This window comes from Burkholderia sp. BCC1988, assembly GCF_905339895.1.
GTDB lineage: Bacteria > Pseudomonadota > Gammaproteobacteria > Burkholderiales > Burkholderiaceae > Burkholderia.
In genome coordinates this window covers 113,091-168,410 of record NZ_CAJPHA010000020.1, presented here as the reverse complement: position 1 = coordinate 168,410, position 55,320 = coordinate 113,091, and the positions used below count along the sequence as shown (strand labels likewise).

Sequence of the window (55,320 nt, the reverse complement as noted above, 5' to 3'; positions counted from 1 at the left end):
GGGCTACAAAGGCTGGAGCAGCCCGCGCTGATCGCGCGACGCGACCCGCGATTCCTGGCGATCCCGGTCGGTGCCGCGCGCGGACACCGGCCCTGCCCGTCCGTTCACCCCAACCGCCGCACCGCCGCGCGACACGCCGAGGCACATGGTCTCGACACAACGACGACGCTCCCCCGCCGGGCCGTATTCGGCGAAGCGCTGACCGACTTCATCCGTGATGACGCGCGGCATTGGCGCAGCGTCGCCGGCGGTTCATGCTGGAACGTGGCGCGCGGCTCGGCGTGCCGTCCGCCTTCGCCGGCATGGTCAGCCGCGCTGATTCGGCGGCACGGGAAACACCAGGCAGAGCATGCTCGCCGCCCGGTCACGCACCACGCTTCCCGCCGTTACCGCGCGCCTGCAGCAGTTGCAGGCTCTCGTCGACACTCAGTTCGGACATCGCATCGTCGCGCAGCGTATCGTCGGTCGCGCGGCGCAGCGCATGCAACGCGTGCTCCTTGAGCCGCACGATCGCGAACTGCAGCCCGCGTGCCGCGCATTCGGCGGCGAACGTGCGCAACGACTCGATCGTCGTGCCGTCGACGTCCGGCGTTTCCTCGAGACTCAGCATCACGGTATGCGTGTCGGGCGCGGCCTTCATCAGCGCGCGCACGCGATTGAGCATCCGATCGGCGTTCGCGAAAAACAGCTGCGCCTCGGGCCGCACGATCAGCACACCGGGGACCGGCTTCGCATCGGCGTGATTCGCGACGTCGACGAAATCGTGGCCGTCGCGCAGCCGGCCGAGTACGCTCACGTTCGGCTCCGACAACTTGCGCAGCGTCAGCAGCAGGTTCACGCCGATGGCCGCGAGCAGCCCGTGCAGCACGCCGAGCACGAGCACCGCGAGCAGCGCGGCGATCACGACGAGCCGGTCGCGATGCCAGACCCAATACGGGCGGAACACCGACGGATGCAGCGAGTGGCTGACCGCGAAGATCACGATCGCCGCGAGCACGGGCTCCGGCGTGCGCGCGAGTTGCGGCAGCAGCAGCCACACGATCAGCGCGACCACGCCGGCCGCCCACAAGCCAGCGAAACGCGACTGCGCGCCGGCCGCCTCGTTCGCGGACGTCGCCGAATAGCCCGCGCCGACCGGCATTCCGTGCAGCAGCCCCGACACGAGATTCGCGCAGCCGATCGCGACCAGGTCGCGGTTCGCCGACACGCTGTCGCCGTGCTTCAGCGCGAAGTTGCGAATCGATCCGTACGACTCCGCATACAGGATCAGCATCAGCGCGAAGGCGAGCTCGACCGTCTGCATCCATGCGTTCCGGTCGAGATGCGGCAGCCCGAATTCGAGATGCCGGAAATCGATGTGTCCGACGATCGCGATCCCGTAATGCTGCCAGTCGAGCACATAGCCGGCCGCGATCGACAGCACGATCACGACGAGCGTCGCGGGCACGCGCGAGCGCCGCCCGAGCACGAACAGCAGCGCGAGCGCGGTCGCGCCGAGCGCGACGCTCGCGAGGTTTGCACGCGGTGCACCGGTGACGAGGTCGAGTGCGACGCGCGGCGCATCGCTGTGCTGCACGGAGATCGCGAGAATCTTCGGCAGCTGCTTGATCACGATCGTCAGCGCCAGGCCGAACGTGAAACCGCGCAGGACCGGTCGCGCGACGAAATCCGACATGCCCCCGAGCCGCGCGACGCCAGCCAGGATGAACAGCACGCCGGTCATCGCGACGAGCGCGGCCGCGAGCGCGAGCTGCGCGGCAAGCGCCATCCCCGACTCGGCCAGCACGGTCGCGGCGAGCACGGCCGCTGACGACGACGTCGACGACACGATCGCAAAGCGACTGCTGCCGGCCAGCGCATAGACGACGAGCCCCGACAGCAGCGCGATCAGACCGGCCTGCGGCGGCAGGTTGGCGAGACCCGCGTACGCGACCGCCTCGGGAATCAGCAACCCGGCGATCGACAGGCCGGCCAGCGCATCGAGGCCGATGCGCTGCGTGGGCGGCGGTGGCGCCGCATCGAGTGCAGCAAAATGCTCGGGATGCTGCAAGCCGGCATCCGGACGGGTCGGGGCGGTCGTCATGAGGCAGTAGGCGCCGGGTGCGGGTCAGGGTTTGACGGCGATGACACCCGACCAGCCGGGCAGATAGCGCGCGTCCTGCTCGTGTGCGCGGCGCAGCGAGATGTCGAGCGCCTTCGCGAAGTTCTTGCGGATCTGGTCGAGCGTCACGTGCTGGCGCAGGTAGTCGGCCCACAGGAATTCGCTGAACGGCGTCGCATCCTTCGCGTAGCCGCCGGCCGTGCGCAACTCGCCCGCGAGGCTTCGGTACGGATCGTCCTCGAGCCCCGTCAGCGCCTTCGGCAGTTGTGCGTAGTCGCGACGCGAGCCGTCCACGCCGAACGGATGCACCCACTGGTTGTGTTCCATCATCCGCCAGAAGATCGTGTCGTCGAGCCAGGACAGATCCTTCAGCAGCATCGCGTTCACGCGCGCCTCCCCTTCCTCGATCAGCGCCAGGCCGAGATGGTGATGGTCGGTGATGTAGTGCAGCCCGCCCGGGCCGAGGACGGCCGGAAACCAGTGCGAGTCGATCGCGGCCTTGCGCGCGCGCTTGCCGAGCGCCTTCCAGTGCTTGCGCTTCGCTTTCACTTCACGATAGCCGACCGTCATTTGCGTCGGACGCAGTGCGTCGAGCCGGACGGGAATGAGATGAACGTCGTTGCCGAGTGCCATGGTCGTACCCCATGTTACGAATTTCCGGCAACGATACTCCTGATCGTGCGAGCCGTTAATACGTCGCGACCTCGATGCGCGTGCGCTTGACCATCCCTGACATCCGGTCGCGTCCGCACGCGACGCTATGTACGCAGGTCGTCGCGCTCGAGACGATGGCGAACGTAAGGAATGCCATCGTGAACGACGCTCACGCGCCGCATCCCGAGCTTGCGCGCGACGTTCAGCGAACCCGAATTCGCCTCCGCGATATCGGCGATCACGCGCGGCAGCCGCACGGTGTCGAACGCGTGACGCACGACGGCCGCGGCGGCCTCGCACGCGATGCCGCGCCCCCACGCCGCGCGCACGAGCCGCCAGCCGATCTCGACGTCGCGCGCGCCGCCCGCATAATCGGGAATCAGCAGGATCCAGCCGATGAACGCGTCGGGCGCGGCCTTCTCGAAGATCGACCAGTAACCGAGGCCCGGCGGATAGGCGCGCGTGATCCGGTGCGTGACGAAGCGGCGATGTTCGTCGGGGTCGTGCCACGGCCCCGCGATGTAGCGCGTGACCTCCGGATCGCGATCCATCGCGATGCTCGCGTCGAGGTCGGCCAGCACGCGCGGGCGCAGCCACAGCCGCGCGGTCTCCAGGGCGGGCAGCGCGGCAACGGACGGTTCGGTCATCGGGGCTCCTGATTCGGTGGCGATGCGCATCGCGTGCATTACGTATCTGATACAAAAAAACCTTCCGGAATGATACAGACGACTGTCGCTCGTCACGCACACGCTCATTTCCGTTTTCTCAACAGTTCATTTCGTAGGGATTATTCCCGATGCGCGGTTATCGCGCCCCACATCGCACGGCGCGGCGGCCTACACTCGATCCATGCCCCCGCGCCGCGCGCCAGCCGGGCCGGCATCCGCCGGCAGAGTGTGCGCACAAGCCAACGAGGAGACCTCGGACATGAGCTGGACCCGCGAACAACGCAACGTCACGATCGCCGCCTACCTGGGCTGGACACTCGACGCGTTCGATTTTTTCCTGATGGTCTTCGTGCTGAAGGACATCGCCGCCGAATTCGCGTCGACGATTCCCGCCGTCGCGTTTGCGCTTACGCTCACGCTCGCGATGCGCCCGATCGGCGCGCTGATCTTCGGGCGGCTCGCCGATCGTTTCGGCCGCCGTCCGACGCTGATGGTCAACATCGCGTGCTATTCGCTGCTCGAGCTCGCGTCGGGCTTCGCGCCGAGCCTCACCGCGCTGCTCGTGCTGCGCGCGCTGTTCGGCATCGCGATGGGCGGCGAATGGGGCGTCGGCTCCGCGCTGACGATGGAAACCGTGCCGACCCACGCGCGCGGCTTCGTGTCGGGCTTGCTGCAGGCCGGTTATCCGAGCGGCTACCTGCTCGCGTCCGTCGTGTTCGGCCTGCTCTACCAGACCATCGGCTGGCGCGGGATGTTCATGGTCGGCGTGCTGCCTGCGCTGCTCGTGCTGTACGTGCGCACGCACGTGCCCGAATCGCCGGCCTGGAAGCAGATGGAAAAGCGCCCGCGCCCGAGCCTCGGCGCCACGCTGCAGCAGAACTGGAAGCTCACAATCTACGCAATCGTGCTGATGACAGCGTTCAACTTCTTCTCGCACGGCACGCAGGATCTCTACCCGACCTTCCTGCGCGAACAGCATCACTTCGATCCGCACACCGTGTCGTGGATCACGATCGTGCTGAACATCGGTGCGATCGTCGGCGGCCTGTCGTTCGGCGCGATCTCGGAGCGGATCGGCCGCCGCCGCGCGATCTTCATCGCCGCGCTGATCGCGCTGCCGGTGCTGCCGCTGTGGGCGTTCTCGAGCGGCCAGCTCGCGCTCGCCGCTGGCGCGTTCCTGATGCAGATCTCGGTACAGGGTGCGTGGGGCGTGATCCCCGTCCACCTGAACGAGATCTCGCCCGACGAGATCCGCGCGACCTTCCCCGGCGTCGTCTACCAGCTCGGCAACCTGCTCGCGTCGGGCAACGCGACGATGCAGGCATCGCTCGCGGTCTCCCAGGGCAACAACTACAGTTTCGCGCTGGCGCTCGTGGCCGGCATCGTCGCCGTCGTGATCGCCGTGCTGATCCTGTTCAGCCGCGAACGGCGCGGCATCGACATGACGCAATCGGTCAATACGCGTACCACCGCCGGCTGAAGCCGCGCATTGCCGCGACGCACCATCGCGCGTGCCCCGTCCCGCCTGGGCCGCGCGACATACTTTCCGCATCCGCACATCGAACTAGAGGAATTTGTCCAGATTCCGCGCTTGCCCGCGCCGCACGCGTTTTTTTATCTTAATAAAAACGGCTGTTTGAATCAGATAATCAAATCACCTGTTCGCGGCCGGGCAACCGGCATTGGGAGGCGGGACATGGCAGTCAGTCAGGAGGGGCGAGCGTCCGCGGGGCGACCGTCCGGGACGCGGTCATCCGGCAATCGGCAGACCGGCGGGACGAAGGCGCGCATTCTCGATGCGGCCGAGGACCTGTTCATCGAACATGGCTTCGAAGCGATGTCGATGCGGCAGATCACGTCGCGCGCGACGGTGAACCTCGCCGCGGTCAACTACCACTTCGGCAGCAAGGAAGCGCTGATCCACGCGATGCTGTCGCGTCGGCTCGACCAGCTCAACCTGGAACGCCTCGGCATCCTCGACCGCTTCGATGCGCAGCTCGGTGCGCACATCACCTGCGAGCACGTACTCGGCGCGATGTTCATTCCCGCGCTGAAGGCGTCGCGCGACCCCGAGCGCGGCGGCCCCGCATTCCTGCGGCTGATCGGCCGCGCGTACACCGATCCGTCGCCGTTCGTACGCAACTTCCTGACCGCGCACTACGCGAGCGTCGCCGGCCGCTTCTTCGATGCGTTCCAGCGCGCGCTGCCGCATCTGCCGCGCACCGAGCTCGGCTGGCGGCTGCACTTCGCGATCGGCGCGCTGTCCGGCGCGCTGGCCGGCGCCGAAACCGAAAGCCTGATCGACGAATTCTCGCAAGGCCGCACGATGAACGACGTGCAGATGATCGCGCGGCTGTCCTCGCTGATCGTCGCCGCGCTGAAGGCACCGATGCCCGACAGCGCGCAGTTGTCGATCTTCGCGGCCGTGCTCGACGATGCGGGTGCGAGCGAAGCGTTCGGGCTGTCGTCGAGCACGGCTGCTGCCGATACGGCGACGGCGCCTTCGGCGAGCTGATCGCACCAGGCCGCGCAGGCGGCGTTTCACGATTTGGGCGGCCCGGGCCGGCGTTGATGCGCCGGCCCGGGCCGAACGAATGTCATGCGGCGGGAGCCAAGGCAGGCTTGCTTTCGTCGACGAAAAGCATGGGTACGAGTAAGCGCTGGAGTGCTGACTCTCACTGACTGCGAAGCATGGGGCGGGAGTAAGCGCTGAAGTGCTGACTCTCACCGACCGCGAAGCATGGGGTACGAGTAAGCGCTAAAGCGCTAACTCTCACCGACCGCGAAGCATGGGGTACGAGTAAGCGCTAAAGCGCTAACTCGTACCGACACCGGAGACACATCATGGCCTCATTCGCAGCAACCGCAGCGGCCCAGCTCCCGCCGAACAGCGACGGCATCTGGTACGCGTCGTATCCGCCCGGCGTGCCGCACGAGATCGACGTCACGCAATACGCATCGCTCGTGCAGTTCTTCGACGAATGCACGACGCGCTTCGCCGAGCGGGTCGCCTACGTAAGCGCCGGCGCATCAATGACCTACCGCACGCTCGCGCAGAAAGTCGACGCGTTCGCGTCGTATCTGCAAAGCACCGGCGTAAAACCGGGCGACCGCGTCGCGATCATGCTGCCGAACACGTTCCAGTACCCGGTCGCACTGTTCGGCACGCTGAAGGCCGGCGCGATCGTCGTCAACGTCAATCCGCTCTACACCGCGCGCGAACTCGCGCATCAGTTGAAGGACAGCGGCGCGCAGACGATCGTCGTGTTCGAGAACTTCGCGCGCACGCTGCAGGACGCGCTGCCGGAAACGCAGGTGAAGAACATCATCGTCACCGCGCTCGGCGACCTGCTCGCCGACGGTTTCAATGCGAAGGGACGCCTGATCAATTTCGTGCTGAAGCACGTGAAGAAGCTCGTGCCGGCCTACAACCTGCCGCAGGCGATCCGGCTGCGCTCCGCCCTCGCACTCGGCGCACGCGGCAAACCGCAGCCGGTGCAGACGACCCGCGACGATCTCGCGTTCCTGCAGTACACCGGCGGCACGACCGGCGTCGCGAAAGGCGCGATGCTCACGCACGGCAACCTGATCGCGAACCTGCTGCAAGCGAAGGCGTGGATCGCCGACCAGGTGTCGGGCGACGTCGAGACCGTGCTCACGCCGCTGCCGCTCTATCACATCTATTCGCTGACGGTGAACGCGTTCATCTTCATGGGGCTCGGCGGACGCAACATCCTGATCGCGAACCCGCGCGACATGAACATGGTGATGAAGATCATCCGCAACGAAACGTTCACCGGGATCACCGGGATCAACACGCTGTACAACGCGTTCCTCGACAACGAGGAATTCCGCAAGCGCGACTTCTCGAAGCTCAAGCTCGCGATGGCGGGCGGCATGGCGATGCAGCGCGCGGTCGCGGAGCGCTTTCAGCAAGTCACGGGCCGGCCGGTCATCGAGGGCTACGGGCTCACCGAATGCTCGCCGATCGTCACGATGAATCCGGTGAACCTGAGCGACATGGCCGGGTTCAGCGGCTCGATCGGCCTGCCGGCCCCGTCGACACTCGTGCGCTTTCGCCGCGAGGACGGCACCTGGGCCGCCGTCGGCGAGCCGGGCGAGCTGTGCGTGCACGGCCCGCAGGTGATGCGCGGCTACTGGCAGCGGCCCGACGAAACCGCGAAGGTGATCGACGCCGACGGCTGGCTCGGCACCGGCGACATCGGCGTGATGGACGAGCGCGGCTTCATCCGCCTCATCGACCGCAAGAAGGACATGATCCTCGTGTCGGGTTTCAACGTGTATCCGAACGAGATCGAGGAAGTGCTGGTCATGCATCCGGGCATCAGCGAAGCCGCTGCGATCGGCATCCCGGACGAAGTACAGGGCGAACGGATCAAGGTCTTCGTCGTGCGCCGCGACCCGACGCTGACGGTCGACGACGTGCTCGCGCACTGCCGCAAGAACCTGACCGGCTACAAGATGCCGAAATTCGTCGAGTTCCGCGATGCGCTGCCGCAGACCAACGTCGGCAAGATCCTGCGCCGCGCGCTGCGCGACGAGGAACTCGCCAGGATCAAGGCCGCGAAGCAAGGCTGAACGATCCAATGCGCCCGAAGACGCTGTCGATGAACGAAGGAACGAAGCGCCGCGCGCGGTACGCCGCCGCGGCACTCGCGTGCGTGCTGTCGCTCGCGCAAGCCGGCCTGCACGCCGAGGAAACCGCCGATGCCGCGAGCGCGGTACAGGAGGCCGCACTGCCGGCGGAGCTGGCGAAGGTCACGCGCGAGCCGGTCGCGCAGCAGGCGCGCTGGCTGCGCACGGCCGCCCAGCGCGGCGCGCTCGCGCAACTCGACGACGCGACGCTCACGACGCTGTTCAAGGCACTCGATCCGCTCGCCGTGCCGCTCTATATCCGCAATGGTCCCAACGGCTATCCGTCGTACCAGTTCACGATGGTGCGCCAGGAACGCATCAGCGGGAAATGGTCCGACACGCCCGACCGCATGCTCGTGAAGACGACCCGCGAACCGTTGCGCGTTTATGCGAAATGGCTGCCGGGCGGCGCGCATGCGGGACAGGAGACGATCTACGACACGACGCGGCGCAAGGACGAGATGTACGGCCATCTCGGCGGCCTGCTCGGCAAGATTCCGTTGTGGACGGCGCTCGACGGCGCACTCGCGCGTGCGCAGTCGAATCACCAGGTGAAGGATCTCGGCACCGAGTTCATCACGAACCTGTACCTGACCGAAGGAAGGAAATACCAGGAAGCCGGCGTGCAGCGGCCGACCCAGGTGGAGGCGAAGACGATCGGCGGCGTGCGCGTCGTCGCACTCACTTACGAGACGCCGACCGGCCGGCCGCAGTTCTACGCGAAAAAGGAAATCCTCGGGCTCGACCTGCACGCGCCTTACTTCAGGACCATCGAGTCCTATGACAACGACGGCAGGATCTTCGAACGGATCGTCATCGAGAAAATCGCGCCGGCGACGCTCGACGAATCCGCGTTCGACCCGAAGAACCCGGACTATGCGTTCTGATCGTCACCGGCGTCGGCGCCACGCAGGTCGCGCTCAATCATCATCGTCGTCGTGATGATGCTTGTGCCAATGCTTGTAATAATGCTTGCGCCATTTCCGGTAGCCGTCGTCGTCCTCGTCGCCGTAGTAGCCGTATCCGTAACCCGGATAAGCGACCACCGCAGGCTGCGGCGCCACATAGACCGGCGCCGGTTCGACATAGACCGGTGCGACCGGCACGCCGATGCCCACCGACAGGTCGACGCGCCCCGCCATTGCACTGCCGGAAGCGAGCAACGCCACACTCCCGATCCACACCGCCAATCCCCTCTTGTTCATGTTCCCCTTCCCGGATCCGCCGGCCTGCCCGGCATGCGCGTGGAATGTAATCCCGCCGCGCGCCGCCAGGTGCTACGCCATTGCGAGATTCGTAACGCGACGTAACGAAACGGCACTAGCCATTCGACCGAATCGCGAAAATGCACGGGAACGTCTATAGTGGGTTACGGTTCGACACAATCACGACTGCGCGCTGGTGGAACGAACAGGGTAAAATCCCGCCAAACACTTGGTGGGCAACCACGCCACACACACGCACAACATATTCTCTGACGCAGGCTCCTGCCGCACCTCAATGGCCAATCCCGCAGAATCCCATCCGCAAAACGACTTCATCAATTCGGCGCGCAAGGAACGTAAGCGTGTTGAAATCTATCTCGTCAACGGCATTCGTCTGACGGGATGTATCGAGTCGTTCGACCAGTACCTGGTGATGCTGCGCACCCCCGTGGGTCTGCAAGGCATCTACAAGCGTGCGATTTCCACGATCCAGCTCGACACGGGCGGCTCGCGCCCGGGCGGCGGCGGTCCCCGCGGCCCGCGGCCCGGCGGTCGGCCGGGCGGCCGCGAAGGCGGCGGCCACAGCCCGTACGGCTCGCATGGCGGCTCCCGCGAATCGCGTGGCGACGGCGGCGGCTACGGCTCGCGCGAGCCGCGTGAAGGTTACGGTTCCCGTGAACCGCGCGAGGGTTATGGCGCGCCGCGCGAGCCCCGCGAAGGCTATGGCGCCCCGCGCGAAAGCTACGGCGCACCGCGCGATGCCGGCGACGCATCGGGCAACACGTCGCCGTCCGACGCACGCGGCGGCAACGGGCCGGTGATCGTCACGCGCCGCCGGCGAATCGTGCCGGACGGCCAGTAAAACAAAAGGGCAAGCCAGGCGGCTTGCCCTTTTTTCTGGCGGATCGGCGCGGCATGTCGCCGCACCGGCCGTGCCGTGATCGCTCAGTGTGCCGTCGTCGGCAAACCTGCGTCGGCCTCCCGCTGCAGCGAACGCACCTGCTGCTGCAACGCGCGCAGTTGCGACTGAAGCGCCGCCTGTTGCGCCTGCAGCGCCGCCGTTTCGTTGCGGACGCTCTTCTGGCGATCCGCGACCGCCGCCTGCTGCTCGCGGGCGATCGAGATATCGGCCTGCAGACGCCGCGCCCGCTCCTGCGCGACTTCGATCTGCCGATCCGTCTGCACCTTCTGCGACTCCAGCTTCGCCGCACGCAGCTCGTTGACGGACAGCCGTTCCGCCTGACGCGAGAAATCGCGATAGATCGCTTCCGCGCGCGCTTCGTCGTAAGTCTTGATCACGCGCCAGAACGCCTTCTGCTGGAACAGCGCGACGAAATAGGAACCGTCCTTCACGCTGAACAGCTGGCTCGCGCCGTAGCTGCCGTTATAGCTGGTGCGCATTTCCGTCAGCGAATGCGCCTGGATCTGGCGCTGCAGTTCGTCAACCGTGCTCTGCCCCGTCGTCTCGCCTGCCTGCGGCTGTATCGAGGTTTGAACCTGCTGATCGATCACCGGAATCGCCGCTACCGGTGCCGACGCCTGCTGTACCGCCGGCGATGCATTGCCCGCCAATCCCTGCGCGAACGCGCCCTGCATGCCTCCCATCATCGCGAGCAACACCCACGCCCGCCCCAACCCCGTCATATGGCTCATGAATTTTGATTCCTGCCCGTGTCGTTGTAATTCAGCGCGATTTTATCGCATTAATTATTCGCTTTCGCGTGTCTCGGGCTCTTCGTCGAAGATCTGATATTTGCGCATCTTTTCCCACAGCACCTTCCGGCTGATGCCGAGCTGCTGCGCCGTATCCTGCCGTCGCCAGCCGTTTGCGTCGAGGGCCGCGATCACGCGACTGCGCTCGTTCATGTCCCACTTGCTGCGGTCGACGAAGACCTCCGCCACGCTCTCCGCCGGCACCGGCTGCGCCGCATTGCGCGCATGCGCGACCAGCCGCTGCAGTCGCGCGGCGTCCCAGCCGCCCGTTTGCCGCACCGTCACGCCGACGCGCTCCGCAAGGTTGCGCAGTTCGCGCACATTGCCGGGGAAATAGCTGTCCGCGACCGCATCCGCGAGCCAGTAAGGCAGGTCGGACAGTTGCGCGAGCCGTTCGTCGCCCACCACCTCCGCGACGAACGACTTGAACAGCGCGATCTTGTCGACCGCGCCCCGCTCTTCCAGCGACGGAATGCTCAGTTCGATCACCGCGAGCCGGTAATAAAGATCCGCGCGGAACAGGCCTTCCTTCACGAGCTGCGGCAGCTTCTTGTTGCTGGCCGCGACGAGACGGAAATCGACCTTGATCGGCGTCGTCGCGCCGACCCGCAGCACGGCGCCGTCCTCGAGCACGCGCAACAGCTTGACCTGCTGATACAACGGCAGATCGCCGACTTCGTCGAGGAACAGCGTGCCGCCCGCCGCCTGCTCGAAATAGCCTTTATGCGCAACAACCGCGCCGGTAAACGAGCCTTTTGCGTGCCCGAAGAACAGCGATTCGAACAGGCCGTCCGGAATCGCACCGCAGTTGACCGGCACGAATTCGCCGTCGCGGTAGCGCGAATGCTTTTCGTGAAGCAATTGCGCGATGCGTTCCTTGCCGACGCCGGTTTCGCCGTGCAGCAGCACGTTGGTGTCGCAGTCGGCGAACATATCGACCTCGTGCAGCAGCGCCTGCATCGACTCCGAGTGCGCGACGAGTTCGGACGGCCGCAGCGTATCGGCCGCATGCGCGCGCAGCTGCGTGACGAGCTTGCCGATCATCCCGCGCAGCTCGGCGCACGTGAAGTCGAGCGGCAGGATGTGCGAATAGTCGGGCGGATACTGCGACGCGTCGTGGTCGCGCGCCGCGCCGACCCAGACGACCGGCATGCCGATGTTGGACTGCCAGTCGCGCAGGAACGCCGCGCCGGTCTCGATCATCGTCACGCTGATGATCGCGAGCGATGGCCGCAAGGCGGCGCGCTCCGGCGAGATTTCCGCATTGTCGGCGCGGATCACTTCGACGTCGAAGCTCGCCATGCAGCGGGCAACGCGGTCGACAATGTCCGCCTTGCCTTCCCAGACGTACAGGTCGAGTTCTGCGATTGCGGAGGGGGTTCTCATCGGGTGGTCTTGCTTCTCTAATTACTGACAGTTTGCGCAGCGCCGCAGGTCAGCGACATCTGATGCACCGTGGCGGCACCGAGCTGGACGCCAAGCAGATCCAGCAGCGGACCGATAATACCGTCCAGCGCGCTCAAAAGCGGGCTCAGAACCGTGGTCAAGACCGACAGCAGCGACGAAAGAAAATCCGGGGTGATCGTGACCGAGAACAGTCCGAACAGCACCTTAACGGTCGGCGTGATGGTGGCCGACTTCAGGCCAGCCAATGCGTTATTCACGGCAGAACCCAATGCATTCGTGTTGGTCGTCCAGTAGTACGATGGATCGCTTCCTCCCCGCCCGTAGAATGTATTGGTCGCGGTGTTTCCGGCCAGATTCACCGATACGTTCGAGACGGTCGCGGCAACCTCGACCGCACCGCCCAGGACCAGCACGTCGACTACCTGGGCCGGCGTCGAGCAGCTGTAGGTCGCCGGCAGGTTGAGCAGGTTACCGCTGAGCGGCGGCTGTCCGATACAGAGATTCGCGACGCTCGGCTGCGCGCTGATCGTGGCCGAATTCGGCATGGTCAGGCAATTGGTCGACAGCAGCGTCGCACTTCCGGCACCGAGCTGCACGTAAAGCGGAAGGTACACGTTCGCGGACACCACGACCGGCAGCGGGTTCACACCAAGATTGACGACGAGATAGAGGCCGATCTGCGCATTCGTCGCGACCGTGCGCCACGCGCCGGTCGCGTCCTTTCCTCCCTCGCCGACCGCGATGGTCGGCGGACTGATGACCTGCGCCTGCAGTTGTACGATCGATACGGAATTGCCGTTCGGCAGTGTCAGCGGCACATTGGCACCGATCACGATGCCAGGCTTGCCGCTCTGTGCGATCTGCGCCGTCGCCATCACGAGATCGAGCACATTCACGGTTGCGTCGGCCGCCGCCTGCGTATTCGCGAGACCGAGCTTCAGCAGCGACGTGCCACTCTGCCCGGTCAGGCTCGCGACGTTGATGTTGGAATTGCTGAGCAGGCTCAGGCTGAGGATGTCGTTCAACGCGCCTGTGGCACTCGACTGCACGGTAGCGCCGAGCGTAGAGGTCTTCCCGACGGCCGCCACCATCGCCTTGAGCAGCGTGCCGACCGATGCCTGCGCATTGACCAGCCCGCCCATCGTTCCGTTGCCGACCGACAGCGACTGCAGTGCGACGGCGATATCACCCAGCTTGACGTTCGCGCACGCGAGCCCTTGGTAGGACGCGAGATTAAGCGTCAGCGGCGTACCGCTCTGTCCTTGCAGCAGCGCGCCCAGCAGCGCATTCACGAGGCCGGGATTGCCAGTTGGGACTCCCGAGCAGCCGACTCCGCCGACGGCGGCCAGCGTCGCGCCGATCGAAAACGTGTCGATGTTGGTCGCCTTCGCGGTCGACGTGGCGGTGACGGTGCGCGTCGGTCCGAAGAAGAAATACGGCATCACCTTGGAAATCGTGACCCGGACCGCATTAAGCTGGGTAAGCTTGGGGATCGACGTCTTTGACGTAAAGAACGTGCTCGACGTCCCGGTAGCCGTCGGTGCCCAGTAACCGCAATCGGCCGACAGCGTTGTGGTGCCGCCCACGGAAAAGCCGTTCTTCGATGCGTTGTTCGTCGCCACGCTCGTCACGTTTGCACACGTGTCGTCCAGCCGCTGAACCGCGGCGAGTGCCGCAAGATCGGCGACGCGCTGCATGTCACGACGTGCCAGAAACACGTTGCCGATGTCGACCGAACCGAGAATCACCATCGCCAGTAGTATCCATACGGACGCCATGACGACGACGGCGCCGCGCTGGCGGCGCGGTGCGGCATGACCCCGTGCGGTCAGGCGATGGGACGAATGGCGAGCCGCGATCATTGTCGCCTCGCTCAATACGATTGCGCGGACTGCTGTCCACCAGATCCGCCGTTGCCGTTCGTGTTGACCGGTGACCCCATCGACTCCGGAATCTTGTGCTTGAACGAATCGAGGTAGCGTTGGTAGCTCAGGGACGCGGTATCGCCAAGCATCGGCAACGCCGGTCCGGCTGCCCGATTGTCTCGCTGCAGCGCAAGCAGCGCGTCGGTCGAGTGGCCGATTTCCGACGCGGGCGACATCGATTCCTCGCAATGTGCTGCCGTTGCAGCGCCCATCAACACGATCACTGCGATACCGCGGTGCAGCCGTGCTACGCGGCGATTGAAGCGTTTGTCGTTCGTCATGTCCCTTCCCCCCGAATGCTTTGTCATTGTGCAAACCGCTGCAACAGCGGCGCCGTGGGATCGAATCCCTGAATGTTTGCGACCGGCGACGGCCGCCGTGCGACATCGGCGCCGGACACGTTGATCACGCTGCCCGAACCGACAGGCGTTGCCGCCGCGATCGCGACCGATGACGACGCCGTGCGGCGCCATGCACGCGCTGCCGTCGCGATTTTCGTCGCGTCGCTGCGGATGTCGTTGCGAATCTCGGCCGACAGCTTCTGTTGCGCCATGAGCCGCTGCGCATCGTGCGTACGGCCGGACGCGAGCAGGTAGAGCATCAGGTTGCTGATGATCTTCGGATTGCTCTGGTCGAGTTCGGCTGCCTTCATCAGCGGGATGCGCGCGCCGTCGACATCACCGCAGCGCAGTTTCGCGTAGGCGAGATCCGACAGAGTCGCAGCATCGGTCGGTGCCAGCACCGTCGCCTGCGACAATGCCTGCGCGGCGCGCGGGAAATCACCTGCTGCACCGGCGATCAGCCCCAGCCCGCGATACCCGCGTGCTGCCAGCGGCGTATTGAGCAGCTGCGTATACACGGCCGTGCTCGCGGCCGGCTGGTCCGTCATGCGCAACGCATCGGCACGCAGCAGGATGGTCTGCGGTGACGCACCGTATTGCTTCTCGTACGCGTCGATATGCGCCAGCGATGCGTAATACAGTCCTTGCGACTGCATCCGCTCAATCAGGCCCAGATACATGCCGGGCGTATCAGGCGCCGCCTGTTTCTGGGCCGCGGCGTCCATCAGTGCCGCACGCTCCGCCTGCGGACCGACGCCGTACCCGCTTTCCTTGAACGCCGAACACGCGCAAAGCAGGCTCGCCATCGCCACCACGCCGGCCACTTTCGCAACTTCATCGATGCGTTTCATCTTCCGTCCTTCCCCTTCCCTGCGTCAGTGCTGCGCCCGGCTCAGCGCACGCAACACCGAAATCATCCCCGGCCCGGCCGTTACGATCAGCAGCGCGGGCAGAAGCGTCACGATCATCACGCCCGTCATCTTCACCGTCAGCCGGCCGATACGCTCGCGTAGCATTGCACGACGCGCCTCGCGCAGGCGTTCGCCGAACTGCTTGAGCGGCTCCTGGACTGCGCCGCCGTGCTTGTCGACCTGGATCAGCAATCGCACGATGGCGCGCAGATCCTCGTTTTCAAAGCCCGTCGACAACCGCTGCAATGACTGCTCGCGCGTGCGCCCCGCCGCGAACTGCCGCTGGGCGATCTCCATTTCCGACGAGAGCACCGGCATCATGCTCTTGAAGTCGTTCGTGACGACCTGGATACTCTGATCGAGCGACAGGCCGACCCCTTGAAGCAGACGCAGCATGTCGACCAGCAACGGCAGTTCGTCGATCACCGATTGTCGACGCTTCGCGGCACGGCGCCGCAGGTAGAGCTTCGGCACCATGAATCCGACGATGAACGAAATGCCGACGCCGAACCACCACTGCGTGCCACTCACATGCGGCCCAACCACGCCGATGTAGGCCAACGGAACGAGAATTGAAAAGGCGATTCGCGCACTCAGGAACAAGCCGCGCGTACGCGTATCGACAAAGCCGCATTGCTCGAGCAGCAACCGATCCTCGTCGGCAACGACAAGCCGGCCGATACCAGTATCCAGCCAGCGCATCCCGAGCGTCGACAAGCGCGCCTGCACCTGCGCGAATCGCAACGGCCGACCGGTTGCCGGCCGCACATCCGAATCTTTCAGCAACGGCTCGTCCGTATCCTGCGCTGCCCGCCCGTTCGCGGCCGCCAGTGTGGCAAGCCGCCGCTCGAGCGCGTCGGTCAGTGTCCGGTCGCTGCGCGACTGCGTTTTCGCAGCGCGGATCGCGAGCAGCGCCAGCATCAGGATGCCCAGCGCACCAAGCGCCAGCGCGAGCGAACCAAGTTGATTGGCTGTCATGCCGTCACCTGAGTTTGGCCATGTGGTAAAGCCAGATCCCGCCCGCAACCTGCAGCATGAAGGCGAGGACCAGCAACTGGCGACCTGTGTAGTCGTTCCACATCGACTGAAGATAGAGCGGATTGGTCGCGATGACGAAACTGCCGATCGCGATCGGCAGCATAACGAGCACCCATGCCGACAAGCGAGTTTCCGACGACATCGCTTCCAGTTCCCGCTCCGCCTGTTCGAGGTCGCGCATGAATGTCGACATGCGGTCGAGCATGATGTCCGCGCGCCCGCCGTACCGTACCGACAGCCGCAGCACCGACCCGACCAGTTCGAACTCCTTCGTGTGGTACACGCGCGCGATATGCATCATCGCGCGATCGATCTCGACACCCGTACGCAGCATCCGGGACACGTGGTCCAGGCAACCGCGCAACGGCGCCTCGGTCGTCTGCAGCGCGGCCTGGAACGCAGCCGGCACGCTATTGCCCAGCGTCACCAGCCGCACGATCCCGTCCAGAAACGACGGCAGCTGACGAACGATCATCAGACGCCGCCGATGAATGCGCGACACCAGCCAGAACACAAGTAGCGCAGCCCCGCAGACGAGTGCGGCAATCCCGCCGAGCCAGCCGCCCCGATTGCCTGCGGCGAACCCGGCCCCCGCCAGCGCCAGCAGCGCAAACAGCGCCTTGCCGCGCGCGTCCTCGATTCCAGCTCGGCTTGCCACGTTGGCGATATATTCGGTTGCGAGCGCGCGCCAGCGGCCCCACTGCGAAGCCGGTATGGCCGGCGCCGCGCGTGCCGCTACGGGCGCGGCAGCAGCAGCGGCAGATGCCGGCCGGGCATCCCGCTGCGGCACGCCGCCCGCGCGCGCACCGGGTTCGATACGGCTGTCGATGAAACGCTGCACATCCGCGCGATCGCGCTTCATCTCGCCGTGCCGCCACAGCAGCAGCGCGGCGGCGGCGAGCAGAAGCGCCATTGCCAGCACGCTATACATTGAAACCCCCGCCTCCGCGGCCGAACCCGCCACCGAACCCGCCGCCGCTATTCCCTCCGAAGCCGCCCTGCAGCGTCTGACGGAAGCGGGCAAGCTTCGGCGAGTGCGGATGAATGCCGAGCGACTCCCAGTTGTCGACCTCTTCGCCGTCGGACGTCACGCGCGCCTCGTAGCGATACAGTTCCTGCGTCGCGATGATGTTGTCCGACAGTCCTGTGACCTCGGTGATCGACAGGATCCGGCGCCGTCCGTTCGACAGGCGGCCGATCTGCACGATGAAGTCGATCGCATTCGCGATCTGCCGGCGCAGACTCGATTCCGTACCCTGGAACCCGGCGAAGCCGGCCAGCATCTCGAGACGATAGAGACACTCACGCGGCGAACTCGCATGCACGGTCCCCATCGAGCCGTCGTGACCTGTGTTCATCGCCTGCAACATCTCGAGCACCTCGCCGCCGCGCACTTCCCCGACGATGATCCGGTCCGGACGCATCCGCAACGTATTGCGCAGCAAGTCACGAATCGACACGACGCCGGTCCCGTCGAAACCGCCGGGCCGGCTTTCGAGGCGCACGACATGCGGGTGATTCAGCGAAAGTTCGGCCGTATCCTCGATCGTCACGACGCGTTCCGGCTCGGGGATGTGAAACGCAAGCGCATTGAGCAGCGATGTCTTGCCTGAGCTCGTACCGCCCGACACGAGGATGTTGCAGCGTGCCTCGACCGCCGCCTCGAGCAGCGCACCGATCTCGGCACTGAACGTGCCGTTGCCGAGCAGATCGGCCGGCTTAAGCGGGTCCTTGCGGAATTTCCGGATCGACACGACCGGCCCGTCGATCGACAGCGGCTCGATCACCACGTTGACGCGCCCGCCGTCCGGCAGCCGCGCATCGACCATCGGATTCGATTCGTCGAGGCGCCGGCCGATCGGCGCAAGGATGCGTCGCACGATGCGTAGCAAGTGCGCGTTGTCGGTAAAGCGAATCGGCAACTTGACCAGGATCCCGTGGCGCGACACGTAGATATCGTTGTAGCCGTTGATCAGGATGTCCTCGACATGCGGATCGGCGAGCAGATCCTCGATCGGCCCGAATCCGGCAAGCTCCTTGGTCAACGCCTCTGCAATCGTCCTGACCTCGTTCTCGTTGAGCGGAATCCGTCGCAGGCGCACGAAGCTGTCGATTTCCAGATCGACAAACTGGTTGATCGCCTGGCGCGACCAACGACCGAACTCGGCCCCCAGTTCCTCGATGCGCGTCAGCAAGTGTTCGTGCGCGGCATTCTTGATGTCATGGAACTGCTGTGACTGGGAGAACGGCGCGGCGCCGTCGGCAAATTGAATGTCGTGTGCCATCGCTTACGAACGCCTGGACGAAGGTTGAATGAATCGCTTGAGCACGGACAGGCCCGAAGCGGCGCTCTTTCCGGCGGCCACCGTGCCCGACAGTCGCTCCGCTAGCGGCTCGAGCGCACGCACATACGGATCGCGCTCAGCCATGTCGACGATGAGTCGCCCCTGATTCGCTGCCTGCCCGATCGACACGCGCCGCGCGGGCAGCGTAGTCAGCAACGCGATGCCGAGCCGTTCTGCGATCTGTGCCGGCGTCAGGCTCAGCGCCGCGTCGTACTGATTGACGATGAGCCGCATCTTGCCGAGGTCGACACCCGCATCGCGGAGCCCTTCGAGCAAATCGACCGCCGAGACGATCGACGCGACGCCCTGATCGCAGACAAGCCACGCCTCATCGCCAACCGCCGCGATCTGCGCGACGAACTCCAGGTTGGTAAAGCCCCCAAGATCGACGATCTGCTGATCGAAGAATGCACGCAGTCGGTTCAGGAGACCGACGCACGCCGCGTACGACACATCGCGTAAATCGGCGAGATTCGGCGGCAGCGTCGTCAGCGCAACGCCGCTCGCATGTCGCGCGAGCGCCGTATTGACGAACGTCCGATCGATGCGGCGCAGATTGCGCACGGCTTCGACAAAGTGGAATTCGCAACGCGTGTTAAGGAACAACGCACTATCGCCCGCCGGCAGGCCGAGGTCGACGAGCGCGGTTTGCCGTGCATGCGACGTCGCAACCCCGAACGCGGACGTGTCGCCTGCGACGTTACCGGTCGCCCCGCGCTTGTGCAGCCAAACGGCAAGGTTCGACGCGAGTGTACTCACGCCCATTCCGGCGCGTGCGCCGAGCAGCGCGACCAGCTTGCCGTGGCGATTGGCCGGTTCCGTGCCGGCATGCTCGAGCAGCCCGCGCGTAATGCGCAAAGCATCTTCCGCACTGCCGGAAACATCGATGAAATCGCGCACACCGGCCCGCAGCGCAGCGAGTGCGCTTTCCGGCTCCGCCAACGTGCCGAGCGCGACGACCGGCAGGCTCGGGTGCGCGAGACGCACCGCCGCCGCGGCAGCACTGGCTTCGGCCTGCGCGCGGGAAAAATCGATAAACACGATCGAGGGGTTGAGCCCCAGGATGCGCTGGGCCAGCGCGCCGGGCTCCAGCGACACAGCTTCCACCGTACCGGCCGAGATGAGCGTGTCCCCCAGCCAACGGAGATGCTCGTCCCGGTGCGATGCGCATACAAAATAGTCAGTCACGGCGGGCTCAGCCAATGAAAGGGTTCTCGCGTTCATGTTGAATACCCCCGAATCGATATCGCGCGACGCCGCGCCGTGCGGTCATTTCGAAAACCCCGGCGCGGCATCGGGCGACGCGATCCCACCAAGATACGAACGCCACACCGGCCCGTCGCGCTGCTCGGACAACTCGCCCGGCGTCGCCGGAAGTGGCGCGCCCTTCGCTATCGGAGCCACCAGGTGCGGCGTCACGATGATCACAAGTTCCTTGTCGTTCTGCTGGTAATTCAACGACTTGAAGAAAGCACCGATGATCGGCAGGTCGCCCAGGAGCGGTACCTTGCTGATGTTCGACATCGTTTCCCGGTCGATCAGACCACCGATCACGAAGCTCTCGCCATCGCCCAGCTCGACCGTCGTGTCCGCGCGCCGCGTCGTGATGGCCGGCACCGACACGCTGTTGATCGTTACGCCGTGCTGAAAGTCGAGCTGGCTCGATTCGGGCGCGACCTTCAGCGCAATCCGATGCTGGCTCAAGACGGTCGGCGTCAGCGTCAGACCGACGCCGTACTGCTTCCAGTCGATCGCCGTCGAGCCCAACGCCTGCGGCACCGGCACCGGAATTTCGCCACCGGCGAGAAAACTCGCGCTTTGCCCCGACAGTGCTACCAGCGTTGGCTGCGCCAGCACCCGGGCCAGGTTGTTCGCTTCGAGAATCGAAATATTGCCGAAGATGCCGCGGCCGGCCGAATTCACGACGAGGTTGAACGCCGACGCGATCGGAATGCCCGCAGTCGCCTGGAAACCCGACGTCGCGCCGCCCGTCACGGATTGCAGGCCGCCCGGCGAAAACGCACCGAACGCGAACCCGTTGCTCTGCTTGAAGAAGTTCAGTCCCGCTTCCTTCAGCACCGAGCGACTGAATTCGACGACACGCACGTCGACCTGAACCACGCTCCGGTTACCAACCGTCGATGCATCGATCACTGCACCGTCCTTGCCGCCGATCCGTTTGCCCACGGCCACGGCGCGTTCATGCGCATCGAGCGACGCCGCGGAACCCGACAAGACCGCGGCTCCGCCGTATGCCTTGACCTTTGGAGCGGACCCATCGAGCACCGCCTGTGCGGCGGCATCAACGACATTGACGTTCCACACCGTCGGCTCGTCACGGCCCCGTTCCCACAACAACACGTTCGTCGAACCCGGCGCCTTCGCAACCAACAGCACCGATCCCGCATGGCTCCCCTTCATGACCAGCACGTCGACGACGGCCGGATCGCCAACCGCAATTCGTTGCAGCGTGCGGCCGGCAGCAACCTGACGTTGCGAGCCGACCGCAAGGTCAATCGACCCGTTTGTGCCGGCAGCCTCCGTCAGGACAGCGAAGGTCATGGCCCAAATAGCAATCGCGTATGCAATCAGTTTGTTTGTCATTGTGTCGGAGGCCGTCGCGCGACCCTCTCTCTTCCGTAGCTGCTGTCGATGATCGTACGTTGATGTCAATAGGCGAGCGTTTCGGCACGCCCGCCACGAATGACTTCGATGCTGCCGCCGCTCCCCCGGGCCACGACAGCCGGCATCCGCGGGACAACCGGTGCACGGGGCGTACCGCGCGCTCGTCCGCCCGACAGGTCGTCAAGCCATACGCCGCCCGCGGCCTGCGCCGACGGCGTCGCGCCCCCGGCCGCCGTACGAATCGCAACAGTCTGCGTCGCGATTTCGGTGTCGCGCGGATTGCGCAGCGCGAGCGTCAGACGACCGCTTGCTTCGGCAAGCGTGAGCGCATCGACCTGTGCCGTCGGTACGGCGAGCACCGCGGTCCTCACCGCGCCGCTCGGCCCGCTGCCGCCGTCCCGATCCGAGGTCGCATCGCCAAATGAAAGCACGCGGACCTTCGACAACAGCAGGCGTGCCTGCGTACCCGGAATCTCCGAGATCGCCTGCGCACCGCCTGAGCCGTCGCGCCGCAGGTTCAGGAACACGTCGACGAAGTTGCCGGGCCGCAACCGGTTGCCGACCGCGTTCGTCTCGTCGACCTTGACGGCGACCGCGCGCTCACCGGGCGCCACCTGGTCGGCCAATCCGGAGGTCAACCCGCCTTCGAGCACCGGTGCTGCAGCAAGAATGTCGTTCGCAGGCACACGACCGACGAGGGGCGCCGGATCGCTGAATCCGCCCATCGGCATCATGGGAGCCTGCGCAAGCTTCAATGCGTCGGCGGGAATCGGCTGGCCGGCCGGCAGCAGGCGGCCCGCCACGACGATCGGCACCGATTGCGCCGCTGCAGCCGGCGCGGCCACGGCTGGCGGGTGGGCCGGCGCGCGACCAAGCGTCCAAGCATAGATCCCGAGCAGAACAGCGATTGCGATCAGCAGCCCGGCGATGATCTTCGTCAAGTTGTTGGCCATGGTGAATGTGGGTGCCGTAGATTGATGTAGTTATGTTCGAGCGCGGACACAGCCGTATGCATGTGACCCACTACGCGTACTGCCCGGCTCATAGGATGGTGGCCGGATTGATCTGGACCGTGGCCGTGCCCGTAAGCTGTGTCGGCGTGACGAGACCCAGCAACGGCAGGGACGGAACCAGGGGATGGGCCTTGTACGGATAGGTCACCGTGACTGTCACGCAATACATCGTTGTGTCGTAGCTGCATGCTCCCGATACCGGTGCCGGGATCTGGACGTTGGTCAGCCACGAAGTGAGACCGACAGCCGTCGCCTTTGCCGCACTCGCCCGGTCCGTCAGTGCCTTCGTACCCGACCCGTTGGCCTCGTAGACGTAGTTCAGCGCCGAACGCGCCCCTTCGGTCGCGGCAAGCGTCAGGCTCTGCTGAACCGCAAAGATCAGCCCGAACGTCACGATCGCGTACAGAATCAGGAAAAACAGCGGAAACACCAGCGCGAACTCGACGGCAGTCGCCCCTCGCTCCCGCAAGCGCGCCCCCGGTCGATATTGTCGTTTCATCGCCCGCTCCAGGTTACGACCAGATAGGCCAGCCAAATTGCCGCGGGAACAACGAGACACGCCGCGTACGGTGTCGAGCGACGCCCGCCGAGCGCCATTGCCGGCAGTCCGCGCACCCATAACGCCCCGAGCGGCGTATGCGTCAGCAGCATCAGTCCAAGGACGTGTAATCCGGCGGCAAGGCTGGCAATAACCCACAGCCAAAGCAATATCGGCAAGCCGCACCACGCACCGAGGACCGCGAATACCTTGACGTCTGCCGCACCCATGACGCGCATCGCAAAAAGCGGGAAGAAACCGACCAAACCGACCAGCATGCCGATCAATGCCTGCTCGGTTGAAATACCGAACGGATTTGCGTTTATCAGTGAACTAACGAGTGCGGCAATGCCTCCGCAGAGGACGAGCGAATTCCGAACGAGTCGAAATCGAATATCGCCGGCAGCAACAAGGACGGCCCAGGCAAAAAAAATGCTGGTGCTGATGAGATATGCCATATCGCGATCGACTGCGCATGCCCATGTAACGGCGAGCGAGCCGCAACCGCGGCTCGCTCACCCCCAACGAACTGCAAGGGTCAGGGCAACGAACTAGCGATCGTGGAGAACAGAGCCGAGATCTTCGTGCCGATGGTCGTCACGCTGGCAATGATCAAGGCTGCAATCAGACCCGCAATCAGCCCATACTCGATCGCGGTAACCCCGTCTTCTTCCTTGAGGAAGCGCTTGATGAGTGCTTTCATTTTTTAATTCCTCGTGCCTGTATGTACGTTTTTTGGCCTTTTATACGTTGTACATCCCCGCATATCGGGCCCTTGCCCCGCGTCGTTCGCTACAACTAAGTAACGACAACCGGATGCGCTTTCTTTATATGTCACCCCGAGGGGTATGTATCACAATTTGATGCAAGTTAACATTCGCGATAGTGACCCTCCTCGAACGTCGTGTACCGAGCTGTACATTTCCTTACACCTGCTCCGGATTCTATATCCGATCGTATTTAACTTCCAACCTCTTTTAAGACCGGATCGAAAAAACTTTCCGGGAGCACAGCCGTATTTGTACGGCGTTTCGGTACGCCTTACACATAGGACTTACGATAGGTTAGATGTGCACACCTAATCCACCAGTAAAACAGCCGGAGCGCCCGCCAGGCCTGCACGCCCGCCCACGTTACGCCGCACGCGTAACGCCAATGTTGTGACGTTACGTTACGAAACGGCCGAAACCGTTCTCACTCGACCGTTCTTAAACAGATTCAACAATCTTTCAATTTGCCTAAATCCCTTTTCCGACAAGGAATTGCCCCGTTTAAAACCAATCGTCGAGCCGTCGGCCATCGAAATGGCACGACAGTTGCAGAGTAATCCCCGCATCACTCAACACAACATCAGCTTCAATGCGAGGACGAAATGGACATTAAGGTTATCCCTCATGGCACGCTCCGGACGACTATGATCGCGGCCACCGTGGCAGCCATGCTTTCCCTCTCCGCGTGCGGCGGCTCCGGTTCCATCAGCAAGGGGCTCAGCGGCGGCTCCAGCTCGGGCGGTGGCGACTCCGTCTCGACGTCGGGCGGCGGCACGTCCGGTTCGACGAGCGGCAGCACGTCTGGCGGCACCAGCGGCTCGACCAGTGGCAGCACGAGCGGCTCGACGAGCGGCAGCACCAGCGGCACGACGAGCGGAACGACGAGCGGAACGTCCAGCGGCACGAGCGGCACCTCCGGTGTGTCGTCGAACGCAGTGGGTCAGGTCCTCGCAAGCGGCAGCAATCTCGTCACCAATCTCGGTGGCACCGTGTCAAACCTCGGCGGCGTCGTCGCCGGCCAGTCGTTGCCCGGCGTCAACCCGGCCACGACGCAAGCGGCGGGCGGCATCATCCAGAACGTCGGCGGCGCGGTCACTGCACTCGGCAATGGCCTCGGCAACGGCCTCGGCCAGCTCGGCGCAACGAAAGACCCGGTCGGCGTCACGGTCGCCAGCACCGGCGGCGTGGTGAACCAGCTCGGCGGCGCAGTCACGCAGACCGGCAACCTGGTCACGAGCCTCGGCAGCGGCCCGTTGTCGCCACTCGCTCCCGTCACCGGCGCCGTCGGCGGCCTCGTGACGCAGGTCGGCAACGCGGTTTCGAACGGCGGCACCACGCTGTCCAACGTGCTGTCGACCGGCCCGATCCAGCAGGTCACGCAGACGGTCAGCTCGGCGATCACGCCGATCACGACGATGGTTGGTCAGACGACGCAGACGATCGGGACGGCCACCGGCCTCGGCGCCCCTGTCAACACGCTGCTCGGCACGATCGGCAACGGCCTGAACCAGGCCGGCGCGGTGATTGCGTCGACGGGCGGCAATCCCGTCACGACCGGCCTCGGCAGCACTGTCTCGTCGACCGGCAATACCGTGAAGGCCGTCGGCGGCCTGCTCACGGGCGCCACCGGCGGCGCGACCAACCCGCTCGCGCCGCTCACGGGCCTGCTCACGACCGTCACCGGCACGCTCGGCGGCGCAACGGGCGGTACGAGCGGCGGCCCGCTCGCTCCGGTCGCCGGCCTCGTCTCCACCGTCACCGGCACACTCGGTGGCGCAGCCGGCGGTACGAGCGGCGGCCCGCTCGCTCCGGTCACCGGTCTCGTCTCCACCGTCACCGGCGCACTCGGCGGCGCAACGGGTGGCACGAGCGGCGGTCCGCTCGCTCCGGTCACCGGCCTCGTCTCCACCGTCACCGGCGCACTCGGTGGCGCAGCCGGCGGCACGAGCGGCGGCCCGCTCGCTCCGGTCACCGGTCTCGTCTCCACCGTCACCGGCGCACTCGGCGGCGCAACGGGCGGCACGAGCGGCGGTCCGCTCGCTCCGGTCACCGGCCTCGTCTCCACCGTCACCGGCGCGCTCGGCGGCGCAACGGGCGGCGCGGGCGGCAGCAACCCGCTCGCTCCCGTGACGGGCGCCGTGTCCGCGGTCACCAGCACGGTCGGTGCCCCGGCACTGAGCGGCACCACGGGCGCCGTCACGAATTCGGGCTCGGGCTCGAACCCGCTCGCGCCTGTCACGTCGCTGCTCGGCGGCCTGCTCGGCGGCACGCACGGCAAGTAATCGAACATCCATTCATCGACAAGACAGCGAGGAGTCCATCATGTCCCAGCAACGTTCCATCACGACGGCCGCCCTGCGCCAATGGCGCGCGCCCCTCACCGCTTTCGCCGCAGCGTGCCTGCTGGCCGCCTGCGGCGGCAACAGCGTCAGCACGCCGCCGACGAGCAGCAATGCCGGCAGCAGCAGCGGCACGAGCGGCACCAGTGGTACGAGCGGCACCAGCGGCTCGTCCACCGGCACCAAGGGCGCTGTCAGCACGATCGGCCAGACGGCAACCGACCTCGGCAGCACGGTCGGCAACATCAGCGTGCCCGGCCTCGGCGACGGCGTGACGAAGGGTGTCGGCAGCACCGTCTCGAGCACCGGCACGATCATCAACGCGGCTGCCGATGCGTTGAGCAACGGGCTGGGACAGACCGGCTCGATCAAGGATCCCGTCGGCACGACGGTCGCCGGCCTCGGGAACGTCGTCGGCGCGACGAGCAACACCGTGTCCGGACTGAGTTCGACGGTCAAGGCGCTCGGCACGGGTCCGCTCGCGCCGCTCGCCCCTGTCACGACGCCGGTCGGAACCGTGCTCGACACGGTTGCCAACGGCCTCTCGGCAGCCGGCACGACGATCGGTTCGACACTGTCGTCGGGTGCCGTGCAGCAGGTAACGCAGCCGCTCAGCTCGGCGATCACGCCGCTGGTGATCACCGCAGGCCAGGTCACGCAACAGGTCGGCACGACCACCGGCCTCGGGCAGCCCGTGTCGGGCCTGCTCGGTCAGGTCGGCGGTGCAATCAGCTCGGCGGGCACGAAGGTCGCAAGCACGTCTAACCAGCCGCTCGTCGGCGACGTCGGCCAGCTCGTCACCGCGGTCGGCAACACCGTGACCAACGCGGGCGGCCTCGTGAACCCGAACGGTCCGAACGGCGCGGCACCGATCCCCGGCCTGCTCACCAGCCTCGTCGGCGGCTCGACGGCTACGGTCCAGAACGGCACGTCGTCGGGTTCCGGCTCGACGAACCCGCTCGGCGGCCTGCTGTCCGGCCTCGGCTCGACGCCGCTCGGTTCGCTCACGGGTGCGGTCGGCGGCGCAACGGGCAGCTCGGGCAGCAATCCGCTCGCGCCCGTCACGGGCCTCGTGTCGACGGTCACGGGCACGCTGGGCGGCGCAACGGGTGGTGCAGGCGGGGCAAACCCTCTCGCGCCCGTCACCGGTTTGCTGAATACTGTCACCGGAACAGTCGGCGGTGCAGCGGGAACCGGGGGTTCGTCGAGCCCGCTCGCACCAGTCACGTCGCTGGTCGGCAGCGTGACGGGTGCGGCATCGTCGGGCAGTTCGACGGGTCTGCTGGCACCGGTCACGGGGCTGCTGGGCACGCTGGGTAGCGTCGGCAAGTAAGGAGGACGATCGCGCCTTTGCAGCCGGAGCAAGAGGCGCGGCCGTACCAATACAACCGGCAATGCGGCACGCGGCGCGCGACACCCTGGTGTCGCGCGCCCGCATTAGAAAGAAGACGAAAAGCAAGGCCTACGAGGAAGAACAATGAAATCCAGACTCGACAGATGGATGATGCTGCTCGCTATCGCGGCGGCAGGCACGGCACATGCACAAACGCGCGCGGCAGGTAACCCGCTCGATTCCCTCCCCCAGATCAATGCCCCGCAGAAAGGCCCGAGCGTCACCGTGCAGGTCGCGCCGCAGGCACCGCAACTGCAGGAACTGCTGTCGCGGCACCTGACGCCGACGACGTTCCAGGTGGAAGGCGTGAAGTCGGTGCCGTTCGACGAGATCTCGCGTCGCTTCACGCCCCTCGTCGGCAAGGACATCACGATCGGCGAGCTGATCGAAACCGCCAACGGCGTGACCAAGCTGTACCAGGATCGCGGCTATGCGCTGTCGTTCGCGTTCATTCCCGCGCAGACGTTCGAGAACGGCGTCGTGCGCGTCACGGTCGTCGAAGGCTATGTGTCGGACGTCAAGGTGACCGGCAAGCCCGGCGCGATGGAATCGAAGATCCGCGCGATCGCCGCGCACATCACGGCCGATCGCCCGCTGCGCCGCGCGACGTTCGAACGCTACGTGAACACGTTTGGCCTCCTGCCCGGCGTGTCGGTGAAGGCCAACGTGCCACCGCCGCAGACGACCGACGGCGCAACGACGCTCGAACTGGCCGTCGACCGCAAGGCATTCAACATCAGCACCGGCATCGATTTCAATCACCCGGGCGTGCAGGGGCTCATCACCGCAACGGAGAACGGCCTCACGTCGTTCGGCGAGCAATTGAGCATTTCCGCGCTGGCGCCGCCCGGACGCGACAAGCAGACCTACGTCGCATTCAGCGGTGCCGTGCCGGTCGGCAGCAGCGGCCTGGTCACGCGCCTCGACGCCAGCACGTATCGCGGCAAGCCGACCGACAACCCGGGCCTGCCGTCGGCCGTCGAGCGCACCGTCAAGAACGAGAAGCTCGGTCTTTCGGCATCCTATCCGTTGCTGCTGAACAACCAGCGCAGCCTGCTCGGCACCGTGTCGGGCTATGCGTCGCACAACGAAGACCGCTACCAGAACAAGATCAGCGGCAACAGCATCGATACACGCTCGCAGGTCCGCGTGCTGCAGATGCAGCTCGACTATACGAGCGTATCGGCCAAGCAGGTACAGAAGCTGAGCGTGAACGTCGCGAAGGGCTTCAACATTCTCGGCGCGTCGAAATCGCAGGACATCACGATCGGCTCGAACACGACGTCGGTGGACAGCCCGATCTCGCTGACGTTCGTGCGCACCGGCGCGACCTTCACGCAAACCAATGAATGGCCGTTCAAGATCGGCACGTCGGTCTCGCTGACCGGCCAGTACAGCCCCGACTCGCTGCCGACGTCGGAGCAGATCTCGTTCGGTTCGACGCGCTATGCGCTCGGCTACCAGCCCGGCGAAACGTCGGGCGACTCGGGCTGGGGGATGTCGCTGGAGGTCAACCGCGGATTCACGCCGGGCTGGACGTACATGAAATCGATCACGCCGTACATCGCGTACGACATGGCGCGCGTGTACCTGCATACCGGCACGCCGTCGCCGAGCCGCCTGTCGTCGGTCGGTATCGGCGTGCGGTTTACCGACAGCCGCTACTACAGTCTCGATCTGAATATCGCGAAGCCGGTCGGCGATGCACCGGTTGAAAGCGCATCGCGCAGCCCGCGCGTGAATGCCGCGTTCTCGTATCAGCTCAACTGATCGGTCACCAGACAGCCTGCGTCTCGCGGGCCGTTTGGATTAGAACCCCCTCTATCAAACGCGGCGTGCGGTTTCACGTATTCTGGCAAAGCTCGCAACATGCCACCGCCCCATGCAGACGGTCGTGCGGGCACATCGAACACGACATGAAACAAGGAGGAAGACGATGATTCAACTGACCCGCCCGTTGCGCGCACTGGCCATCGCGAGTGCCCTGCTCGCTTGCGCCGCTCCCACCTTCGCCCAGGCCGACAGCCCCGTCGGCATGTGGCAGACGATCGACGACAACACGCATCAGCCGAAGGCGCTCGTGCAGATCGCCGACGACGGCGAAGGCTCGCTGTCGGGCAAGGTCGTCAAAGGCCTCGGCGCCAATGACACGCCCGATCGCCGCTGCACCGCATGCACGGACGAGCGCAAGGATCAGCTCATCAAGGGCATGACGATCATCAAGGCGATGAAGAAGGACGGCGATCACTGGGACGGCGGCAACATTCTCGACCCGGAGAACGGCAAGGTCTACAAGTGCAAGATGTCGCTCGAAGACGGCGGCCAGAAGCTCGTCGTGCGCGGCTATATCGGCGTATCGCTGCTCGGCCGGTCGCAGACCTGGGTTCGCGCACAATGACGCAACGCGCGTCGACACGCGCGACGCGATAAAAAAATCGGCCTGCGACGACGTCGTCAGGCCGATTTTGTTTTGACGCCGACGTGCATGAAACCGATCGACATCACGCTGCGCGCTTCAGCGCATCCGCCGTGTAGCTGTGCGGCGTGCGATAGACCGGCGCCACGGCACTGCGTACCGCCGCCGCCTTCGATTGCGCGTGCTTGCGCATCCGCGTGGCCAGCTGGTCGCACAGATTCGCGCCTGCGTCGCCATACAACGCGTGCATCACCTGCCGCAGCGTGCCGGTCTCGTGCCAGACCTTGAAACGGCGGTGGCAGGTTTGGTACGAAGGGTAACGACGCGGCATCGCGGACCAGGTCGCGCCGCTATAGATGATCCACAGCACGCCGTTCAGGACGGCGCGTGTGTTGGCCAATGGTCGGCCGCGCAACTCGGTGCGCGGCTGCATTTCGGGCAAAAACGGCGCGACGCAGCGCCACTCATGGTCGGTCAGATCGCGATACGGTGTCATGGATATCTCCAGCCTTGGGAACCATGACGCAACGATATCGGCTGACCTCAACCGTGAACATAAGACAAGTCCGAAAATACCCGGAGATTGCGGGAATTTGACCGGAATTGACCTTTGAAACCCGCCGCTCGCCGGCAACCGCGATCAGGTCAGCGAAGTATCGACGATACGACGCGGCGTTTCGAGGTATTCCTTCGACTGCATCTCGACGATCCGCGACACCGTGCGCGTGAACTCGTTCGCCATCGGCCCTTCGACGTACAGCTGCTCCGCCGGCACCGCCGCGGACATCAGCAGCTTGACCTTGTGGTCGTACAGCACGTCGATGAGCCAGGTGAAGCGTCGCGCCTCGGACGCCATCCGCGGCGACATCTGCGGCACTTCCGACAGCACGATCGCATGGAAGCGGCTGGCAAGCTCGAGATAGTCGTTCTGTGAACGCGGGCCGCCGCACAGCGTCGCGAAGTCGAACCAGACGACGCCGTCGGCCTTGCGCAGCGCCTTCAACTCGCGCTTCTCGATATGCAGGATCGGGCTTTCGTCCGGCACCGCGGCGAGCTTCGCGAACGCATGACGCAGTTCGCGATCGGCGTCCGCGCCGAGCGGCGTGTGGTACATCTGCACCTGCGCCAGCGTGCGCTGGCGATAGTCGACGCCCGCGTCGACGTTCAGCACGTCGAGCTTTTGCTTGATCAGCGCGATCGCCGGCAGCATGCGGTCGCGATGCAGGCCATCGGGATACAGATCGTCGGGATCGTAGTTGGACGTCATCACGAACTGCACGCCGTTGTTGAAGAGGCGATCGAGCAGCCGGTACAGGATCATCGCGTCGGCGATGTCCGACACGTGGAATTCGTCGAAACAGATCAGCCGGTAGCGTTTCGCGATGCGCCGCGCGAGCTCGTCGAGCGGATCGGCTTGCCCTTTCAGCTCCTCGAGTTCGCGGTGGACTTCACGCATGAATTCGTGGAAATGCAGGCGCGTCTTGCGCTGCACGGGCACCACCGCATAGAAGCTGTCCATCAGGAAGCTCTTGCCGCGGCCGACGCCGCCCCACATGTAGACGCCGCGCGGGAGGTCCGGATGATTGATGAGCTTCTTGAACGCGTTCGAGCGACGCGCCTTGTACTCGACCCACTCGTCGAAACAGCGCTGCAGGCGATCGACGGCCGCGCGCTGGGCGGGATCGGACTGATAGCCGCGCGTGGTCAGTTCGCGCGTGTAGTATTCGGTGACGTTCATCGGGCAAACCGGAAAGAACGAAGGCGAGCGGGAAACCCCCGCCCGCCTTCGTCATGAGACGGCTGCACCGGCCAATGGCCGGCCGGCGCTATACCGCGCTCAGCTGTTCAGCGAGCGCTTGTCGACGGCGAGCGCCGCTTCGCGCATCACTTCCGACATCGACGGGTGCGGATGGCAGATGCGGGCGATGTCTTCCGACGCCGCCTTGAACTCCATTGCCACCACGGCTTCCGCGATCAGGTCCGACGCGTTCGCGGCGATCACGTGCACGCCGAGCAGTTCGTCGGTCTTCGCGTCCGCGATCATCTTCACGAAACCGTCCGGCGCGTTCATGCCGAGCGCGCGGCCGTTGATCGAGAACGGGAACTTGCCCGACTTGATCTCGCGGCCTTCGGCCTTCAGTTGCTGTTCCGTCTTGCCGACCCATGCGATTTCCGGGTACGTGTAGATCACCCACGGAATGCAGTTGTAGTCGATGTGCGGCTTCTGGCCGTCGATCACTTCCGCAACCAGCACGCCTTCGTCTTCCGCCTTGTGCGCGAGCATCGGGCCGCGCACCACGTCGCCGATCGCGTAGACGTTCGGCACCGCGGTACGGCAGTGGTCGTCCACATCGATGAAGCCACGTTCGTTCGCCTTCAGGCCGATTGCCTCGAGGCCGAGGTTGTCGGTGTTCGGCACGCGGCCGACCGACACGATCAGGCGGTCGGCGTCAAGCGTCTGCGCGTTGCCGTCCTTGTCCGTGTAAGCGATCGACACGCCGTCGGCGGTCGTCTTCACTTCGCCGATCTTCACGCCGAGATGGATGTCGAGGCCCTGCTTCTTGAACAGCTTGGCCGCTTCCTTCGCGAGCGCTTCGTCGGCTGCGCCGAGGAATGCCGGCAGCGCTTCGAGCACCGTCACTTCGGCACCCAGGCGACGCCACACCGAGCCGAGCTCGAGGCCGATCACGCCTGCGCCGATCACGGCGAGCTTCTTCGGCACCGAGTCGAACGTCAGCGCACCTTCATTGTCCGACACGATCTTGTTGTCGACCGGGATACCCGGCAGGTGACGCGCCTTCGAGCCCGTCGCGATGATCACGTTCTTCGCGGTGACGACTTCGGTTTCACCCTCGCCGCTCACTTCGATCTGCACGCCGGCATCGGTCTTGCCGGTGAACTTGCCATGGCCCTTCAGCCAGGTGATCTTGTTCTTCTTGAACAGGAACTCGATCCCGCTCGTCATCTTCTCGACGATCGCATCCTTGCGGCCGAGCATCTTCGCGACGTCGATCTTCACGCCGTCGACCGTGATGCCGTGGTCGGCCAGGTGATGCGACGTGTTCTCGAACTCTTCCGACGAGGCGAGCAGCGCCTTCGACGGGATGCAGCCGACGTTCAGGCAGGTACCGCCGAGCTTCAGCGCGCCGGCCGGGTTCTTCCACTTCTCGATACAGGCAACGGTCTTGCCGAGCTGCGCGGCGCGAATCGCGGCGATGTAGCCGCCGGGGCCGGCGCCGATCACGACGACGTCAAATTCCTTGGACATGACAATCCTTTCTACTTGTACGCCCGCACGCTCGCGCAAGTGCGCGAGCGTGCGGGGCGGGTCAATGCAGTGAGACTCGGCTTACAGGTCGAGCAGCAGGCGCGCCGGATCTTCCAGCGCATCCTTCATCGCGACGAGCGACAGGACTGCTTCGCGGCCGTCGATGATGCGGTGGTCGTACGACAGGGCCAGGTAGTTGATCGGACGGATCACGATCTGGCCGTTTTCGACAACCGGGCGTTCCTTCGTCGCGTGCACGCCGAGGATGGCCGATTGCGGCGGGTTGATGATCGGGGTCGACAGCATCGACCCGAACACGCCGCCGTTCGAGATCGAGAACGTACCGCCCGTCATTTCCTCGATCGACAGCTTGCCGTCCTTCGCCTTCTGGCCGAATTCGGCGATCTTCTTCTCGATCTCGGCGAGACTCAGCTGATCGGCGTTGCGCAGGATCGGCACGACCAGGCCGCGCGGCGAACCGACCGCGATACCGATGTCGAAGTAGCCGTGATAGACGATGTCGTTACCGTCGATCGACGCGTTCACCAGCGGGAACTTCTTCAGCGCGTGCACGGCCGCCTTCACGAAGAACGACATGAAGCCGAGCTTCACGCCATGTTCCTTCTCGAACTTGTCCTTGTACTTGTTGCGCAGTTCCATGACCGGAGCCATGTTCACTTCGTTGAACGTCGTCAGGATCGCGTTGGTCTGCTGCGACTCGAGCAGACGCTCGGCGATACGCGCACGCAGGCGCGACATCGGCACGCGCTGTTCCGGACGATCGTTCAGCCACGTCGCTGCCGATGCCGGCACCTTCACTTCCGGCAGCGCCGGCTTCGCAGCAGCGGCCTTCGCCGGTGCGGCGGCCGGAGCAGCCTTCGGTGCGCTGCCTGCGGCCAGCGCGTCGCCCTTCGTGACACGGCCGTCACGGCCCGAACCTGCGACGTCGCCTGCCGACAGGCCCTTCTCGGCCAGCAGCTTCGCTGCGGCCGGCGATGCGGCGGCCGAGCTCGACGCGGTCGCGACAGCCGGCTGTGCTGCCGGTGCGGCTGCAGCAGGGGCTGCCGCCGGCTTCACTTCGGCGGCGCCTGCCGCTGCTTCGGCAGCACCTGCCTTCGCTTCGGTGTCGATCGTCGCGATGATCTGGTCGGCGACCACGGTGTCACCGTCGTTCTGCAGCACTTGCGCGAGCACGCCCGCGGCCGGTGCCGGCACTTCGAGCACGACCTTGTCGGTCTCGAGTTCGATCAGGATTTCGTCCTGCGCGACTGCTTCGCCCGGCTTCTTCTTCCACTGCAGCATGGTGGCTTCCGAAACCGACTCCGAAAGCTGGGGGACTTTGACTTCTACGATAGCCATGTGATTTTCCTGGATGCTTAATCTGGGGTATGACGCGGTTCGTGCGATTCCTTCGGCCGGTGCGGCGCGCGACGCGCCCGGCAGGCCAAAAGAGACGGGAAAGCGCAGTGCGCCTTCCCGTTTCGCTTGACGTCGGTTATTTCGCGATCGATGCGCTCTTCAGGCGGCCGAATGCACCTTCGATGAGGGCCTTCTGCTGCTCGTAGTGCTTCGCGTAGTAGCCAACCGCCGGCGAGGCCGAAGCCGGACGGCCGCTGTATGCCAGCTTCTGCCCTTCCTTCATGCCTTCCTTCAGGTGGTGCTCGACGTAGAACCAGGGACCCTGGTTCTGCGGCTCGTCCTGCACCCAGACCACTTCAGTCGCGTTCTCGTACTTCTTCATTTCGGCTTCGAACTGCTTGTGCGCGAACGGATACAGCTGCTCGATACGGATGATCGCGACGTCGTTCGCCTTCGCTTCGCGGCGATGCGCGACGAGGTCGTAGTACACGCGGCCCGAGCAAGCCAGCACGCGCTTGACCTTCTTCGCGTCGATGCCGCCGTCGGTTTCGCCCAGCACCGGCTGGAACGAACCCTTCGCGAGTTCCGACAGGTCCGACACCGCTTCCTTGTGACGCAGCAGCGACTTCGGCGTGGCGACGATCAGCGGCTTGCGGAACAGGCGGATCATCTGGCGACGCAGCAGGTGGAAAATCTGCGCCGGCGTCGTCGGCTGGACGACCTGCATGTTGTGATCGGCACACAGTTGCAGGAAACGCTCGATACGCGTCGACGAGTGTTCCGGACCCTGGCCTTCGTAGCCGTGCGGCAGCAGCATCGTGAGACCCGACACGCGGCCCCACTTCACTTCGCCCGACGAGATGAACTGGTCGATCACGACCTGCGCGCCGTTGACGAAGTCGCCGAACTGCGCTTCCCACAGCACGAGCGTGTTCGGCTCGGCGGTCGAGTAACCGTATTCGAAGCCCAGCACCGCTTCTTCCGACAGCACCGAGTCGATCACCGTGAACTTCGCCTGACCGTCGGCGATGTTCTGCAGCGGCACGTACGTGCCGTCGTTCCAGCGCTCACGGTTCTGGTCGTGCAGCACCGCGTGACGGTGCGTGAACGTGCCGCGGCCCGAGTCCTGGCCCGTCAGGCGCACCGAATAGCCCGATGCGACGAGCGACGCGAACGCGAGGTGTTCGCCCATGCCCCAGTCGAGCGGCTGGTCGCCGCGCGCCATGTTGCGGCGGTCGTTGATCACGCGCTCGACGAGCGGGTGAACCTTGAAGTTTTCCGGGACCGTCGTGATGCGTTCGCCGAGGCGCTTCAGTTCGGCGAGCGGCACGGCCGTATCGGCTGCGTCCGTCCACTTGCGGTTCAGGAACGGAACCCAGTCGACCGCGTACTTGCTCTTGTAGTTCGACAGGACCGGATCGACGGTGTGGTGGCCGTCGTCCATCGCCTTGCGGTACGCCTTCACGTAGTTGTCGGCGTCTTCCGCGGTGATCACGCCCTGCTGCACGAGCTTCTCGGCGTACAGCGCACGGGTGCCCGGGTGCTGCGCGATCTTCTTGTACATCAGCGGCTGCGTGACCGCCGGCGTGTCCTGCTCGTTGTGACCCAGCTTGCGGAAGCAGACGATGTCGATCACGACATCCTTGTGGAACTGCATCCGGTAGTCGATCGCGATCTGGATCGCGAGCACGACGGCTTCCGGATCGTCGCCGTTCACGTGCAGCACCGGCGCTTCGATCATCTTGACCACGTCGGTACAGTACAGCGTCGAGCGCGCATCGCGCGGGTCCGACGTCGTGAAGCCGATCTGGTTGTTGATGACGATGTGCAGCGTGCCGTGCGTGCCGTAACCGCGCGTCTGCGCGAGGTTCAGCGTTTCCATCACGACGCCCTGGCCGGCGAAGGCCGCGTCGCCGTGGATCTGCACCGGCAGCACTTGCAGGCCGTCTTCGTCGCCGCGACGGTCCATCCGCGCCTTCGCGGAACCTTCGACCACCGGGTTCACGATTTCGAGGTGCGACGGGTTGAACGCGAGCGACAGGTGGACCGGACCGCCTTCGGTCGACACGTCCGACGAGAAGCCCTTGTGGTACTTCACGTCACCGGCCGGCAGGTCGTCGACGTGCTTGCCTTCGAATTCGGCGAACAGGTCGGCCGGCATCTTGCCCAGCGTGTTGACCAGCACGTTCAGACGGCCGCGGTGGGCCATGCCGATGATGATTTCCTGCACGCCGCGCTTGCCCGCGTGCTGGACGACTTCGTCCATCGCCGCGATGAAGCTTTCGCCGCCTTCGAGCGAGAAGCGCTTCTGGCCGACGTACTTGGTGTGCAGATAGCGCTCGAGGCCTTCCGCTGCCGTCAGGCGATTCAGGATGTGCTTCTTCTTGTCGATCGAGAAGGACGGCGTCGCGCGGGTCGATTCCAGGCGCTCCTGCCACCAGCGCTTCTGCTCCGGATCGCTGATGTACATGTATTCGGCGCCGATCGTGCCGCAATACGTGTCACGCAGGCCCTTGACGATGTCGCGCAGCGAAGCCTGGTCGAAGCCGAAATACAGGTTGCTTGCGCTGTACGTCTGGTCGAGGTCGCCTTCGGAGAAGTCGTAGAACGCGGGTTCGAGTTCGGGAATGGCGGGACGTTCGCGACGCTTCAGCGGATCCAGATTGGCCCATTGCGAGCCGAGGAAGCGATATGCGCTGATGAGGGACTGGACGTGGACCTGCTTGCGCGCGGTCGCCAGATTGCTGGTGCTTTCGCGCGGGATGAAGGCATTGGCCTTCGCGCGCTCGGCGAACGATTCGACGATCGGAAAATGAGCGACGTCATTGGCATTCGAGCCGTCGGTTGCAGGCACGTTCTGCAGCGCGTCGAAATACTCTCGCCAGTTCTCCGGCACCGATGCCGGATTGTTGAGGTATGCATCGTACAGTTCTTCAACGTACGAAGCATTGCCGCCGAACAGATAGGAGTTCAGCTGAAACTGCTTCATTACATCTGACATTTTACGCTCACCTTTCTTCGAGCTTCTCGAGAAATAGCGGGTTACTCAACCTTCCGCGACACGGCCTGACCGTTTAGCGGATTGCGAATCAAGTCTTGCTTGGAAGGACCTAAAACTTGCGTGCGCGCAGCATATCACAGAACCGTTACCGAAGTTCACGACGAAATGTGCCCGAAAGCACCGCGCGACGGGGTTTTGCCGGATTGCCACGACCCGCGGGAACAGTGTTTTGCAGCCCGCCCGATTGCGCATCGCGCAGATGCAAAAAAGGCCGCCCGAAGGCAGCCTTTTTCATCATGCAAGGGAACGATCCAACTTAGTCGACCGCGCCTTCGCGGCTCGCGCGGCGACGTTCGTGCTCCTTCAGGAAGCGCTTGCGCAGGCGGATCGACTGCGGCGTCACTTCCACGAGTTCGTCGTCGTCGATGAATTCGACCGCGTATTCGAGCGACATCTGGACCGGCGGCACGAGGCGCACGGCTTCGTCGGTGCCCGATGCGCGCACGTTGGTCAGTTGCTTGCCCTTGATCGGGTTCACGACGAGGTCGTTGTCGCGGCTGTGGATGCCGATGATCATGCCCTCATACAGCGCATCGCCCGGCTTCACGAACATGCGGCCGCGATCCTGCAGCTTCCACAGTGCGTAGGCGACCGCGGCACCGTCATCCTGCGAAATCAGCACGCCGTTGCGGCGCTCGAAGACCGAGCCGTCCTTGACCGGTGCGTACGAGTCGAAGATGTGGCTCATCAGGCCCGTGCCGCGCGTGAGCGTCAGGAATTCGCTCTGGAAGCCGATCAGGCCACGTGCCGAGATCTTGTATTCCAGGCGCGTGCGGCCGCGGCCGTCCGATGCCATGTCGAGCATTTCGCCCTTGCGGCGACCGAGCTCTTCCATCACGCCGCCCTGGTGTTCGTCTTCGACGTCGACCGTCAGCAGCTCGTACGGCTCGTGGCGCACACCGTCGATTTCCTGCATCACGACGCGCGGACGCGACACGGCCAGCTCATACCCTTCACGGCGCATGTTCTCGACGAGAATCGTCAGGTGCAGTTCGCCGCGGCCCGACACTTCGAACACCGTTTCGTCGCCCGTGTCCTTCACGCGCAGCGCGACGTTGTGATTCAGTTCCTTCATCAGGCGGTCGCGGATCTGGCGGCTCGTCACGAACTTGCCTTCGCGGCCGGCCAGCGGCGACGAGTTGACGAGGAAGTTCATCGTCAGCGTCGGCTCGTCGACCGTGATCATCGGCAGCGCTTCCGGCGTGTCGACCGCGCAGATCGTCGCGCCGATGCCGACGTCTTCAATACCGTTGATCAGCACGATGTCGCCGGCTTCGGCCGACTCGACCTGCACGCGCTCGAGGCCCTTGAACGACAGCACCTGGTTGATCTTGCGGTTCAGCACGTCGCCTTCCGGACCGAAGCGCATCACGACCGGCTGGCCCGGCTTGATGCGGCCGCGCGTGATGCGGCCGACGCCGATCCGGCCGACGTACGTCGAGTAGTCGAGCGACGTGATCTGGAGTTGCAGCGGCGCTTCCGGATCGGCCGGGCGAACCGGCACGTGCGCGAGGATCGCCTCGAACAGCGGGCGCATGTCGCCTTCGCGGGTCGCCGGATCGAGCGACGCATAGCCGTTCAGGCCCGATGCGTAGACGATCGGGAAGTCGAGCTGCTCTTCGGTCGCGCCGAGCTTGTCGAACAGGTCGAAGGTCTGGTTGATGACCCAGTCGATCCGCGCGCCCGGACGGTCGATCTTGTTGACGACCACGATCGGCTTCAGGCCGAGCGCCAGCGCCTTCTTCGTGACGAAGCGCGTTTGCGGCATCGGGCCCTCGACCGCGTCGACGAGCAGCAGCACCGAGTCGACCATCGACAGCACACGCTCCACCTCGCCACCGAAGTCCGCGTGCCCCGGCGTGTCGACGATGTTGATGTGCGTGCCTTCGTATTCGACCGCGCAGTTCTTCGCGAGGATCGTGATCCCGCGCTCTTTTTCGATGTCGTTCGAGTCCATCACTCGCTCGGCAATCTGCTGGTTCTCGCGGAAGGTGCCGGACTGGCGGAGCAGTTGGTCGACGAGCGTGGTCTTGCCGTGGTCGACGTGAGCGATGATGGCGATATTGCGAAGGGCGCGGGTCATAGAAACCTGGAAATCGTTGAACGCGCAAACGCGCACGCTCGTCAGTCACCGGGACACGTGCGCGCGCGTTGCAGCTTGGAAAGCCTCAAATTATAGCACGTGAGAATGTCGAGAGCCGGACCGTGTGTTGCAACGCGAAAGATGATGCGCCCCGCCCTCGCTTCGCAGAGGGCGATTCCGCCTGCCGACACACCGCCCACGAACGAAGACCCTGACGCCCGCAAGGGAATTTCGGGCCGCGCAGCGCCCGCCCGCCCGTTCGATTAATATTTGCCGCGGCAAGCAAATAGCGCCTATACTGCTGCCTAGTCAACTATTGCAGCTTCAGGGTTTTATGTCGGATTCTCCTTCCCAACCGCCCGTTTCGCCGCTGTCCTCGTATCAGATGAACGACAGCGTCGGTTATCTGATGTCGCGTGTGAAGTCGGTGATGACCAACCTCGTCACGCAGCGCACGCAGGAAGAGCTCGGCATCACGGGCACGCAGGCGAGCATGCTGTTCATGATCGCCGTCGGAAAGTGCTCGACGGCCGCCGAACTCGCGCGGGAATACGGGATCGACGCGAGCGCGGTCACGCGCCTGCTCGATCGCGTCGAGAAACGCGGCCTGCTGTCCCGCGTGCGCAGTATCGAGGATCGACGGGTCGTACGGCTCGAGCTGACCGATGAAGGCCGCGCGCTTGCCGAGCGTCTGCCGCCGGTGTTCCGCAGCGTGCTCGACGAGCTGCTGGACGGATTTACGCCGGAAGAAGTCGGGTTCCTGAAGAGCATGTTGCGCCGCATTCTCAGCAACTACTGCGAAACCGCGGGCGGCAGCATCACGTAATAGTTGCCATAACAATTACTTTTGACAGATTAATGTAAGGAAATCCTTGCAGTGTCCATCATTCATTCCGAGTCAGGGAACAGCGCGATGAAATCCTCCCCGTTGTCCGTGCGCGCCGGGTCGTGCCGCGCCGCCGTCGCCGCCGCGGTTGCCGCGCTGGCGCTGGCGGGCTGCGCAAACTACATCGGCATCAAGAGCGACAAGCAGATCGCACCCGCATCGCAATTCGAAACCGCCCAGAGCCTGCCGGCCCAGGGCGGCCAGTGGCCGGCTCTCGACTGGGCCAACCAGTTCGGCGATCCGCAGTTGCCGAAGCTGATCGACGAGGCGCTCCAGGGCAACCCGTCGATCGCGCAGGCACAGGCGCGCATCGCGAAGGCGTCGTCGTACATCGAGTCGTCGCGCTCGAACCTGATGCCGAAGGCCGAAGCCAGCTACTCGTGGACACGCGAGCTGTATTCGTCGAACGCGCTGTTCCCGCCCCCGTACGGCGGCCAGTGGTACAGCGAGAACAACGCACTCGCGAGCGCGTCGTGGGATCTCGACCTGTGGGGCAAGAACCGCGAGCGCCTGCACACCGCCGTGTCGCAGGAAAAGGCCGCCGAGGCCGACATGCAACAGGCACGCATCACGCTCGCGTCGTCGGTGGCCCGCACCTACAACTCGCTCGCCCAGCTGTATGCGCTGCGCGACATCGCGCAGCGCGAGATCGCCAACCGCCGGACGGTCGGCAAGATCACCGACGGCCGCGTGTCGGCCGGTCTCGACACCAACGTGGAACGCCAGACGGCGCGCGGCAACATCGCGACGACCCAGGCATCGCTGTCCGACCTCGACGGCCAGATCACGACCGTGCGCTACCAGCTCGCCGCGCTGCTCGGCAAGGGGCCGGATCGCGGGCTGCAGATCGCCGCGCCGGTGATGAACCCGACCGGCGAAGTCGCACTGCCCGGCAACCTGCCGGCCGACCTCGTGTCGCGCCGCCCCGACATCGTCGCCGCGCGCTGGCAGGTCGAGGCCGCGATGCACGACGTGAAGGAAGCGAAGGCCGAATTCTTCCCCGACGTGAACCTCGCGGCCGGCTTCGGCTTCGATGCGTTCGGCTGGGGCAAATTCCTGAATTTCGCGAGCCGCCAGGCGCAGTTCGGGCCGGCCATCCACCTGCCGATCTTCGATGCCGGTGCGTTGCGCGCGCAGCTCAAGGGCCGCTACGCGGACTTCGACCTGTCGGTCGCGAACTACAACCAGACGCTGATCAGCGCGCTGAACGACGTCGCGACGCAGGTCGCGTCGATCCGTGCGGTCGATCGCCAGATGGATGACGCGCAGCGTGCGCTCGATGCGTCGACGCGGGCGTACGACCTCGCCGTGATCCGCTACAAGGCGGGCCTGTCGCCGCAGCTCCAGGTGCTGACCGCGGACACCAACCGCCTCGCATCGGAACAGACGGTGACCAACCTGAAGATGCGCCGGCGCGACATGCAGCTCGCGCTGATCAAGGCGCTCGGCGGCGGGTTCGACGCGACCGGCACGCGGCTCGCCGCGCCCGACGCCGACAAGCAGACAAGACAGGCCGCCAACTGATCCGGCGCCACCACTACGCAGACACTCGAAATAACGGACGGAGAACATCGCCATGAGCGACCCTCAACAAAACGCCGCCAGCGCACAGCCGCAGAACAACGGGAAGCGCAAACGGATGATGACGCTGCTGATCGCGGTCATCGTGATCGCGGCCATCGCGTACGGTCTGTACTACTTCCTCGTCGCACGCTTCCATGAAGAGACGGACGACGCATACGTGAACGGCAACGTCGTGCAGATCACGCCGCAGGTCACGGGTACCGTGATCGCCGTGAAGGCCGACGATACGCAGACGGTCAAGGCCGGCGATCCGCTGGTCGTGCTCGACCCGGCCGACTCGCAGGTCGCGCTGCAGCAGGCCGAGGCCAACCTCGCGCAAACGGTGCGCCAGGTGCGCGGCCTGTTCGTCAACGACGACCAGTACCGCGCGCAAGTCGCGCTGCGCCAGTCCGACCTGTCGAAGGCGCAGGACGACCTGCGCCGCCGGATGGCCGTCGCGCAGACGGGTGCCGTGTCGCAGGAAGAAATCTCCCATGCACGCGACGCGGTGCGCGCCGCGCAGGCGTCGGTCGACGCCGCGCAACAGCAGCTCGCATCGAACCGCGCACTGACCGCGAACACGACGATCGCGTCGCACCCGAACGTGATGGCCGCGGCAGCGAAGGTTCGCGACGCGTACCTCGCGAACGCGCGCAACGTGTTGCCCGCACCGGTCACCGGCTATGTCGCGAAGCGCTCGGTTCAGGTCGGCCAGCGCGTGTCGCCGGGCAACCCGCTGATGTCGGTCGTGCCGCTGAACGCGGTGTGGGTCGACGCGAACTTCAAGGAAGTCCAGCTCAAGCACATGCGTATCGGCCAGCCGGTCGAATTGACCGCCGACATCTACGGCTCGTCGGCCGTCTACCACGGCAAGGTCGTCGGCTTCTCGGCCGGCACGGGTTCGGCGTTCTCGCTGCTGCCGGCGCAGAACGCGACGGGCAACTGGATCAAGGTCGTGCAGCGCCTGCCGGTGCGTATCGAGATCGATCCGAAGGAACTCGAGAAGCATCCGCTGCGCATCGGCCTGTCGATGCAGGTCGACGTCGACATCAAGGACGAGCGCGGCGACCAGCTCGCCAACGCGCAGAACACGGTCTACGAAACGAACGTGTTCGCGAAGTACGGCGACGAAGCCGACGCCGAGATCGCGCGCATCATCGCCGAGAACGCCGGCGGCAACGCGCCGGCACCGGCCGCGGCGAAGTCGAACGCCGCCGCCAAGATGATGTAACGGTTCCGACTCCGGAAAACTATCGACATGGCACAGGCTCCTGTCTCCCACCCGCCGCTACAGGGCGGGCAACTCGTGCTCGGGACGATCGCGGTATCGCTCGCGGTGTTCATGAACGTGCTCGACACGTCCATCGCGAACGTCGCGATCCCGACCATCTCGGGCGACCTCGGCGTGTCGTCCGACCAGGGTACGTGGGTCATCACGTCGTTCGCCGTCGCGAACGCGATCTCCGTGCCGCTGACGGGCTGGCTGACCGACCGCTTCGGTCAGGTCCGCCTGTTCCTCGCGTCGATCATCCTGTTCGTCATCTCGTCGTGGATGTGCGGGCTGTCGCCGAACCTGCCGTTCCTGCTCGGCTCGCGCGTGCTGCAGGGCGCGGTCGCGGGCCCGATGATTCCGCTGTCGCAAGCGCTCCTGCTGTCGAGCTATCCGCGCGCGAAGGCACCGATGGCGCTCGCACTATGGGCGATGACGACGCTGATCGCACCCGTCGCGGGCCCGATTCTCGGCGGCTGGATCTCGGACAACTATTCGTGGCCGTGGATCTTCTACGTCAACATCCCGGTCGGCATCGCCGCCGCCGCTGCGACGTGGGCGATCTATCGCAATCGGGAGTCGGCCGTGCGCCGCGCGCCGATCGACGGCGTGGGCCTCGCGCTGCTGGTCATCTGGGTCGGCTCGCTGCAGATCATGCTCGACAAGGGCAAGGATCTCGACTGGTTCGCGTCGACGACCATCATCGTGCTCGCGCTGACCGCTGTCATTGCGTTCGCGTTCTTCGTGATCTGGGAGCTGACCGCCGAGCACCCAGTCGTCGACCTGTCGCTGTTCCGCATGCGGAACTTCACCGGCGGCACAGTCGCACTGTCGATCGGGTACGGCCTGTACTTCGGCAATCTCGTGCTGTTGCCGCTGTGGCTGCAGACGCAAATCGGCTACACCGCGACCGACGCCGGCCTCGTGATGGCGCCTGTCGGGTTGTTCGCGATCCTGTTGTCGCCACTCACCGGGAAGTATCTGCCGCGTACCGATCCCCGCTTCATCTCGACGGCGTCGTTCCTGACGTTTGCGCTGTGCTTCTGGATGCGTTCGCGATACACGACGGGCGTCGACGAATGGTCGCTGACGCTGCCGACGCTCGTGCAGGGTATCGCGATGGCGGGCTTCTTCATCCCGCTCGTGTCGATCACGCTGTCCGGCCTGCCCGGCAACCGCATTCCCGCGGCGTCCGGCCTGTCGAACTTCGTGCGAATCATGTGCGGCGGCATCGGCACATCGATCTTCCAGACCGCGTGGGACCACCGCAACAACTTCCATCACGCGCAGTTGGTCGAGCAGGCGAACCCGTACAACCCGACGTTCAACCAGGCCGTCACGCAGATGCGCAGCCTCGGGCTGACGCAGGACCAGGCGCACGGCCTCATCAACAACATGGCCACGCAGCAGGCCGCGCAACTCGGCGTGAACGATCTGTTCTACATCTCCGCGGCGATCTTCGTGCTGCTGATCGGACTGATCTGGATCACGAAGCCGGAGCGCGCGGGCGGCGGCGATGCGGGTGCGGCGGCGTCGGCTGCACACTGAGCACCGCGCTCGAACGAGCGCGCCCAACAAAAAACCCGGTCGATTTCGACCGGGTTTTTTTCGTTCCGACGACGGCGCTTGCGCGTCGCGCGTTACGCAGCCGTCACGACGAGGCGTTCGGGCGCGAGCACGCCGTTGGCCTTGCGCGCCACGCCGAGCAGTCGCTGCGCGTCGTACACGCGCACGCGCCCGCCCTCGGCTGCATCGATCGGATCGAGCGCCGACAGCGGCAGGCGCTGGCCGTGCAGGAATCGCTTCGCGCTGGTTTCGTCGAGGCGCACCAGCGGAAACGTCGACAGCAACGCGTCGACCGGCTGAAGCCAGGCGTCGCGCGCCGCTTCGGCAGCGTCGGACAGCGCGTCGAGCGTCACCGCATGTTCGAGCGTCAGCGCGCCGACACCCGTGCGACGCAGCATCGTCAGATGTGCGCCGCAGCCGAGCGCTTCGCCGATGTCTTCGGCCAGCGTGCGCACATACGTGCCTTTGCTGCAGGTCACGCGGAACGTCACGTCCGGCAATTCACAGGCCAGCAGATCGAGCGCATGGATCGTCACGTTGCGGCCTTCCCGCTCGACGGTCTGGCCCGCACGCGCGTATTCGTACAGCGGCTTGCCGTCGCGCTTGAGCGCCGAATACATCGGCGGCACCTGCACGATCTCGCCGGTAAAGCGCGCGAGCGCCGCTTCGACCGCCGCACGGTCGCATTCGACGGCGCGCGTGTCGAGCACGTCGCCTTCCGCGTCGCCGGTGGTCGTGCGCACGCCGAGACGCATCGTCGCTTCGTAGGTCTTGTCCGCTTCCAGCAAGTCCTGCGAGAACTTCGTCGCTTCGCCGAAGCACAGCGGCAACAGGCCCGAGGCCAGCGGATCGAGCGTGCCGGTATGGCCGGCTTTCTTCGCGAGAAGCAGGCGCTTCGCGCGAATCAGGGCGTCGTTGCTCGACAGGCCGACCGGCTTGTCGAGCAGAAGGACGCCATCCAGCGCGCGCCGCGGCACGCGTGGACGCTGGGGAGCTGCAGTCGTCATGGGGCGTGCGCGCTCAATCGTCCTTCGCGGGCGCGTCGGCTTCGTCGTCGTCCTTCGCGCGCGTCGAGTTGGCTTCCTTGATCAGGCGCGACATTTCCACGGCCTTCTCGATCGTCTGGTCGTAATGGAAGTGCAGCGTCGGCACCGTATGAATGTGCAGGCGCTTGAACAGCAGGTTGTGCAGGTGGCCCGACGCGTGGTTCAGCGCTTCCTGCGTCTTGTCCGGATCGCCGGTCAGCGCCGTGAAATAGACCTTGGCATGCGCGTAGTCCGGCGTGAGCTCGACGCTCTGGATGGTCACGATACCGATGCGCGGGTCTTTGACCTCGCGCATGATGAGTTCGGACAGATCGCGCTGAATCTGGTCGGCGATCTGAACGTTGCGATTGGGGGAAGTACGTTTCCTGGACATGATCGATCCGTGATCCGTTTATCAGGATAAAGCGACGCGCCGTTGGCGCGCCACCATGAAAATGGGCGGGACAGGCCCAAGCCTGCCCCGCCCCATGAGCCGATACGCGACGATTACAGCGTCCGTGCGACTTCGGTCACTTCGAAGACTTCGAACTGGTCGCCTTCGATGATGTCGTTGAAGTTCTTCACCGACATACCGCACTCGAAGCCTTGCTTGACTTCCTTCACGTCGTCCTTGAAGCGCTTCAGCGATTCGAGTTCGCCCGTGAAGATCACGACGTTGTTGCGCAGCACGCGAACCGACGACGAGCGCTTGACGATACCGTCGGTGACCATACAGCCGGCAACCGTACCGACCTTCGGCACCTTGAACACCTGGCGCACCTCGACCATGCCGGTCACGACTTCGCGCTTCTCCGGCGCCAGCATGCCCGACATCGCGGCCTTCACCTCATCCACTGCGTCGTAGATGATGTTGTAGTAGCGGATGTCGATACCGTTCGCTTCGGCCAGCTTGCGCGCCTGTGCATCCGCACGCGTATTGAAGCCGATGATGACCGCCTTCGATGCCGTTGCCAGGTTGACGTCGTTCTCGCTGATGCCGCCCACCGCGCTGTGCACGATCTGCACGCGCACTTCGTCGGTCGACAGCTTGAGCAGCGACTGCACGAGCGCTTCCTGCGAGCCCTGCACGTCCGCCTTGATGATGAGCGGCAGGTTCTGCACTTCGCCTTCGCCCATCTGCTCGAGCATGCTTTCCAGCTTCGCGGCCTGCTGCTTCGCCAGCTTGACGTCGCGGAACTTGCCCTGACGGAACAGCGCGATTTCGCGCGCCTTGCGCTCGTCCGGCAGCACGATCACTTCCTCGCCTGCACCCGGCACTTCCGACAGACCCTGGATTTCGACCGGGATCGACGGGCCGGCTTCCTTCGTCGGCTTACCGTTCTCGTCGAGCATCGCACGCACGCGGCCGTAAGCCGTGCCTGCGAGCACGATGTCGCCGCGATTCAGCGTACCCGACTGCACCAGGATCGTCGCGACCGGGCCCTTGCCCTTGTCCAGCTTCGCTTCGATCACGATGCCCTTCGCCGGCGCCTCGACCGGTGCCTTCAGTTCCAGCACTTCGGCCTGCAGCAGCACGTTCTCGAGCAGGTCGTCGATACCGGCGCCCGTCTTGGCCGACACCGGCACGAACGGCGAATCGCCACCGTATTCTTCCGGCACGACGCCTTCCGCGACCAGTTCCTGCTTGACGCGGTCCGGGTTCGCTTCCGGCTTGTCGATCTTGTTGATCGCCACGACAATCGGCACGCCACCCGCCTTCGCGTGCGCGATGGCTTCCTTCGTCTGCGGCATCACGCCGTCGTCGGCAGCCACCACCAGCACCACGATGTCGGTCGCCTTCGCGCCGCGTGCACGCATTGCCGTGAACGCTTCGTGACCCGGCGTATCGAGGAACGTGATGACGCCGCGCGGCGTTTCGACGTGGTATGCGCCGATGTGCTGCGTAATGCCGCCCGCTTCGCCCGCTGCAACCTTCGCGCGGCGGATGTGGTCGAGCAGCGAGGTCTTGCCGTGGTCGACGTGACCCATCACCGTGACGACCGGCGGACGCGGCAGCTGTTCCGCATCGGTACCGGTCTCGCCTTCGACGAGCAGTGCTTCCGGATCGTCCAGCTTCGCGGCAACCGCGCGGTGGCCCAGTTCCTCGACGACGATCATCGCCGTTTCCTGGTCCAGCACCTGGTTGATCGTGACCATCTGGCCCATCTTCATCATCACCTTGATGACTTCGGAGGCCTTGATCGACATCTTGTGCGCGAGATCGGCAACCGAGATGGTTTCCGGCACGTGCACTTCACGCACGATCGGTTCGGTCGGTGCCTGGAACGTCGATGCGCTGTCCTGGTGACGGCCGCGACCCTTCGGGCCGCCGCGCCAGCCGCGGTCGACGCCGCCGCTCGAATCGCCGCGCGTCTTGATGCCGCGGCGCTTCGCTGCGTCGTCCTGCCAGCCGCCCTTGCCGCCGCCCGGCTTCTTGTTGCGGTCGCCCGCACCTGCCGGTGCCGTCGTGGCCGCCGGCGCTGCACCGGCCGGCTTCTTCACGGCCGGACGTGCCTGCGCGCCTGCGCCCGCCGGCTTTGCCGGCTTGTGCAGCGTGCCCTTCGCTTCGGCCGGCTTCGGCGGTTCCACCGGCTTCGGCGGCTCGACTGCCTTGACCACGGCCTTGCGCGGCGTGTTCATCATTTCGCGGATCGCGCGTGCTTCGGCTTCTGCCGCCGCGCGACGCTTGCTGATCTCTTCCTGCTCGGCGCGCGCCTTGTCCGCCGCCTCGCGGGCAGCATCCTCGGCCTTCTTCGCCGCTTCGCGCTGGGCCGCACGTTCGGCGGCCGCGCGTGCTTCATCCTGCGCGGACTGCGCACCGGCTGCTTCCTGCTGAGCCTCGGCGGCCTGCTGGGCAGCCGCCTGCTGTGCCGCTGCGGCTTCGGCCGCGGCACGCTTCGCCGCCGCTTCTTCCTCGGCACGGCGGCGCTCGGCTTCGGCCGCTTCCTCACGGGCACGGCGCTCGGCTTCCTCGCGCTCGAGGCGCTCCTGACGCTCGCGCAGTTCCTGCGCCTGCTTCTCGAGCAGCTCGGCCTCGCGGCGCGCTTCTTCCTCGCGACGCTTCAGTTCCGCATCGTCGTCCGCTTCGGCGACCTGCGCCTGACCCTGTTCCGCACCCTCGGCCACGTCGTCGCGCTTGACGAACGTACGCTTCTTGCGGACCTCGACCTGAATGGTGCGAGCCTTGCCCGTCGCGTCAGATTGCTTGATCTCCGACGTATGCTTGCGGGTCAGCGTGATCTTGCGCTTGTCGCCGTCGGTTGCGCCGTGTGACTTGCGCAAATGATCGAGCAGACGCGCCTTGTCCGCTTCGGACAGCGCATCGTCTTCACTCGCTTTCTGGACGCCCGCTGCCTGCAGCTGTTCGAGCAGCACACCAGCAGGCATTTTCAGTTCCGCGGCAAATTGGGCTACGTTGTTACTCGCCATTCATTCCTCTTAGTGCAAGGACCGATTCCTTGCGGTTAGCATCGGGTCAGGCCATACGGCCGCCATCAAATCAGTGCGCCATGGTCATTTCTCACTGGAACCAGTGTTCACGTGCTTTCATGATCAACGCCTTAGCGGCATCCTCTTCCATCCCGGTCATATCGACCAGTTCATCCACGGCCAGCTCGGCGACATCGTCGCGCGTCTGCATGCCGTGTTCGGCCAGCTTCGCGAGCAACTCCGGCGTGATGCCGTCGAGGCCCTTCAAATCCAGCGCTGCATTTTCAACCTTTTCTTCGTTCGCGATCGCCATCGTCAACAGTGCGTCGCGTGCGCGGTTGCGCAGTTCGTGCACGGTGTCCTCGTCGAACGCCTCGATTTCGAGCATTTCGTTGAGCGGCACGTACGCGATCTCTTCGAGGCTCGTGAAGCCTTCGTCGATCAGGATGTCGGCAACTTCTTCGTCGACGTCGAGACGCGCCATGAACAGCGAACGCAGTCGGTCGCGCTCTTCACCCTGCTTCAGGGCGGATTCGTCCGGCGTCATGATGTTGATCTGCCAGCCGGTCAGTTCGCTGGCAAGGCGAACGTTCTGACCGCTGCGGCCGATCGCGACAGCCAGCTCGTTCTCGTCGACGACGACGTCCATCGAGTGCTTTTCTTCATCGACGACGATCGACTGGACGGCTGCCGGCGCGAGCGCGCCGATCACGAACTGGGCGGGATCCTCGGACCATAGCACGATGTCGATGTTTTCGCCACCGAGCTCGTTGCGCACGGCCTGCACGCGGGAGCCGCGGATGCCGACGCAGGTGCCGATCGGATCGATCCGCTTGTCGTAGGCGATCACGCCGATCTTCGCGCGCACGCCCGGATCGCGAGCGGCTGCCTTGATCTCGAGCAGGCCCTGCTCGATTTCCGGCACTTCCATCTCGAACAGCTTCATCAGGAACTCGGGCGCCGTGCGCGAGAGTTCGATCTGCGGGCCGCGCGCGGTGCGGTCGACCTTCGCGATGTAGGCACGCACGCGGTCGCCCACGCGCAGGTTTTCCTTCGGGATCAGCTGGTCGCGGCGCAGCAGCGCTTCGACACGGCCCGATTCGACGATGAAGTTGCCCTTGTCGAGGCGCTTCACCGTGCCGGTCATGATCTTTTCGCCGCGCTCGAGGTAGTCGTTCAGGATCTGCTCGCGTTCGGCATCGCGCACCTTCTGCAGGATCACCTGCTTCGCGGCCTGCGCGCCGATACGGCCGAACTCGATCGACGGCACCGGCTCCTCGATGAATTCGCCGACTTCGACGTCGGGCTTCTGCTCACGTGCTTCGAACAGCAGGATCTCGCGATCCGGCTCCTGCAAGCCTGCCTCGTCGGGCACGACGAGCCAGCGACGGAAGGTTTCGTGCTCGCCGCTTTCGCGATCGATATGGACGCGGATTTCGGCGCCTTCGTCGAACAGCTTCTTGGAAGCGGAAGCGAGCGCGGCCTCGAGGGCGCCCAGCACCACATCCTTGTCGACGTTTTTCTCGCGCGCCAGCGCATCCACCAGCATCAACACTTCGCGACTCATTATTTGCGGCTCCTAAAGTCAACTTGCGGAATCAGGCGGGCTTTGTCGATATCGGCCAGCGTGAAATCCAGCATGGCTGCCTCGCCCTTCTTCCTCTCAAATTCCAAACCGATCGTTTCGCCATTCGGCGCGTGCAGAATGCCCCGGTACGTCTTGCGCCCGTCCAGCGGCTTTTTCAAGGTCACGGAAACTTCGCTGCCGGCGAAGCGCTCGAAGTCGGCCAGCTTCTTCAACGGGCGGTCGAGCCCCGGGGACGAGACTTCGAGCCGTTCGTAATCGATGTTTTCGACCGTCAAGACGTGCTGGAGCTGACGCGTGACCTTTTCGCAATCTTCGAGCGAGATGCCGGCAGGCTGATCGATGTAGATGCAAAGCATGCCGCGCCCGGTGCGCTCGAGATCCACCAGCTCGTAGCCGAGCCCGGTGACCGTGGTTTCTATCAGTTCCGTCAGTTGCACAGTGTCCTCTCAGGTGTTCGCGCCCGCCGCTCGCGATTCACCCGCGGGCGCGCGCCTTAGCCGGCGCAGGAAGCGCTACCCGAGATGCCTAACCGTTTCAGCAAAAAAAAATGGGCGGAACGCCCATCTTCTTACTGGTGGTCGCACCTGAGCCGCACATTGAATCCGTACGCCCAGCGACTCCGCGATTATAGCGATTTTTGGCGCAAACGCCAAGCCAGCCGGTAAAAGCAGCGTCCAGCCCGCCTTTACCGACCAAAAATGCGAAACCGGACTGTCCGACCAGGCGGCACAATCCGGCAGCGCGATATATATACAGTCAAAAGCAAACCACGCAGGGGAGGTGCCGACCCAACCGGACTCATGCCGATTTCGCCGGCACACCGGCGGCTTCATGCCGCCGGACGCCGCAAACGCTCAGCGGCCCCGCGAGCGATTGCGCTGCGGACGCTGACCGCCGCGCGCACCGCCGCCGCCGTTGCCGGCGCCTTCGGCGCGATTGCCGTTGGGATTGCGGTTGCCGCCCTTGCCGCCGCCGCGCTTGCCGCCAGCGCCTTCACGCTTGGGGCCCGCGCCATACGACGCACGATTGCCGTCGACATCGCGACCGCCACCCGAGCGGTTGCCATAACCCGACGGCGAAACCGGCAAGCTGCCGTAACCGCTCAGGCCGGGCAGGCCCGGGGCGCCGCGCCGGCCGCCACCGCGACGCGGCTGGTCGAGCTGACCATGCGTCGTCAGCACCGGCTCGCGGCCGATGAAGCCCATCGACGTCTGCATCGGATCCGGCTGGCGGCGCTCGGCCTGCCCGCCACCACCGCGCTTGCCCTTTTCCTCGGACGGCGCCTTCAGGCCGACGGTCGCCATCAGCTTGCGCACCTGCGCCTCGTCAAGCTCTTCCCAGCGACCGCGCTTCAGGCCGCGCGGCAGCGGGATCGGACCGTGGCGCGTACGGATCAGGCGGCTCACCATCAGGCCGGCCGCCTCGAACATCCGGCGCACTTCGCGGTTGCGGCCTTCGGCCAGCGCAACGTGATACCAGTGGTTCGTGCCTTCGCCGCCGCCGTCGCGGATGCGCAGGAAGTTCGCCGGGCCGTCATCGAGCTCGACGCCATGCAGCAGCTTCTGCCGCATCCCTTCGGACAGTTCGCCGACGACGCGCACCGCGTACTCGCGTTCGACGCTGTAGCGCGGATGCATGAAGCGGTTCGCGAGATCGCCCGACGTCGTCAGCATCAGCAGGCCTTCGGTGTTGAAGTCGAGACGGCCCACCGCGAGCCATTTCGCCGTCTTCATCGGCGGCAGGCGGTCGAACACCGACGGACGACCTTCCGGGTCCGCGTGGCTGACGATCTCGCCGGTCGGCTTGTGGTACAGCAGCACGCGCGGCGGCTTGTTCGGCAGCTTGCGCTTGACCGGCTTGCCGTTGATGCGGACCTGGTCGGTCGGCATGATGCGCTGGCCGATATGCGCGGGCTCACCGTTCACCGACACGCGGCCGGCGACGATCAGTTCTTCCATTTCGCGGCGCGAACCCATGCCGGCTTCCGCGAGCACCTTGTGGAGCTTCGGCGCGTCGTCGTCCGGCGACAGCACGCGCTTGTTCGCCGGCTGGCTGCGGCCGCGACGCAGCATCGGCGCACGTACGCCGCTGCCGCCCGCCGAATTGTCCGCGTCGAATGCCGGCGACGTCACATAGGCGAACAGATCGTCCTGCGACGCTGCGTCGCCTTCGGCCTTCGCCGCGCCGCCCTCGGCCTTCGCCGAACCGCCGCGTCGCCCCTGGCCGCCTTGCCCGCCCTGGGCACCCTTGGCTGCGCCTTCGCGCTTGCCGGCCGGCTTGCGGCCACCCTTGGCCGCACCTTCCTTGCGCGGCGCGCGTGCGGGCTGCGCTTCCGCCGCGTCGGCCGGCTGCGCTTCCGCGCCCTCGACGCCCTGCGACTCGCCATCGCCCTTCGACTTGGCTGCCGCGCGGCGACGCGCGATCAGGCTGCGCGGGCCGCGCCGCAGGCCGCGGCGGGGACGCTCGTCACCACCCGCGGCCGGAGCGTCCTGCTCCGGCGCATCGTCGGCACGCGCGGCCTGCACGGCAGGCGCGGACGATTCAATATCGTGGATATCAGTCAAAACAACCTCAAAATGTCAGGTCTCGCGCCCGACTCGGGCGCGGCAAGAAGTCGGCCGCGATCAGGCGCGGCGCTGTTCGGGTTCTGCTTCGTCGTCCGGCAGTGCGTCGGCGCCGATGGGCGCACTGGCACTGCGTACGGCGTCGGCGAGGCTGTCGGACGTATCGTCCAGCAACTCGCCGTCCGCGGGACGGGAGCGTGAGGCGTCGGCCTGGCCAGCCTCGCCCGGCATGTCGCCGGCCGCTTCCGCTCCGTCTCCGGCAACCGCATCGGCAGCCGGCTTGCGATCTTCCTCGTTCCACACCGCGTGCAGCGGCTCGGGCTGCCCGCCGGCCGGCGCTGCTTCGGCGCCGCCCTGTTCGCTCTGAACGCGATCCGCTTCCAGCGTATCGCGGTTCGGCATTTCCTGCGTCGGCGCGCCTTCCGTTGCGGCGTCGCCCGGCAATTCATCCGGCTGAACGTGCGGCTCGTCGGCCGCCGCTTCGCCGGCTTCCGGCACCGCGTCCGCCGCCGGCGCATCGCCGTCGAAGTCCATCGCCTGCTGCGCGAGCAGCGCGGCTTCGATGTTCGCCGCCGGCTCCTCGAGCGCCGGCAGGTCGTCGAGCGCCTTCAGGCCGAGATCGTCGAGGAACTGCTTGGTCGTCGCGTACAGCGCCGGGCGGCCCGGCACGTCTCGATGCCCGATCACCTCGATCCAGCCGCGATCCTCGAGCTGCTTGACCACCTGCGTATTGACCGTGACGCCGCGAATCTCTTCGATGTCGCCACGCGTGACGGGTTGCCGATACGCAATGATCGCGAGCGTCTCGAGCACCGCACGCGAATATTTCGGCGGCTTCTCGGGATGCAGTCGGTCCAGGTAATGGCGCATCGCCGGCTTGCTCTGGAAGCGCCATCCGGTTGCCAGCGCCACCAGTTCGACACCGCGGCCGGACCAATCCTGTTTCAGATCTTCGAGCAACGTGCGGACCGTGTCAGCCGACACGCCGTCGGCAAAGAGCTTGCGCAAATCGCCGAGCTTCAGCGGTTCCTGCGCGCAGATCAAAGCAGTCTCGAGGACGATCTTCGCCTCTTGGGTATTCATGCAGCTAGGCCAGACCCTGTGGTCAAACGAACCGGATCAACAAACAGACGAAAGGAACGGAAGACGCGCTCGCCCGATTCTGATCGGTCATATTGATGGGAGCACGAACCGGGGGCGGCGAACCAACTTCAAGCCAGGCCCAAACCGGACGGAACAGCACGGTTCAACGACGGAACCGCGTGACTGAGCGCCATCTTACGCAAAATTGCCCGGTGCGTAAAGATGAGCCGAAAGGCCCGCCGCCCGCACGCCGCACCCGCTCCGTCCCCGCTTCAATGCAGGCCTGCGCCGCGCGCGAGGAACGCACGCAAGCGCTCGACGCCTGCCTCGAGCCGCACCGGATCGCACGCGTAGCACCAGCGCACGAACCCTTCCCCCTCCGGGCCGAACGCGCGGCCGGGCGCCAGCCCGAGCCCCGCCTCGCGCACCAGCGACTTGCAGAACGCAAGACTGTCGTCCGCGCCCGGCAAGCGCAGGAACAGGTACATCGCACCCGGCGGAGGCGGCACGTCGACGC

The 55,320-nt window shown here is 65.3% G+C and carries 46 protein-coding genes and 1 pseudogene (1 of these 47 cut by a window edge); 14 read left to right on the top strand and 33 right to left on the bottom strand.

Going from position 1 to position 55,320, the window contains the following annotated elements:
- Positions 1-3 precede the first annotated feature (3 nt).
- The gene (locus U4012_RS26625) at positions 4-231 is read right to left on the bottom strand and encodes a hypothetical protein (RefSeq protein WP_321802206.1); all 228 of its coding nucleotides are present in this window, start codon (positions 229-231) and stop codon (positions 4-6) included.
- Between U4012_RS26625 and U4012_RS26620 the strand changes: the two are divergent.
- Positions 199-314: pseudogene (locus U4012_RS26620) on the top strand (carbohydrate kinase); the annotation flags it as partial. The gene U4012_RS26625 and the pseudogene U4012_RS26620 sit on opposite strands and share 33 nt — an antisense overlap.
- A 50-nt stretch (positions 315-364) precedes the next feature.
- Here the strand turns inward: U4012_RS26620 and U4012_RS26615 are convergent.
- The 3 genes from U4012_RS26615 to U4012_RS26605 form a co-directional block, all read right to left on the bottom strand.
- Positions 365-2,083 (bottom strand): SulP family inorganic anion transporter, encoded by a 1,719-nt coding sequence (locus U4012_RS26615; protein ID WP_321802204.1) that lies wholly within the window; start codon positions 2,081-2,083, stop codon positions 365-367.
- Between the two features lie 24 nt (positions 2,084-2,107).
- A complete protein-coding gene (locus U4012_RS26610) occupies positions 2,108-2,734 on the bottom strand; it encodes a ParB-like protein (protein ID WP_257774155.1) in 627 nt (208 codons plus the stop codon).
- A gap of 125 nt (positions 2,735-2,859) precedes the next feature.
- Positions 2,860-3,402 carry a GNAT family N-acetyltransferase gene (locus U4012_RS26605; protein ID WP_321802203.1) on the bottom strand — a complete coding sequence of 181 codons (543 nt, stop codon included), beginning with the start codon at positions 3,400-3,402 and terminating at the stop codon, positions 2,860-2,862.
- Between the two features lie 280 nt (positions 3,403-3,682).
- Between U4012_RS26605 and U4012_RS26600 the strand changes: the two genes are divergently transcribed.
- The 4 genes from U4012_RS26600 (at position 3,683) to U4012_RS26585 (ending at position 8,966) form a co-directional block, all read left to right on the top strand.
- Positions 3,683-4,903, top strand: a complete 1,221-nt coding sequence (locus U4012_RS26600; RefSeq protein WP_044849269.1) for an MFS transporter — start codon at positions 3,683-3,685, stop codon at positions 4,901-4,903.
- 216 nt (positions 4,904-5,119) lie between these two features.
- Positions 5,120-5,938, top strand: coding sequence for a TetR/AcrR family transcriptional regulator (locus tag U4012_RS26595; RefSeq protein ID WP_044849270.1), 819 nt, complete (start codon positions 5,120-5,122; stop codon positions 5,936-5,938).
- Positions 5,939-6,267: 329 nt separating this feature from the next.
- Positions 6,268-8,022, top strand: a complete 1,755-nt coding sequence (locus U4012_RS26590; RefSeq protein WP_321802202.1) for an AMP-binding protein — start codon at positions 6,268-6,270, stop codon at positions 8,020-8,022.
- 29 nt (positions 8,023-8,051) lie between these two features.
- Positions 8,052-8,966 (top strand): DUF1571 domain-containing protein, encoded by a 915-nt coding sequence (locus U4012_RS26585; protein WP_321802201.1) that lies wholly within the window; start codon positions 8,052-8,054, stop codon positions 8,964-8,966.
- 33 nt (positions 8,967-8,999) lie between these two features.
- Here the strand turns inward: U4012_RS26585 and U4012_RS26580 are convergent, their stop codons facing one another.
- The gene (locus U4012_RS26580; protein WP_044846004.1) at positions 9,000-9,284 is read right to left on the bottom strand and encodes a PXPV repeat protein; all 285 of its coding nucleotides are present in this window, start codon (positions 9,282-9,284) and stop codon (positions 9,000-9,002) included.
- A gap of 295 nt (positions 9,285-9,579) precedes the next feature.
- Between U4012_RS26580 and hfq the strand changes: the two genes are divergently transcribed.
- Entirely contained in the window at positions 9,580-10,146 is a 567-nt protein-coding gene (gene hfq / locus U4012_RS26575) for an RNA chaperone Hfq (protein ID WP_044846005.1), read from the top strand.
- Positions 10,147-10,229: 83 nt separating this feature from the next.
- On the opposite strand, the gene U4012_RS26570 is transcribed toward hfq, so the two are convergent.
- From U4012_RS26570 to U4012_RS26505, 14 genes are all read right to left on the bottom strand, one after another.
- Positions 10,230-10,937 (bottom strand): DUF2968 domain-containing protein, encoded by a 708-nt coding sequence (locus U4012_RS26570; protein ID WP_124488921.1) that lies wholly within the window; start codon positions 10,935-10,937, stop codon positions 10,230-10,232.
- Between the two features lie 54 nt (positions 10,938-10,991).
- Positions 10,992-12,383 carry a sigma-54 dependent transcriptional regulator gene (locus U4012_RS26565; RefSeq protein WP_321802200.1) on the bottom strand — a complete coding sequence of 464 codons (1,392 nt, stop codon included), beginning with the start codon at positions 12,381-12,383 and terminating at the stop codon, positions 10,992-10,994.
- Between the two features lie 17 nt (positions 12,384-12,400).
- Complete coding sequence (locus U4012_RS26560; protein WP_321802199.1) at positions 12,401-14,266, bottom strand: TadG family pilus assembly protein; 1,866 nt, start codon at positions 14,264-14,266, stop codon at positions 12,401-12,403.
- An 11-nt stretch (positions 14,267-14,277) separates the two neighbouring features.
- Positions 14,278-14,610 (bottom strand): DUF3613 domain-containing protein, encoded by a 333-nt coding sequence (locus U4012_RS26555; protein ID WP_321802198.1) that lies wholly within the window; start codon positions 14,608-14,610, stop codon positions 14,278-14,280.
- A 23-nt stretch (positions 14,611-14,633) separates the two neighbouring features.
- Entirely contained in the window at positions 14,634-15,521 is an 888-nt protein-coding gene (locus tag U4012_RS26550) for a pilus assembly protein (protein WP_321802197.1), read from the bottom strand.
- Positions 15,522-15,545: 24 nt separating this feature from the next.
- Positions 15,546-16,559: a type II secretion system F family protein gene (locus U4012_RS26545; protein ID WP_321802196.1), complete on the bottom strand. Its 1,014-nt coding sequence runs from the start codon at positions 16,557-16,559 to the stop codon at positions 15,546-15,548.
- A gap of 4 nt (positions 16,560-16,563) precedes the next feature.
- On the bottom strand, positions 16,564-17,550 hold the full coding sequence (locus U4012_RS26540; protein ID WP_321802195.1) for a type II secretion system F family protein: 987 nt from the start codon (positions 17,548-17,550) through the stop codon (positions 16,564-16,566).
- Positions 17,543-18,904, bottom strand: a complete 1,362-nt coding sequence (locus U4012_RS26535; protein WP_321802194.1) for a CpaF family protein — start codon at positions 18,902-18,904, stop codon at positions 17,543-17,545. The genes U4012_RS26540 and U4012_RS26535 overlap by 8 nt, the downstream gene beginning before the upstream one ends.
- A 3-nt stretch (positions 18,905-18,907) precedes the next feature.
- Complete coding sequence (locus tag U4012_RS26530) at positions 18,908-20,188, bottom strand: fimbrial protein (RefSeq protein WP_321802193.1); 1,281 nt, start codon at positions 20,186-20,188, stop codon at positions 18,908-18,910.
- Between the two features lie 45 nt (positions 20,189-20,233).
- Complete coding sequence (locus tag U4012_RS26525) at positions 20,234-21,568, bottom strand: type II and III secretion system protein family protein (protein WP_321802192.1); 1,335 nt, start codon at positions 21,566-21,568, stop codon at positions 20,234-20,236.
- A gap of 65 nt (positions 21,569-21,633) precedes the next feature.
- Entirely contained in the window at positions 21,634-22,542 is a 909-nt protein-coding gene (gene cpaB, locus U4012_RS26520) for a Flp pilus assembly protein CpaB (RefSeq protein WP_321802191.1), read from the bottom strand.
- A gap of 88 nt (positions 22,543-22,630) precedes the next feature.
- Positions 22,631-23,101 carry a TadE/TadG family type IV pilus assembly protein gene (locus U4012_RS26515; RefSeq protein WP_321802190.1) on the bottom strand — a complete coding sequence of 157 codons (471 nt, stop codon included), beginning with the start codon at positions 23,099-23,101 and terminating at the stop codon, positions 22,631-22,633.
- The gene (locus U4012_RS26510) at positions 23,098-23,598 is read right to left on the bottom strand and encodes a prepilin peptidase (protein WP_321802189.1); all 501 of its coding nucleotides are present in this window, start codon (positions 23,596-23,598) and stop codon (positions 23,098-23,100) included. The genes U4012_RS26515 and U4012_RS26510 overlap by 4 nt, the downstream gene beginning before the upstream one ends.
- An 80-nt stretch (positions 23,599-23,678) precedes the next feature.
- Complete coding sequence (locus U4012_RS26505) at positions 23,679-23,843, bottom strand: Flp family type IVb pilin (protein ID WP_321802188.1); 165 nt, start codon at positions 23,841-23,843, stop codon at positions 23,679-23,681.
- Between the two features lie 669 nt (positions 23,844-24,512).
- Here U4012_RS26505 and U4012_RS26500 point away from each other — a divergent pair.
- The 4 genes from U4012_RS26500 to U4012_RS26485 all read left to right on the top strand — a co-directional run bounded on the left by U4012_RS26500 (position 24,513) and on the right by U4012_RS26485 (position 30,040).
- On the top strand, positions 24,513-26,192 hold the full coding sequence (locus tag U4012_RS26500) for a collagen-like triple helix repeat-containing protein (RefSeq protein WP_321802187.1): 1,680 nt from the start codon (positions 24,513-24,515) through the stop codon (positions 26,190-26,192).
- A 40-nt stretch (positions 26,193-26,232) separates the two neighbouring features.
- Positions 26,233-27,582, top strand: a complete 1,350-nt coding sequence (locus tag U4012_RS26495) for a collagen-like triple helix repeat-containing protein (RefSeq protein WP_124488908.1) — start codon at positions 26,233-26,235, stop codon at positions 27,580-27,582.
- A 144-nt stretch (positions 27,583-27,726) separates the two neighbouring features.
- Positions 27,727-29,412 carry a ShlB/FhaC/HecB family hemolysin secretion/activation protein gene (locus U4012_RS26490; RefSeq protein ID WP_321802186.1) on the top strand — a complete coding sequence of 562 codons (1,686 nt, stop codon included), beginning with the start codon at positions 27,727-27,729 and terminating at the stop codon, positions 29,410-29,412.
- Between the two features lie 166 nt (positions 29,413-29,578).
- The gene (locus U4012_RS26485) at positions 29,579-30,040 is read left to right on the top strand and encodes a DUF2147 domain-containing protein (RefSeq protein WP_044846021.1); all 462 of its coding nucleotides are present in this window, start codon (positions 29,579-29,581) and stop codon (positions 30,038-30,040) included.
- 103 nt (positions 30,041-30,143) lie between these two features.
- On the opposite strand, the gene U4012_RS26480 is transcribed toward U4012_RS26485, so the two are convergent.
- The 6 genes from U4012_RS26480 to typA all read right to left on the bottom strand — a co-directional run bounded on the left by U4012_RS26480 (position 30,144) and on the right by typA (position 39,829).
- Complete coding sequence (locus U4012_RS26480) at positions 30,144-30,554, bottom strand: transposase (protein ID WP_321802185.1); 411 nt, start codon at positions 30,552-30,554, stop codon at positions 30,144-30,146.
- A 144-nt stretch (positions 30,555-30,698) separates the two neighbouring features.
- A complete protein-coding gene (gene zapE / locus U4012_RS26475; protein WP_044846023.1) occupies positions 30,699-31,796 on the bottom strand; it encodes a cell division protein ZapE in 1,098 nt (365 codons plus the stop codon).
- 99 nt (positions 31,797-31,895) lie between these two features.
- Positions 31,896-33,326 (bottom strand): dihydrolipoyl dehydrogenase, encoded by a 1,431-nt coding sequence (lpdA, locus tag U4012_RS26470; RefSeq protein ID WP_044846024.1) that lies wholly within the window; start codon positions 33,324-33,326, stop codon positions 31,896-31,898.
- Between the two features lie 81 nt (positions 33,327-33,407).
- Positions 33,408-34,685, bottom strand: a complete 1,278-nt coding sequence (gene odhB, locus U4012_RS26465; protein WP_044846025.1) for a 2-oxoglutarate dehydrogenase complex dihydrolipoyllysine-residue succinyltransferase — start codon at positions 34,683-34,685, stop codon at positions 33,408-33,410.
- Positions 34,686-34,821: 136 nt separating this feature from the next.
- Positions 34,822-37,686: a 2-oxoglutarate dehydrogenase E1 component gene (locus U4012_RS26460; protein ID WP_044846026.1), complete on the bottom strand. Its 2,865-nt coding sequence runs from the start codon at positions 37,684-37,686 to the stop codon at positions 34,822-34,824.
- A gap of 316 nt (positions 37,687-38,002) precedes the next feature.
- Positions 38,003-39,829 carry a translational GTPase TypA gene (gene typA, locus U4012_RS26455; protein WP_044846027.1) on the bottom strand — a complete coding sequence of 609 codons (1,827 nt, stop codon included), beginning with the start codon at positions 39,827-39,829 and terminating at the stop codon, positions 38,003-38,005.
- Between the two features lie 334 nt (positions 39,830-40,163).
- Here typA and U4012_RS26450 point away from each other — a divergent pair, with 334 nt between their 5' ends.
- From U4012_RS26450 to U4012_RS26435, 4 genes are all read left to right on the top strand, one after another.
- Positions 40,164-40,655, top strand: coding sequence for a MarR family winged helix-turn-helix transcriptional regulator (locus tag U4012_RS26450; RefSeq protein WP_014897211.1), 492 nt, complete (start codon positions 40,164-40,166; stop codon positions 40,653-40,655).
- Between the two features lie 87 nt (positions 40,656-40,742).
- Positions 40,743-42,239: an efflux transporter outer membrane subunit gene (locus U4012_RS26445; RefSeq protein ID WP_321802184.1), complete on the top strand. Its 1,497-nt coding sequence runs from the start codon at positions 40,743-40,745 to the stop codon at positions 42,237-42,239.
- A 52-nt stretch (positions 42,240-42,291) separates the two neighbouring features.
- Positions 42,292-43,509, top strand: a complete 1,218-nt coding sequence (locus tag U4012_RS26440; RefSeq protein WP_044846029.1) for an efflux RND transporter periplasmic adaptor subunit — start codon at positions 42,292-42,294, stop codon at positions 43,507-43,509.
- Positions 43,510-43,536: 27 nt separating this feature from the next.
- Positions 43,537-45,096 (top strand): DHA2 family efflux MFS transporter permease subunit, encoded by a 1,560-nt coding sequence (locus U4012_RS26435; RefSeq protein ID WP_044846030.1) that lies wholly within the window; start codon positions 43,537-43,539, stop codon positions 45,094-45,096.
- A 92-nt stretch (positions 45,097-45,188) separates the two neighbouring features.
- Here U4012_RS26435 and truB read toward each other — a convergent pair whose 3' ends face one another.
- The 8 genes from truB to U4012_RS26395 form a co-directional block, all read right to left on the bottom strand.
- A complete protein-coding gene (gene truB, locus U4012_RS26430) occupies positions 45,189-46,121 on the bottom strand; it encodes a tRNA pseudouridine(55) synthase TruB (RefSeq protein WP_124893775.1) in 933 nt (310 codons plus the stop codon).
- 13 nt (positions 46,122-46,134) lie between these two features.
- On the bottom strand, positions 46,135-46,533 hold the full coding sequence (rbfA, locus tag U4012_RS26425; RefSeq protein ID WP_006495346.1) for a 30S ribosome-binding factor RbfA: 399 nt from the start codon (positions 46,531-46,533) through the stop codon (positions 46,135-46,137).
- Between the two features lie 113 nt (positions 46,534-46,646).
- Positions 46,647-49,568 (bottom strand): translation initiation factor IF-2, encoded by a 2,922-nt coding sequence (gene infB / locus U4012_RS26420; protein ID WP_124488901.1) that lies wholly within the window; start codon positions 49,566-49,568, stop codon positions 46,647-46,649.
- Between the two features lie 91 nt (positions 49,569-49,659).
- Positions 49,660-51,135 carry a transcription termination factor NusA gene (gene nusA / locus U4012_RS26415; RefSeq protein WP_044846033.1) on the bottom strand — a complete coding sequence of 492 codons (1,476 nt, stop codon included), beginning with the start codon at positions 51,133-51,135 and terminating at the stop codon, positions 49,660-49,662.
- The gene (gene rimP, locus U4012_RS26410; RefSeq protein WP_014897219.1) at positions 51,135-51,593 is read right to left on the bottom strand and encodes a ribosome maturation factor RimP; all 459 of its coding nucleotides are present in this window, start codon (positions 51,591-51,593) and stop codon (positions 51,135-51,137) included. Before rimP ends, nusA begins: the two co-directional genes overlap by 1 nt.
- 417 nt (positions 51,594-52,010) lie before the next feature.
- A complete protein-coding gene (gene rluB, locus U4012_RS26405; protein WP_321802183.1) occupies positions 52,011-53,720 on the bottom strand; it encodes a 23S rRNA pseudouridine(2605) synthase RluB in 1,710 nt (569 codons plus the stop codon).
- A 60-nt stretch (positions 53,721-53,780) separates the two neighbouring features.
- Positions 53,781-54,803, bottom strand: a complete 1,023-nt coding sequence (gene scpB, locus U4012_RS26400; protein WP_321802182.1) for an SMC-Scp complex subunit ScpB — start codon at positions 54,801-54,803, stop codon at positions 53,781-53,783.
- 272 nt (positions 54,804-55,075) lie between these two features.
- A protein-coding gene (locus tag U4012_RS26395; RefSeq protein WP_321802181.1) for a pyridoxal phosphate-dependent aminotransferase crosses the window boundary here: on the bottom strand, positions 55,076-55,320 show its final stretch. 958 nt of this gene lie beyond the right edge of the window; the window shows 245 of its 1,203 coding nt (coding positions 959-1,203); its start codon lies off the right edge, out of view — the gene reads right to left on this strand; its stop codon occupies positions 55,076-55,078.

What these genes read in the sequence shown, in the direction of transcription:
- U4012_RS26625 (WP_321802206.1), bottom strand. Translation starts at nt 231, where the DNA reads ATGCCGCGCGTCATCACGGATGAAGTCGGTCAGCGCTTCGCCGAATAC.
- U4012_RS26615 (WP_321802204.1), bottom strand. Translation starts at nt 2,083, where the DNA reads ATGACGACCGCCCCGACCCGTCCGGATGCCGGCTTGCAGCATCCCGAG.
- U4012_RS26610 (WP_257774155.1), bottom strand. Translation starts at nt 2,734, where the DNA reads ATGGCACTCGGCAACGACGTTCATCTCATTCCCGTCCGGCTCGACGCA.
- U4012_RS26605 (WP_321802203.1), bottom strand. Translation starts at nt 3,402, where the DNA reads ATGACCGAACCGTCCGTTGCCGCGCTGCCCGCCCTGGAGACCGCGCGG.
- U4012_RS26600 (WP_044849269.1), top strand. Translation starts at nt 3,683, where the DNA reads ATGAGCTGGACCCGCGAACAACGCAACGTCACGATCGCCGCCTACCTG.
- U4012_RS26595 (WP_044849270.1), top strand. Translation starts at nt 5,120, where the DNA reads ATGGCAGTCAGTCAGGAGGGGCGAGCGTCCGCGGGGCGACCGTCCGGG.
- U4012_RS26590 (WP_321802202.1), top strand. Translation starts at nt 6,268, where the DNA reads ATGGCCTCATTCGCAGCAACCGCAGCGGCCCAGCTCCCGCCGAACAGC.
- U4012_RS26585 (WP_321802201.1), top strand. Translation starts at nt 8,052, where the DNA reads ATGAACGAAGGAACGAAGCGCCGCGCGCGGTACGCCGCCGCGGCACTC.
- U4012_RS26580 (WP_044846004.1), bottom strand. Translation starts at nt 9,284, where the DNA reads ATGAACAAGAGGGGATTGGCGGTGTGGATCGGGAGTGTGGCGTTGCTC.
- hfq (WP_044846005.1), top strand. Translation starts at nt 9,580, where the DNA reads ATGGCCAATCCCGCAGAATCCCATCCGCAAAACGACTTCATCAATTCG.
- U4012_RS26570 (WP_124488921.1), bottom strand. Translation starts at nt 10,937, where the DNA reads ATGAGCCATATGACGGGGTTGGGGCGGGCGTGGGTGTTGCTCGCGATG.
- U4012_RS26565 (WP_321802200.1), bottom strand. Translation starts at nt 12,383, where the DNA reads ATGAGAACCCCCTCCGCAATCGCAGAACTCGACCTGTACGTCTGGGAA.
- U4012_RS26560 (WP_321802199.1), bottom strand. Translation starts at nt 14,266, where the DNA reads ATGATCGCGGCTCGCCATTCGTCCCATCGCCTGACCGCACGGGGTCAT.
- U4012_RS26555 (WP_321802198.1), bottom strand. Translation starts at nt 14,610, where the DNA reads ATGACGAACGACAAACGCTTCAATCGCCGCGTAGCACGGCTGCACCGC.
- U4012_RS26550 (WP_321802197.1), bottom strand. Translation starts at nt 15,521, where the DNA reads ATGAAACGCATCGATGAAGTTGCGAAAGTGGCCGGCGTGGTGGCGATG.
- U4012_RS26545 (WP_321802196.1), bottom strand. Translation starts at nt 16,559, where the DNA reads ATGACAGCCAATCAACTTGGTTCGCTCGCGCTGGCGCTTGGTGCGCTG.
- U4012_RS26540 (WP_321802195.1), bottom strand. Translation starts at nt 17,550, where the DNA reads ATGTATAGCGTGCTGGCAATGGCGCTTCTGCTCGCCGCCGCCGCGCTG.
- U4012_RS26535 (WP_321802194.1), bottom strand. Translation starts at nt 18,904, where the DNA reads ATGGCACACGACATTCAATTTGCCGACGGCGCCGCGCCGTTCTCCCAG.
- U4012_RS26530 (WP_321802193.1), bottom strand. Translation starts at nt 20,188, where the DNA reads ATGAACGCGAGAACCCTTTCATTGGCTGAGCCCGCCGTGACTGACTAT.
- U4012_RS26525 (WP_321802192.1), bottom strand. Translation starts at nt 21,568, where the DNA reads ATGACAAACAAACTGATTGCATACGCGATTGCTATTTGGGCCATGACC.
- cpaB (WP_321802191.1), bottom strand. Translation starts at nt 22,542, where the DNA reads ATGGCCAACAACTTGACGAAGATCATCGCCGGGCTGCTGATCGCAATC.
- U4012_RS26515 (WP_321802190.1), bottom strand. Translation starts at nt 23,101, where the DNA reads ATGAAACGACAATATCGACCGGGGGCGCGCTTGCGGGAGCGAGGGGCG.
- U4012_RS26510 (WP_321802189.1), bottom strand. Translation starts at nt 23,598, where the DNA reads ATGGCATATCTCATCAGCACCAGCATTTTTTTTGCCTGGGCCGTCCTT.
- U4012_RS26505 (WP_321802188.1), bottom strand. Translation starts at nt 23,843, where the DNA reads ATGAAAGCACTCATCAAGCGCTTCCTCAAGGAAGAAGACGGGGTTACC.
- U4012_RS26500 (WP_321802187.1), top strand. Translation starts at nt 24,513, where the DNA reads ATGGACATTAAGGTTATCCCTCATGGCACGCTCCGGACGACTATGATC.
- U4012_RS26495 (WP_124488908.1), top strand. Translation starts at nt 26,233, where the DNA reads ATGTCCCAGCAACGTTCCATCACGACGGCCGCCCTGCGCCAATGGCGC.
- U4012_RS26490 (WP_321802186.1), top strand. Translation starts at nt 27,727, where the DNA reads ATGAAATCCAGACTCGACAGATGGATGATGCTGCTCGCTATCGCGGCG.
- U4012_RS26485 (WP_044846021.1), top strand. Translation starts at nt 29,579, where the DNA reads ATGATTCAACTGACCCGCCCGTTGCGCGCACTGGCCATCGCGAGTGCC.
- U4012_RS26480 (WP_321802185.1), bottom strand. Translation starts at nt 30,554, where the DNA reads ATGACACCGTATCGCGATCTGACCGACCATGAGTGGCGCTGCGTCGCG.
- zapE (WP_044846023.1), bottom strand. Translation starts at nt 31,796, where the DNA reads ATGAACGTCACCGAATACTACACGCGCGAACTGACCACGCGCGGCTAT.
- lpdA (WP_044846024.1), bottom strand. Translation starts at nt 33,326, where the DNA reads ATGTCCAAGGAATTTGACGTCGTCGTGATCGGCGCCGGCCCCGGCGGC.
- odhB (WP_044846025.1), bottom strand. Translation starts at nt 34,685, where the DNA reads ATGGCTATCGTAGAAGTCAAAGTCCCCCAGCTTTCGGAGTCGGTTTCG.
- U4012_RS26460 (WP_044846026.1), bottom strand. Translation starts at nt 37,686, where the DNA reads ATGTCAGATGTAATGAAGCAGTTTCAGCTGAACTCCTATCTGTTCGGC.
- typA (WP_044846027.1), bottom strand. Translation starts at nt 39,829, where the DNA reads ATGACCCGCGCCCTTCGCAATATCGCCATCATCGCTCACGTCGACCAC.
- U4012_RS26450 (WP_014897211.1), top strand. Translation starts at nt 40,164, where the DNA reads ATGTCGGATTCTCCTTCCCAACCGCCCGTTTCGCCGCTGTCCTCGTAT.
- U4012_RS26445 (WP_321802184.1), top strand. Translation starts at nt 40,743, where the DNA reads ATGAAATCCTCCCCGTTGTCCGTGCGCGCCGGGTCGTGCCGCGCCGCC.
- U4012_RS26440 (WP_044846029.1), top strand. Translation starts at nt 42,292, where the DNA reads ATGAGCGACCCTCAACAAAACGCCGCCAGCGCACAGCCGCAGAACAAC.
- U4012_RS26435 (WP_044846030.1), top strand. Translation starts at nt 43,537, where the DNA reads ATGGCACAGGCTCCTGTCTCCCACCCGCCGCTACAGGGCGGGCAACTC.
- truB (WP_124893775.1), bottom strand. Translation starts at nt 46,121, where the DNA reads ATGACGACTGCAGCTCCCCAGCGTCCACGCGTGCCGCGGCGCGCGCTG.
- rbfA (WP_006495346.1), bottom strand. Translation starts at nt 46,533, where the DNA reads ATGTCCAGGAAACGTACTTCCCCCAATCGCAACGTTCAGATCGCCGAC.
- infB (WP_124488901.1), bottom strand. Translation starts at nt 49,568, where the DNA reads ATGGCGAGTAACAACGTAGCCCAATTTGCCGCGGAACTGAAAATGCCT.
- nusA (WP_044846033.1), bottom strand. Translation starts at nt 51,135, where the DNA reads ATGAGTCGCGAAGTGTTGATGCTGGTGGATGCGCTGGCGCGCGAGAAA.
- scpB (WP_321802182.1), bottom strand. Translation starts at nt 54,803, where the DNA reads ATGAATACCCAAGAGGCGAAGATCGTCCTCGAGACTGCTTTGATCTGC.